General features: G+C 57.0%; 52 protein-coding genes and 1 pseudogene (2 of these 53 cut by a window edge). 21 read left to right on the top strand and 32 right to left on the bottom strand.

Going from position 1 to position 57,137, the window contains the following annotated elements; translation table 11 throughout:
- Window positions 1-208, bottom strand: partial view of a TIGR04438 family Trp-rich protein gene (locus E8K88_RS01940; RefSeq protein ID WP_136404963.1) — the 5' portion only. The gene continues 41 nt to the left of window position 1, outside the view; the window shows 208 of its 249 coding nt (coding positions 1-208); it begins with the start codon at window positions 206-208; its stop codon lies off the left edge, out of view.
- A gap of 362 nt (window positions 209-570) precedes the next feature.
- Between E8K88_RS01940 and E8K88_RS01935 the strand changes: the two genes are divergently transcribed.
- The 4 genes from E8K88_RS01935 (at window position 571) to E8K88_RS01920 (ending at window position 5,079) form a co-directional block, all read left to right on the top strand.
- Entirely contained in the window at window positions 571-993 is a 423-nt protein-coding gene (locus E8K88_RS01935) for a DoxX family protein (protein WP_136404962.1), read from the top strand.
- Window positions 994-1,251: 258 nt separating this feature from the next.
- Complete coding sequence (locus tag E8K88_RS01930) at window positions 1,252-2,052, top strand: dioxygenase family protein (protein WP_136404961.1); 801 nt, start codon at window positions 1,252-1,254, stop codon at window positions 2,050-2,052.
- 268 nt (window positions 2,053-2,320) lie between these two features.
- Window positions 2,321-3,019: a response regulator transcription factor gene (locus E8K88_RS01925; RefSeq protein ID WP_136404960.1), complete on the top strand. Its 699-nt coding sequence runs from the start codon at window positions 2,321-2,323 to the stop codon at window positions 3,017-3,019.
- On the top strand, window positions 3,016-5,079 hold the full coding sequence (locus E8K88_RS01920; RefSeq protein ID WP_240754271.1) for a sensor histidine kinase: 2,064 nt from the start codon (window positions 3,016-3,018) through the stop codon (window positions 5,077-5,079). The genes E8K88_RS01925 and E8K88_RS01920 overlap by 4 nt, the downstream gene beginning before the upstream one ends.
- Window positions 5,080-5,087: 8 nt before the next feature.
- Here E8K88_RS01920 and murA read toward each other — a convergent pair whose 3' ends face one another.
- The 4 genes from murA to E8K88_RS01900 form a co-directional block, all read right to left on the bottom strand.
- The gene (gene murA, locus E8K88_RS01915; protein ID WP_136404959.1) at window positions 5,088-6,392 is read right to left on the bottom strand and encodes a UDP-N-acetylglucosamine 1-carboxyvinyltransferase; all 1,305 of its coding nucleotides are present in this window, start codon (window positions 6,390-6,392) and stop codon (window positions 5,088-5,090) included.
- 137 nt (window positions 6,393-6,529) lie between these two features.
- Entirely contained in the window at window positions 6,530-6,766 is a 237-nt protein-coding gene (locus E8K88_RS01910; protein ID WP_136404958.1) for a BolA family protein, read from the bottom strand.
- 206 nt (window positions 6,767-6,972) lie between these two features.
- Window positions 6,973-7,752, bottom strand: coding sequence for an ABC transporter permease (locus tag E8K88_RS01905; protein WP_136404957.1), 780 nt, complete (start codon window positions 7,750-7,752; stop codon window positions 6,973-6,975).
- 109 nt (window positions 7,753-7,861) lie between these two features.
- Complete coding sequence (locus E8K88_RS01900; RefSeq protein ID WP_136404956.1) at window positions 7,862-8,785, bottom strand: ABC transporter ATP-binding protein; 924 nt, start codon at window positions 8,783-8,785, stop codon at window positions 7,862-7,864.
- Window positions 8,786-9,132: 347 nt separating this feature from the next.
- Here E8K88_RS01900 and leuB point away from each other — a divergent pair, with 347 nt between their 5' ends.
- The 10 genes from leuB to E8K88_RS01850 all read left to right on the top strand — a co-directional run bounded on the left by leuB (window position 9,133) and on the right by E8K88_RS01850 (window position 20,001).
- Window positions 9,133-10,215: a 3-isopropylmalate dehydrogenase gene (gene leuB / locus E8K88_RS01895; RefSeq protein ID WP_136404955.1), complete on the top strand. Its 1,083-nt coding sequence runs from the start codon at window positions 9,133-9,135 to the stop codon at window positions 10,213-10,215.
- Window positions 10,216-10,677: 462 nt separating this feature from the next.
- A complete protein-coding gene (locus E8K88_RS01890) occupies window positions 10,678-11,337 on the top strand; it encodes a DUF6151 family protein (protein WP_136404954.1) in 660 nt (219 codons plus the stop codon).
- Between the two features lie 454 nt (window positions 11,338-11,791).
- Window positions 11,792-12,430 carry an exopolysaccharide biosynthesis protein gene (locus E8K88_RS01885; RefSeq protein ID WP_136404953.1) on the top strand — a complete coding sequence of 213 codons (639 nt, stop codon included), beginning with the start codon at window positions 11,792-11,794 and terminating at the stop codon, window positions 12,428-12,430.
- Window positions 12,431-12,536: 106 nt separating this feature from the next.
- Complete coding sequence (locus E8K88_RS01880) at window positions 12,537-13,529, top strand: LysR family transcriptional regulator (RefSeq protein ID WP_136404952.1); 993 nt, start codon at window positions 12,537-12,539, stop codon at window positions 13,527-13,529.
- Window positions 13,530-13,703: 174 nt separating this feature from the next.
- Window positions 13,704-14,348, top strand: coding sequence for an ATP phosphoribosyltransferase (gene hisG, locus E8K88_RS01875; protein ID WP_136404951.1), 645 nt, complete (start codon window positions 13,704-13,706; stop codon window positions 14,346-14,348).
- A gap of 66 nt (window positions 14,349-14,414) precedes the next feature.
- Complete coding sequence (gene hisD / locus E8K88_RS01870; RefSeq protein ID WP_136404950.1) at window positions 14,415-15,731, top strand: histidinol dehydrogenase; 1,317 nt, start codon at window positions 14,415-14,417, stop codon at window positions 15,729-15,731.
- A gap of 453 nt (window positions 15,732-16,184) precedes the next feature.
- Window positions 16,185-17,327, top strand: a complete 1,143-nt coding sequence (locus E8K88_RS01865) for an MlaE family ABC transporter permease (protein WP_136404949.1) — start codon at window positions 16,185-16,187, stop codon at window positions 17,325-17,327.
- A 3-nt stretch (window positions 17,328-17,330) separates the two neighbouring features.
- Window positions 17,331-18,182, top strand: coding sequence for an ABC transporter ATP-binding protein (locus E8K88_RS01860; protein ID WP_136404948.1), 852 nt, complete (start codon window positions 17,331-17,333; stop codon window positions 18,180-18,182).
- A 12-nt stretch (window positions 18,183-18,194) separates the two neighbouring features.
- A complete protein-coding gene (locus tag E8K88_RS01855; RefSeq protein ID WP_136404947.1) occupies window positions 18,195-19,163 on the top strand; it encodes an MlaD family protein in 969 nt (322 codons plus the stop codon).
- A gap of 37 nt (window positions 19,164-19,200) precedes the next feature.
- A complete protein-coding gene (locus E8K88_RS01850; protein ID WP_168797223.1) occupies window positions 19,201-20,001 on the top strand; it encodes an ABC-type transport auxiliary lipoprotein family protein in 801 nt (266 codons plus the stop codon).
- A 276-nt stretch (window positions 20,002-20,277) separates the two neighbouring features.
- Here E8K88_RS01850 and E8K88_RS01845 read toward each other — a convergent pair.
- From E8K88_RS01845 to E8K88_RS17970, 19 genes and pseudogenes are all read right to left on the bottom strand, one after another.
- Window positions 20,278-20,430, bottom strand: a pseudogene (locus E8K88_RS01845) (integrase core domain-containing protein); the annotation flags it as partial.
- Between the two features lie 9 nt (window positions 20,431-20,439).
- A protein-coding gene (locus E8K88_RS01840; RefSeq protein WP_240754269.1) for an IS3 family transposase occupies window positions 20,440-21,557 on the bottom strand; the annotation gives its coding sequence in 2 pieces (ribosomal slippage) (window positions 20,440-21,305 and window positions 21,305-21,557; 1,119 coding nt in all).
- A 347-nt stretch (window positions 21,558-21,904) separates the two neighbouring features.
- Complete coding sequence (locus E8K88_RS01835) at window positions 21,905-22,342, bottom strand: hypothetical protein (RefSeq protein WP_136404945.1); 438 nt, start codon at window positions 22,340-22,342, stop codon at window positions 21,905-21,907.
- 87 nt (window positions 22,343-22,429) lie between these two features.
- Complete coding sequence (gene gspD, locus E8K88_RS01830) at window positions 22,430-24,934, bottom strand: type II secretion system secretin GspD (RefSeq protein WP_168797222.1); 2,505 nt, start codon at window positions 24,932-24,934, stop codon at window positions 22,430-22,432.
- 100 nt (window positions 24,935-25,034) lie between these two features.
- Entirely contained in the window at window positions 25,035-25,772 is a 738-nt protein-coding gene (locus E8K88_RS01825) for a hypothetical protein (RefSeq protein WP_136404943.1), read from the bottom strand.
- Window positions 25,769-26,344 carry a GspMb/PilO family protein gene (locus E8K88_RS01820; protein ID WP_136404942.1) on the bottom strand — a complete coding sequence of 192 codons (576 nt, stop codon included), beginning with the start codon at window positions 26,342-26,344 and terminating at the stop codon, window positions 25,769-25,771. The genes E8K88_RS01825 and E8K88_RS01820 overlap by 4 nt, the downstream gene beginning before the upstream one ends.
- Window positions 26,341-27,798, bottom strand: a complete 1,458-nt coding sequence (locus tag E8K88_RS01815; protein ID WP_136404941.1) for a PilN domain-containing protein — start codon at window positions 27,796-27,798, stop codon at window positions 26,341-26,343. Before E8K88_RS01815 ends, E8K88_RS01820 begins: the two co-directional genes overlap by 4 nt.
- A gap of 7 nt (window positions 27,799-27,805) precedes the next feature.
- Window positions 27,806-28,513 carry a type II secretion system protein GspK gene (locus E8K88_RS01810; RefSeq protein WP_168797221.1) on the bottom strand — a complete coding sequence of 236 codons (708 nt, stop codon included), beginning with the start codon at window positions 28,511-28,513 and terminating at the stop codon, window positions 27,806-27,808.
- Window positions 28,514-28,626: 113 nt separating this feature from the next.
- Window positions 28,627-29,319 (bottom strand): prepilin-type N-terminal cleavage/methylation domain-containing protein, encoded by a 693-nt coding sequence (locus E8K88_RS01805; RefSeq protein WP_168797220.1) that lies wholly within the window; start codon window positions 29,317-29,319, stop codon window positions 28,627-28,629.
- A 14-nt stretch (window positions 29,320-29,333) separates the two neighbouring features.
- A complete protein-coding gene (locus E8K88_RS01800) occupies window positions 29,334-29,792 on the bottom strand; it encodes a type IV pilus modification PilV family protein (RefSeq protein WP_136404938.1) in 459 nt (152 codons plus the stop codon).
- A complete protein-coding gene (locus E8K88_RS01795) occupies window positions 29,789-30,259 on the bottom strand; it encodes a GspH/FimT family pseudopilin (protein WP_240754268.1) in 471 nt (156 codons plus the stop codon). The genes E8K88_RS01800 and E8K88_RS01795 overlap by 4 nt, the downstream gene beginning before the upstream one ends.
- A 139-nt stretch (window positions 30,260-30,398) precedes the next feature.
- On the bottom strand, window positions 30,399-30,857 hold the full coding sequence (gspG, locus tag E8K88_RS01790; protein ID WP_136404936.1) for a type II secretion system major pseudopilin GspG: 459 nt from the start codon (window positions 30,855-30,857) through the stop codon (window positions 30,399-30,401).
- 62 nt (window positions 30,858-30,919) lie between these two features.
- Window positions 30,920-32,185, bottom strand: coding sequence for a type II secretion system F family protein (locus tag E8K88_RS01785; RefSeq protein WP_136404935.1), 1,266 nt, complete (start codon window positions 32,183-32,185; stop codon window positions 30,920-30,922).
- Complete coding sequence (locus tag E8K88_RS01780; protein ID WP_136405118.1) at window positions 32,178-33,848, bottom strand: GspE/PulE family protein; 1,671 nt, start codon at window positions 33,846-33,848, stop codon at window positions 32,178-32,180. The genes E8K88_RS01785 and E8K88_RS01780 overlap by 8 nt, the downstream gene beginning before the upstream one ends.
- Window positions 33,849-34,259: 411 nt before the next feature.
- On the bottom strand, window positions 34,260-35,309 hold the full coding sequence (locus E8K88_RS01775; protein ID WP_240754267.1) for an asparaginase: 1,050 nt from the start codon (window positions 35,307-35,309) through the stop codon (window positions 34,260-34,262).
- 138 nt (window positions 35,310-35,447) lie between these two features.
- Window positions 35,448-36,080 carry a 16S rRNA (guanine(966)-N(2))-methyltransferase RsmD gene (gene rsmD, locus E8K88_RS01770; RefSeq protein WP_136404933.1) on the bottom strand — a complete coding sequence of 211 codons (633 nt, stop codon included), beginning with the start codon at window positions 36,078-36,080 and terminating at the stop codon, window positions 35,448-35,450.
- A gap of 8 nt (window positions 36,081-36,088) precedes the next feature.
- On the bottom strand, window positions 36,089-37,483 hold the full coding sequence (locus E8K88_RS01765) for a M16 family metallopeptidase (RefSeq protein WP_136404932.1): 1,395 nt from the start codon (window positions 37,481-37,483) through the stop codon (window positions 36,089-36,091).
- Window positions 37,480-38,979, bottom strand: a complete 1,500-nt coding sequence (locus tag E8K88_RS01760) for a M16 family metallopeptidase (protein ID WP_136404931.1) — start codon at window positions 38,977-38,979, stop codon at window positions 37,480-37,482. The genes E8K88_RS01765 and E8K88_RS01760 overlap by 4 nt, the downstream gene beginning before the upstream one ends.
- Window positions 38,980-39,701: 722 nt before the next feature.
- Window positions 39,702-40,520, bottom strand: a complete 819-nt coding sequence (locus tag E8K88_RS17970; RefSeq protein ID WP_168797219.1) for a hypothetical protein — start codon at window positions 40,518-40,520, stop codon at window positions 39,702-39,704.
- 17 nt (window positions 40,521-40,537) lie between these two features.
- Here E8K88_RS17970 and ftsY point away from each other — a divergent pair, with 17 nt between their 5' ends.
- The gene (ftsY, locus tag E8K88_RS01750; RefSeq protein WP_136404930.1) at window positions 40,538-41,476 is read left to right on the top strand and encodes a signal recognition particle-docking protein FtsY; all 939 of its coding nucleotides are present in this window, start codon (window positions 40,538-40,540) and stop codon (window positions 41,474-41,476) included.
- Between the two features lie 76 nt (window positions 41,477-41,552).
- Entirely contained in the window at window positions 41,553-42,605 is a 1,053-nt protein-coding gene (gene pyrC, locus E8K88_RS01745) for a dihydroorotase (RefSeq protein WP_136404929.1), read from the top strand.
- Here the strand turns inward: pyrC and E8K88_RS01740 are convergent.
- Entirely contained in the window at window positions 42,550-43,974 is a 1,425-nt protein-coding gene (locus E8K88_RS01740) for a sensor histidine kinase (RefSeq protein ID WP_136404928.1), read from the bottom strand. The genes pyrC and E8K88_RS01740 overlap by 56 nt on opposite strands.
- The gene (locus E8K88_RS01735; RefSeq protein ID WP_136404927.1) at window positions 43,943-44,629 is read right to left on the bottom strand and encodes a response regulator transcription factor; all 687 of its coding nucleotides are present in this window, start codon (window positions 44,627-44,629) and stop codon (window positions 43,943-43,945) included. Before E8K88_RS01735 ends, E8K88_RS01740 begins: the two co-directional genes overlap by 32 nt.
- A 587-nt stretch (window positions 44,630-45,216) precedes the next feature.
- On the opposite strand from E8K88_RS01735, the gene E8K88_RS01730 reads away from it, so the two are divergent.
- Window positions 45,217-46,323 (top strand): acyltransferase family protein, encoded by a 1,107-nt coding sequence (locus E8K88_RS01730; protein WP_136404926.1) that lies wholly within the window; start codon window positions 45,217-45,219, stop codon window positions 46,321-46,323.
- Between the two features lie 40 nt (window positions 46,324-46,363).
- Here the strand turns inward: E8K88_RS01730 and E8K88_RS01725 are convergent, their stop codons facing one another.
- Window positions 46,364-47,098 (bottom strand): RnfABCDGE type electron transport complex subunit B, encoded by a 735-nt coding sequence (locus tag E8K88_RS01725; RefSeq protein WP_136404925.1) that lies wholly within the window; start codon window positions 47,096-47,098, stop codon window positions 46,364-46,366.
- A gap of 190 nt (window positions 47,099-47,288) precedes the next feature.
- Between E8K88_RS01725 and moaA the strand changes: the two genes are divergently transcribed.
- From moaA to E8K88_RS01710, 3 genes are all read left to right on the top strand, one after another.
- A complete protein-coding gene (gene moaA / locus E8K88_RS01720; RefSeq protein WP_136404924.1) occupies window positions 47,289-48,287 on the top strand; it encodes a GTP 3',8-cyclase MoaA in 999 nt (332 codons plus the stop codon).
- A gap of 5 nt (window positions 48,288-48,292) precedes the next feature.
- Window positions 48,293-48,802 carry a molybdopterin-guanine dinucleotide biosynthesis protein B gene (gene mobB, locus E8K88_RS01715; RefSeq protein ID WP_136404923.1) on the top strand — a complete coding sequence of 170 codons (510 nt, stop codon included), beginning with the start codon at window positions 48,293-48,295 and terminating at the stop codon, window positions 48,800-48,802.
- A 103-nt stretch (window positions 48,803-48,905) separates the two neighbouring features.
- A complete protein-coding gene (locus E8K88_RS01710) occupies window positions 48,906-49,829 on the top strand; it encodes a formate dehydrogenase accessory sulfurtransferase FdhD (protein WP_136404922.1) in 924 nt (307 codons plus the stop codon).
- A gap of 3 nt (window positions 49,830-49,832) precedes the next feature.
- On the opposite strand, the gene E8K88_RS01705 is transcribed toward E8K88_RS01710, so the two are convergent.
- From E8K88_RS01705 to E8K88_RS01685, 5 genes are all read right to left on the bottom strand, one after another.
- Complete coding sequence (locus E8K88_RS01705; protein WP_136404921.1) at window positions 49,833-50,459, bottom strand: YbhB/YbcL family Raf kinase inhibitor-like protein; 627 nt, start codon at window positions 50,457-50,459, stop codon at window positions 49,833-49,835.
- A gap of 90 nt (window positions 50,460-50,549) precedes the next feature.
- A complete protein-coding gene (selD, locus tag E8K88_RS01700) occupies window positions 50,550-51,629 on the bottom strand; it encodes a selenide, water dikinase SelD (protein WP_136404920.1) in 1,080 nt (359 codons plus the stop codon).
- Window positions 51,630-51,638: 9 nt separating this feature from the next.
- Window positions 51,639-52,754, bottom strand: a complete 1,116-nt coding sequence (locus E8K88_RS01695; RefSeq protein WP_240754265.1) for an acyl-CoA dehydrogenase family protein — start codon at window positions 52,752-52,754, stop codon at window positions 51,639-51,641.
- Between the two features lie 25 nt (window positions 52,755-52,779).
- The gene (locus E8K88_RS01690) at window positions 52,780-53,994 is read right to left on the bottom strand and encodes a ferritin-like domain-containing protein (RefSeq protein ID WP_136404919.1); all 1,215 of its coding nucleotides are present in this window, start codon (window positions 53,992-53,994) and stop codon (window positions 52,780-52,782) included.
- Window positions 53,954-54,817: a phosphate/phosphite/phosphonate ABC transporter substrate-binding protein gene (locus E8K88_RS01685; protein WP_136404918.1), complete on the bottom strand. Its 864-nt coding sequence runs from the start codon at window positions 54,815-54,817 to the stop codon at window positions 53,954-53,956. The genes E8K88_RS01690 and E8K88_RS01685 overlap by 41 nt, the downstream gene beginning before the upstream one ends.
- A 913-nt stretch (window positions 54,818-55,730) precedes the next feature.
- On the opposite strand from E8K88_RS01685, the gene recQ reads away from it, so the two are divergent.
- Window positions 55,731-57,137 carry the 5' portion of a DNA helicase RecQ gene (gene recQ / locus E8K88_RS01680; RefSeq protein WP_240754264.1) on the top strand. 474 nt of this gene lie beyond the right edge of the window, so 1,407 of the gene's 1,881 nt are visible here — the first part of the coding sequence; its start codon is at window positions 55,731-55,733; the stop codon falls past the right edge of the window.

Raw genomic sequence — 57,137 nt, 5'->3', positions numbered from 1 at the left:
CACGATCGCGCGCAATGCGGGCATTCTTTTTGGCATTTTCTTTTTCGATGGTTTTGCGCTTGGTATAGCCCGACCAGTCGGCCCACGACCACCATGCAGCCGTCAGGCCAAAAGGCACAGCAATCCACCACCACGGCCACTGGGCCACCGGGCCGATAGCAAAATACTTCAGGGCAAGCAAAATCAGTGACAGGCCTAGGAGATACATGGCAATGCGTTGTTGAGGGTCAATCGAAAGGTCCTGGCCTACTGCAGCGCAATGGCCAGTCCAGGCCACGGCCAATTGGAGCTAGCCCAGGAACCGGGCTGCTGCATTGTGGCGCATGCGGTTGTCAAATATTTTAGTGGATATCCATTACGCCAAACTGCCAGGAGCTGCGCTGTTGGGCGGTGCTTTGGTCTTTTGGGAGGCTTGCGTCAGGCAATGCTGGCAATGGGCAGGTTGGTAGTTTCAGTGCCTTTTGTTTCTTTTTTATGAATAATTAGTTTGAATCGTGATGGTTTATGTTTTTATTTTGAGGCAATAAACTTGCGGCCTTGCCACTGATGTGGTGCTCACGAAGGTCTATCATGCAACGCATTGTCTCCACATTTGACTTATCACTTAGCCCGACGGCAGGCTATGGCGCAGCTGCTCTGCGCATCGGTTTGGGTGTTTTGTTTTTGGTTCATGGCTTGACCAAGTTATTGGTGTTTACACCTGCAGGCACTGCTGCCTATTTTCAGTCGCTGGGCTTGCCTGCGGTGCTTGCCTACATCACGATTGCGCTTGAGTTGGCAATTGCAGTGGCGATGTTGGTAGGTATTTATGCCCGTTGGTTTGGCCTGATAGGCGTGCCTCTGTTGTTGGGCACGATTGTGACGGTCCACGGTGCCAATGGCTTTGGCTTTTCCAACCAGGGCGGCGGCTGGGAATACCCTGCGGTTTGGGCCTTTTTATTGATCGTTCAGTTTTTATTGGGCGATGGCCGCTTCACATTGCGCTCGCGCTGATGTGCAGGTATTGAGGGCAGGGCGTTTCACCACTGGCCCTTTAAAGCAGCGGCACCGTCTTTGATGCGTCGATGTACAACCCAGTTGGTCCCTGTTGTAGTGCTTGCGTTTCACGCCTGGTCGCAACCGCCCACCTTCAGCTTGCGCGGCGGTGTTAGCCGCTATTAATCAGCTTCGATGGCCAGCGCTTGCTGCCAGCCCTGCTTTTAGTTCAAACGTATGTGTGCTGAGCGCACATGCCTACCAAGGAGTTTTGTGATGAGCAGATCCCGTATGCCTTCTTTGTTTATTTCACATGGCTCACCCATGACGGCGCTGCAGCCAGGTTTGGTGGGAGAGCAATTGGCGCAATTGGCTCAGGCCATCGAGCAACCCAAAGCCATTGTGATTGCCTCGGCCCATTGGCTGGGTAGGCAGCCAATGGTGGGTGGCGCCGCTAAGCCTGAAACCATCCATGATTTTGGTGGATTTCCGCAAGCGCTGTTTGATATCCAATACCCAGCGCCAGGCGATCCTGCACTGGCGCGCCGTGTGGTGGAGCTATTGCAGCAAGCGCAGTTGCCAGCGCAATTCGTGCCTGACTACGGTTTGGACCATGGTGCTTGGGTGCCGTTGCGACTGCTGTATCCAGAAGCCCATATTCCGGTTGTGCCACTGTCCATTCAGCCCCGTTTAGGACCTGCTCACCAATTGGCCATGGGGCACGCATTGGAGTCCTTGCGTGATGAGGGTGTGTTGCTGATTGGCTCTGGCAGCATTACCCACAACCTGCATGATTGGCGTGCGGGTTATGGCGATGGCCACGAGGCGCCGTATGTGCGGCCATTCATTGAGTGGATTGGGCAAAAGCTCTCAGACAATGATGTCAGCGCTTTGCTGGACTACCGCAAGCTGGCCCCATTTGCCGCCCAGGCCCATCCTAGTGATGAGCACTTACTGCCATTATTTTTCGCCATGGGGGCAGCAGGGCAGAGCGATGACTTGCAGGCCCAGCGCTTGGATGCCGGTGTCGATATGGGCTTTTTGGCGATGGATATTTACCGCTTCGATGGCGAGTAGGGAGCGGGCATGGCGTTTCGTGTTGCTTCATCAGCGCTACGTAGCAATACGTTCCACTTCTTCCATTATCACGATGGGTTTGGACTTTAAAAGGTGCCTGGCGGCCCATTCAGGTGCGGTGCACAGATCCAGCAGCTGCTGGGCCTAGGCTAATGCACAATGTGGCCTTGACCGCGCTAGCGGCGATCATAGAGCCTGTTTGAAACAGCACAAATACCTGATTTCAGGGATATGCAGCACCTGCAGGCTGGGTCTAAGATGGCAAGATATGACTACTGCGCCTTCACCTTCGTCTGTTGAGCATACAACCTTGCCGATTCCTGTGTTGGTGGTAGAGGACGAGCCATTGCTGCAGCAGCGTTTGCACGCTGTGCTGCTGCAATTGGGTTACCAGGCCGATGCCATCATGCATGCGGCCAGCCTGGGGCAGGCGCGGGACTTGCTGGCGATGCAACCGGTGGCCTTGGCCTTGATTGATTTGCAACTGCCCGATGGCAATGGCAGAGAGCTGATTGCTGAGTTGCGCGCCGATGATCCCAGTTTGGGCATTTTGGTGGTCTCGGCCTGGAGCTCTGAGGAGGCGATTGTGGGTGCGCTCAAGGCTGGTGCGACCGGCTATGTGCTCAAAGAGCGTGATGATTTTGAGGTTATGCTGTCAATCCGCAGTGTGCTGCGAGGCGGAGCCCCCATTGATCCGTTCATTGCACGGCGTATTTTGCAGCTCTTGCCCAAGCCTGAGATAAGCCAGACAACGCCGTCCAATCAGTCTTATGAGCGGCTCAGTGAGCGGGAGGCGGAAATCCTGCATCTCGTGGGCGATGGATTATCCAACCGTGAAATTGCCGAGGCATTGTTCATTTCCCGCTTTACGGTAGAGACCCATGTCAAACGCATTTATCGCAAGTTGGCTGTGTCCACTCGCATCAATGCGGTAAGCGTTGCCCGTGCCAGGGGGATGATCGAGTGACCCAGTTTGCAGGTCTTGCAAGGGCCTTGTTGTGCTGGTTTTTGCTGGGGGCCACTTCAGCTTGGGCGATGTGCGGCCCTGAAATCATCTCGGTTCAGGCCGCAGCCGAGCAAGCCAGCAGCAATGGGCGTGCGGCACGGCCAGTCAAGGGCTGGCGTGATGTGTCATTGCCCAACCGTTGGGAGAGCGATCTTGCAAAACCCCAAGACACAGTTTGGTACCGCATTGACTGGCAGCTGCGCTGCAGTGCCGATGCCTACTCAGCGCAGGCAGAGGCTGAGCCGCTGGCCTTGGGAATTGATGGCATGAGCCTGGCTGGCGAGGTGTATAGCAATGACACCTTGGTGTGGCGCGACCATTCTATGGTTGAGCCCTTCTCGCTCAGCTGGAATATGCCCAGGTGGTGGGTGCTGCCTGAGAGCTCCATTCGCGATGGTGTCAATTCGGTATGGGTCAAGGTAACTGGCGTTCCCGCATTGCAAATCGGCTTGGGCCCATTGCGACTGGGTCCGGTGGATACAGTGCAGACAGCGTATGCGCAGCGCTGGTGGAGCCAGCGTACTGTCTATATGCTGACCTTAGGCATGAATGTCGCCATTGGTGGCTTTTTTTTCATTGTCTGGCTGATGCGCAGGAGCGAGCGCAGCTTTGGCTGGTATGCGTTGACTTCGCTGAGTTGGGCTGCTTATCTGGCGACCATTTTGGCCACCAGTTCACAGCCCTGGCTCGAGGCCTTGAGCCTGTCGCGATTGAATATTGCCGTGTTTGCTGTTTATGTAGGCGCTTTTTGCATGTTCATGTGGCGTTTTGGCGCCCAGCAATTTCCACGCATTGAGCGCCTCTTATTGTGGAGCATGCTAGGCGCGGTGGCCGCTGCGCTGTTTGCTCCTCGCGCCAACGCTCCTGTGGTCTTTGCGTTGATTTGGTATGGTTTTGGTGCAGCGTTCTTTCTCAATTGCTTGCAGTTTGAGTGGCATGTATGGCGGCCACATTCCACAGGCCGCAGCCGCCACAATATCGGTTTTGCCCTGTGTTTGTTGTTGATACTTGTCGTGGCGGTGCACGATATGTGGCTGGTTGTGCATGAACAGTCGCCGGGCCAGACTTGGAATCCTATCGTTGCCCCATTGGCGACCTTGCTGATGGCACTGCTGCTTGGCGGACGGCTGGCGCAGGGCATGCGCATGATCGAGCAATTCAACTTCGCGCTGGAAGAGCGAGTCGAGATGGTTCGCCAAGAGCTGGAGCAGGCTTTGTCCAAAGCCCACACACATGCACTTGAGAATGCCAAGCTGCAAGAGCGGGTGCAAATCTCTCATGACTTGCACGATGGCTTGGGGGGAACCTTGGTGCGTGGTTTGGCCATGGTTGAGCAAGCCCCTGCGATGGTGCCCAAAGAGCGCGTGTTGTCGATGCTGAAAATCATGCGCGATGATTTGCGCCAGGTCATTGACCACGGCGCCAGCTCGAACAGCTTGGCGCCTGAGTCGCCGCTGCAGTGGATTGCTCCCGTGCGCCACCGCTTTACACGCATTTTGGATGAGCTGGATGTGGCCTCGCACTGGCGCATTGCGCCTGAATGGCCTGGGCATCAGCGGCCAACGGCTTTGCAGTGTTTGGGCTTGACGCGCTTGGTTGAGGAGGCATTGGCCAATATCATCAAGCACAGCCGCGCGCGCCACGTGCGTGTTTCTGTTCTTGTGCAAGAGGATGGGCATGCAGTTGCAACCATGTCGGTCTGTGTGGAGGACGATGGCATTGGCTTTGATGTTGCTGCCGTTAAGGAGGCCGGCCTCACGGTTGGCTTTCGGAGCATGACGGCGCGGGCCAAGCGCATTGGTGCCGTGTTTGATGTAGAGTCAGGGCCCAGTGGCACGTCGGTCTGTGCGATCGTGCCGATGGCAAATGTGCAGGCCACCGCCGCGGCTGCGACGCAGCAAGTCAGCATGGATGCCAGTCAAGACGCCACCACGCCTGCACCTTGCCGACCGCAGCGCAGCGTGGCTTTCACTGAAACCGGGCTGGAGCCTGATGTGGGAGAGCGTGTGTCAACGCTTTGAACAGGCTCTTAGGATGCCGCGCAAGCTTGATGGCGCTCAATGTTCGCGCCCAGGCTGCGTAGCTTGGCCTCGATATTGTCGTAGCCCCTGTCCAGGTGGTGCAACTCACTCACACAGGTTTGGCCTTGCGCCACGAGCCCGGCAATGACCAGGCAGGCTGACGCACGCAAATCGGTTGAGCTGACCTCGGCGCCGCTGAGCAGCGCGCCGCCTTCCACAACGGCAACTTTGCCATCGGTTTGAATGCGTGCGCCCAAGCGAATGAGTTCGCTGACATGCATGAAGCGGTTTTCAAAAATCGTCTCGGCGATGGTCGATGGCCCTTGCACCACGCAGTTCAGCGCCATGAACTGTGCTTGCATGTCGGTGGGAAAGCCTGGGTATTCGGTCGTGCGCAGGCTTTGAGCGAGCAGTTTTCCAGAGGCCGCACCCGGGCTGCTGACCCGGATACCGGTGTCCAAGCACTCAATCGATACGCCCATATCGCGCAGCTTTTCCAATACCGCGCCCAAATGCTTGCCGCGTGCGCCTTTGAGCAGCACATCGCCGCCAGTTGCGGCCACTGCGCATAAAAACGTACCCGCTTCAATGCGGTCGGCTACCACGCTGTGGTCGCAGCCGTGCAGGCGCTCTACGCCTTGGATACGAATAATGCCCGTGCCGTGTCCTTCAATGCGCGCGCCCATTGCAATCAGCATTTCGGCCAGATCAATGATTTCAGGCTCTTGCGCGGCATTGGCCAAAATGGTTTCGCCTTCGGCCAAAACGGCGGCCATCAACAGGTTTTCAGTGCCGGTGACGGTCACCATGTCGGTTGTGATGCGCGCGCCTTGCAGGCGTTCGGCATCGTGCGGCAGGGTAGCAATGATATTGCCGTGTTCGATCACGGTCTCGGCGCCCATCGCCTGCAAACCGCGGATGTGTTGGTCGACCGGGCGTGAACCAATCGCACAGCCGCCAGGCAAAGCCACTTTGGCGTAACCAATGCGCGCCATCAAGGGCCCCAGCGCGAGGATTGAGGCACGCATGCTGCGCACCAAATCGTAGGGCGCTTCTGGCTGGCCTAATGACTGCGCATGCAGATGCACGGTGCCATCGGCGTCATGGCGGGTTTGCACGCCCATATGCGAGAGCAATTGCAACATCGTGCGCACATCTTGCAGGCGCGGCACATTGCGTAAAACAATTGGCTCATCGGTCAGCAGGGCAGCACACAGCAGCGGCAGGGCTGCATTTTTGGCGCCAGAAATGGTGACTTCACCTTGCAGCGTTTGACCACCACGAATAATCAGTTGTTCGGGAGTGCGGGACATGGTTGATAAAAGCGGTGAATGGGGGCTCAAAAGGAAAGGGCGTCGCTGGTGGCGTGAAGGTGACGGTGGGCTGCCAGCACTGCAAGTGCGTGCTGTGCGCCATGCCACCTGTGGGCACTGCTGATGGCTGGCCAGCCTTATTGGGCCTGCCACTCGGCTGGTGTATGGGTTTTCATGGACAGCGCATGCACTTCGTCGGTTTGCATGCGATTGCCCAAAGTGGCATAGACCTTGCGCTGGCGCTGCACCAGGTTCAGACCGTCGAATTCAGCCGAAACAATGGTGGCAAACCAATGGCGGCCATCGCCTTGCAGTTCGATGTGCTCGCAAGCGAGGCCTTGCTGAATCAAGGATTGGAGTTCTTCTGCGGTCATAACAGTCGTGGGGAAAAAGTAAAGCGCCAAGGCGCTGGTCAATACAAGCCAGGGAAGGTTTTGCAATGAAGGCCTTGCCAAGCTTGCTAGGGCTTGATTATCAATGGCTGCGTGAAGTCAGCGTGAAGTGGCAGGCTGCAGAGCATTGCAGGTGTAAACAAGCAATGCAGCAGCCCATGGTTTTGGCCCGTTGGTGGGCGGCTGACTCAAGAGCGGATTTTATAGCCCGATTTTAATAGGCCCATGGCCAGCCAGCTAGCCAAAACCCAGGCCACTGCGGTAATGCCCAGACTGAGCCAAGGCGAGAAGTCGCTATGGCCGAGGAAGCCGTAACGAAAACCGTCGATCATGTAGAAAAATGGGTTCAGGTGGCTGACGGCTTGCCAGACTGCAGGCAGCGAGTGGATGGAGTAAAACACGCCCGAGAGGAAAGTCATCGGCATGATCAGAAAATTCTGAAAAGCGGCCAGCTGGTCGAACTTGTCGGCCCATAGACCAGCGATCACTCCCAGTGTCCCCATCAGGCCAGCGCCGATGATGGCAAACAGCAATGCCCACAGTGGGTTGACCATCTTCAATGAGGTAAATAGCACGGTGACCAGCATCACACCCAAACCGACGACCAGGCCGCGGATGATCGAGGAGCCGACAAAGGCGATGTACCAGGCGCGGTGCGAGAGAGGGGTGAGCAAAATGAACACCAGATTGCCGGTGATTTTGCTTTGGATCAGGCTTGAGGAGCTGTTTGCAAAGGCATTTTGCAAAATGCTCATCATGACCAGGCCTGGCACCAGAAAGGCGGTGTAGCTGAGGTCGTCATAAACCGTTACGCGGCCGTCAAGCACATGGCCGAAAATCATCAAATACAGCAAGGCTGTCAGCACGGGGGCGGCAATCGTTTGGAAAGCCACGCGCCAAAAGCGCTTGACCTCTTTGGCCAATAGCATTTGCCATCCAATGGATGGGGAGGGATCAATAGGTTGCATGGTGTCTCACAGTGGCAGTCGGCCCACGCAAAGGCATTGGGCTGGTCTGGCTTGCGGTAGTTATGGGGGCGAGAGAGGCGAGTGTGGTGTATGGCTGAATGGGCTCAGTCTAAGCATCGTTTGCGCCTGCTTCGCCCATGATGGTGACAAATACATCTTCCAGATCGGCGCGGCGAATTTCCATGTCCTGCACATGCACGCCCGCTTGGCGTAGCTGGCCCAGTAACACTTCGACATCGCCGGCTTCTTTGGCCGGGATTTGCACGACACGCCCGGTCACGCGGGCCAGCGCCATCAGCTCTTCTGGCAGCATATGGTCAGTCTTGAATTGCAGCACGCTGTGACTGGCGGCACTGAGCAGGCTGGTTGTGTCTTCAAGCGCCACAATGCGGCCCCGTTTGAGCATGGCGATGCGGTGGCACAAGGCCTCAGCCTCTTCGAGGTAGTGGGTGGTCAGCAGGACTGTGTGGCCTTCGCGGTTGAGGCGGTCAATAAAGTGCCATAAGGTTTGGCGCAGCTCGACATCGACTCCGGCGGTGGGCTCATCCAGCACAATGATCGGCGGCTTGTGCACCAAGGCTTGTGCGACCAGCACACGGCGTTTCATGCCGCCTGAGAGCTGGCGCATATTGCTATTGGCTTTGTCGCTCAGGCCCAGGTGGTGCAGTAATTCATCAATCCAGGCATTGTTGTTGCGGATGCCAAAATAGCCCGATTGGAACTGCAGCGCTTCGCGCACCGTAAAGAATGGGTCAAAGGCCAGCTCTTGCGGCACGATGCCTAAGCGTTGCCTGGCCTGTGCATAGTCTTGGTGCACATCAAAGCCCTGCACCAGCACGCGGCCACTGCTGGCTTTGGCCAGACCTGCCAGAATTGCAATCAAAGAGGTTTTGCCAGCCCCGTTGGGGCCGAGCAAACCGAGAAATTCGCCTTGGCGAATGTCCAGGTTGACATCAAAAAGCGCCTGGAACTGGCCATTAGCGGTGGGATAGAACTTGCTAACGGACTGGAAAGAAACAGCAGGTTGGGACATGTAGCATCAGACAGGTTGCTGGCTAAAGAGCGCTTTGGCAGGGCAAGCAGGAGTTATGCCAGCATGCCGCAGCCCTTCTTTGGCGAGCCGAGCCAAGCAGGTATCGCGCAAAAATGGCATAAGCGGGCTATTTTAGGTCTTGCAGGCAGAACGTGCTTGGATGGGCTCCTATGTTAGGTCAGATGTTGCGGTATTGACTGGACTGTCGGTCTGTGCAAATGCAGATGGCACCGCTCTTGATTTGCGCTGGCAGGGCGGCCCCAAATCCGCCAATCGCGCTTGGCACAGCAGGTTGCCTCGATACAATCGACATCAAACGACATTTTTCTTAGCTACATGGGACATTTATGAAAATTGCCATCTTGCCGGGTGACGGTATCGGGACTGAAATCATTGCTGAAGCTGTCAAAGTGCTGAAGTCACTGGACTTGAAGTTTGAGATGGAGACAGCCGATGTCGGTGGCGCAGCGTATGCGGCCAGTGGCCATCCTCTGCCTGAAGCGACATTGAACTTGGCCAAAGCCTCTGATGCCGTGCTGTTTGGCGCTGTGGGCGATTACAAATACGACAATCTGGAGCGTGCACTGCGTCCAGAGCAAGCGATTTTGGGACTGCGTAAAGCGCTGGGCTTGTTTGCCAACTTCCGTCCGGCCATTTGTTATGAGCAGTTGACCCATGCCTCCAGCTTGAAACCCGAACTGGTTGCTGGTTTGGATATTTTGATTATTCGTGAGTTGACCGGCGATATATACTTTGGCCAGCCTCGCGGACGCCGCACTGCAGCTGATGGGCATTTCCCTGGCAGCGATGAAGCGTTTGACACGATGCGCTACTCCCGCCCAGAGATTGAGCGCATTGCCCACGTCGCATTCCAGGCAGCGCAAAAGCGCAGCAAGCGCGTGTTGAGCGTGGACAAGGCCAACGTGCTGGAGACCTTCCAGTTTTGGCGCGATGTGGTGACCGATGTGCACAAAGAGTATCCTGATGTGGCGCTTGAGCATATGTATGTCGACAATGCGGCAATGCAATTGGTCAAGGCGCCGAAAAACATCGATGTGCTGGTTACCGGCAATATGTTTGGCGATATTCTCAGCGACGAGGCGGCGATGCTGACTGGCTCGATCGGCATGCTGCCTTCGGCCAGCCTGAACTCCAAAAAGCAAGGCTTGTATGAGCCAAGCCATGGCAGCGCGCCTGATATTGCAGGTAAAGGCATTGCCAATCCGCTGGCGACAATTTTGTCGGCAGCAATGATGCTGCGTTACTCGCTGGAGCAGCCTGAGGCTGCTGCACGCATTGAAAACGCGGTCAAGAAAGTGCTGGCCAGTGGCTTGCGCACCAGCGATATTTACAGCGAAGGCGCACACAGTGCGGGGACACGCAAAGTAGGCACTGCCGAAATGGGCGATGCGGTAGTTGCTGCGCTGTAAGCCAAAGCGCGTCTTGATCCAGTCCCCTGAGCCGCAGTCAGCACGGACTCAGGCGGTGCGTTGTGTTAGGCCTTTTTTTTGAGCCTGCCTCTTCGGGTTGAAGCCCAAAAGAATCACTGCGTTATTAATAAAAATCCTCGTCGGGCAGATAGCCCGACTGCGGTTTATGCCACGCATTGCACCTTTTGGGGCTTCAGCACGCCTGCGTGGAGGATCGGCTGGCTTGAACAGGCTCTCAGCCGCGCAGGCCTTTCATCCCCGTCTAGAAGCCTCCCTTTTCTTCGCACGCATCTATAAGGATGAGGTCTTTGCACGGCTTGGAACTTAGGTGATTTTCCTCTGCAAACTGGATGGCGAAGCGCGGTATGATGATGAACTGTGTAAGCAAATGTGATGATTTTGTTTTGATATGTTTCGGCCCTGTATCGCTGATGTGGCCGCTAACAATACACAGGAGGCTCCGTGGATTTAGGTTCAGCAACGTCGTTGTCGATGCAATGCACTTGTGGAGCGTTCAAGGCGCGTCTTGAGCGTCCACGCAATGCGTTGCGGGTGGTCTGTTACTGCCGTGATTGTCAGAGCTACTCCCATTATTTGACGACCTATGCACCGCTAAAGCTGGACCAGCATGGTGGCACTGAGGTCATTGCGCTGGCGCCTGAGCACCTGAAGCTGGAGCAGGGCGCCGAGCAATTGCGCTGTATATCACTGTCTGCGCAAGGAACTTACCGCTGGTATACGCATTGTTGCGGCAGCGCCATAGCGGTGACTCCACGGCAAGCGAGGCTGGCCCATGTCAGCATTGCTGCGTCTGCATTGCGCGATGCGGGGGTGGATGTCGAGGCGGCATTTGGCCCGCTGCAAGTGGTCGCCAATCGCGCCAGTGCGCATGGCAATGCATTGCCCAGGCCGACCAAGCAGAGCTTGTTCATCTTGCTCTATGGCATGGGATTGTTGTTGCAACGCTCGACTGGTCGTTGGCGCGAGAATGCGTTGTTACAGCCGGGCACTTGGCAGCCCATCGTGCCGGTGCATGTGATCGAGAGGACACAAAGGCAACGTTTGCTGGCGCTGGCCGAGCATCGGCCACATACAAGGTCACGCATCGTTCTGAGGTGGTAGAGCAGGCCATGCCACAGGCTCTGGGTCATAGCAGACGTGAAGTTTGGATGGCATGTGGATGGCATGGCGATGCCGCCAGGTCGATAGCGCGACAGGGTGGCAACCATGGGCCAGGCGCATCAAAGCGCTGTTCCCTGTGCCGTTCAAACACTGCATACGAGCGTCTTTAATGTGTTATACCACTGCCTTTTTCTCGCATCTGCGCTCATTCACAGCATGTTTTTGTGGATTAAGCCCGGGTGCGACAATCTCCGCTCCTTTCTTACGGGAAGGGTAACTACCAGCGCCACCCCAGCCTGTATGTTGTGCAAGATACCAACGAGAAGCCATTGACGCACTCCTTGCCTTTGGCATGCAGCTTGCATTGGATGTGGACTGAATGGTCTGGACGCGGCGCCAACGTCGCTGGCGCTGGCGTATTGGGTTGCTTGATCTTTGAGGATGTGCATAGCTTATGAGTGATTCTTCTGAAGCTTCTGCTTCTTATGCCGATTTGTCGGCCAGTGAGGTGATTGCTCGACTGCTGGGGCAGATGGACAAATCATCTTTTTCGGTGCGTGAGCTGATGGCGATGATGGGCGACAAAGGCCTGTTGATGGTGTGTGCCTTGATGACATTGCCTTTTTTGTTTCCTGTGTCGATTCCGGGTGTCTCGACCGTGTTTGGTCTGGCTATTTTGTTGATTGCTTTGTCCATCAGCACTGGGCGGCTGCCATGGATGCCCGCTTTTGTTGCTGACCGCCAATTGGATGCTGACAAGCTCAAGCCGGTCTTGCAGCGTGGCGTCTCGGTGCTCAAAAAACTCGACCGGGTATTGCGTCCGCAGCGTCTGCGTCTGCTCACCGCTGGGGTGATGAATAATGTCAACGGTTTGGCGATCATGTTCGCCGCCGCCTTGCTGATGCTGCCACTGGGCTTGGTGCCGTTTTCCAATACGATGCCGGGCGTGGCCGTCTTGTTGCTGGCGCTGGGTGTGAGCCAGCGCGATGGCCTGCTGGTATTGGGCGGTTATCTGATGATTGTCGGCACCTTGGTGTATTTTTCTATTCTGGCATGGGGCGCATGGAGCGCTAGCAGCCACTTATTGGGCTAATTGTGCCTAATAAGGGTTTATTTCTGCTTTATGTGTGCTTTTAATCGCAAAATAGACACATACACTGTTTGATTAACGGGGCGATGCCCAGCTTTGGAAGGTAGAAATGAACCGCGCCTTGGAAATGGAAGTATTTGCTGCTGTGATCGATGCAGGCAGCTTTGTCGGTGCTGGCGATATGCTGAATATGTCCAAGGCGGCGGTCTCCAGGCATGTGGATGCATTGGAGCGGCGTTTGGGCGTGCGCTTGATGCAGCGCACGACGCGACGTTTGTCCTTGACTGAAGAAGGTGCGGTGTTCTACCACCACTGCAAAGAAGTGCTTGCGGTGATCAACGCTGCCGAGGCTGAAGCAGCCTCACGCGTGAGTGAGCCTACAGGCGTCATTCGTATCAATGCCCCGGTGTCGTTTGGCGTGCGCTATCTGGACCCAGTTTGGGCGGTATTGCTAGAGCGCTACCCGACCTTGGATTTAGAGCTCTCGCTCAATGACCGGGTGGTCGATTTGATCGAAGAGGGCATCGATATGTGTGTGCGCATTGGTGAGCTGACCGACTCGTCCTTGGTAAGCAGGCGCTTTGCCAGCACCAAGGTGATTGCTGCTGCCTCGCCAGAGTATTTGGCAAAGCATGGCGTGCCCCAGACGCCAGATGATTTGCACCAGCACCAAATCATCTCTTACCGCAACTGGACTGGGCCAGGCCGCAATGAATGGTCATTCAGGTCCAAATATGGTGGCAGTCTGCAAACTGTCAAACTCAAATCACGCGTTTTTTGTAATAGCGGTGACCCCTGCAGGGAGTTGGCCTTGCGCCACGCCGGTATTATCTTCCAGCCCGACTTTTTGATTGGCAATGATTTGCGCGATGGCGCACTGGTGCCGATCCTGCCCGACTACGATTACGAGCATGCCCATTTGGGCATTTATGCGGTCTATCCAAGCCGCAAACAGCTGCCACAAAAAGTGCGCGTCTTGGTCAATCTACTGGTTGAGCTCTTTGAGCAAGTGCCTTGGGCAACGGTGGACGATGTTGTTGCGGCCCAATCTACCAAATCGGTTAAAGCGGTTAAAGCGGCGAAATCGGCTAAATCTGCTTAAAAGCTGCTGTGTCCAGACTGCCCACGCATTCCAGGCTTTGGAGCGGCGTAGCTGGCAGGCCCACTGGTAACTGCAGCAGCATGTTGGGTGTTGCGCTGGGCATCACCAACACGTTTTAGAATATCCCCTCTCAGTTGCCACGCCCAGGCGACTTCACGAAAAAGAGAAACAGCCATGATCACATTAGCCCTATCCAAAGGGCGAATCTTTGATGAAACCCTGCCTTTGCTGGCCGCTGCTGGCATTGAGGTGCTCGAAGATCCGGAAAAATCCCGCAAACTCATTTTGCCCACCAACCGGGCCGATGTGCGCGTTGTCTTGGTACGTGCCAGCGATGTGCCCACCTACGTCCAATTTGGCGGCGCCGATATGGGTGTGGCAGGCAACGACGTCTTGATTGAGCATGGCGGCCATGGTCTGTACCAGCCTTTGGATTTGCAGATCGCCAAATGCCATGTCAGTGTTGCTGTACAAGACGGTTTTGACTATGCGTATGCGGTGCGTCAGGGCGCGCGTTTGCGCGTGGCGACCAAGTACACCGCGATTGCGCGTGATTTTTTTGCGCAAAAAGGCGTGCACGTTGATTTGGTCAAGCTCTATGGCAGCATGGAGCTGGCACCCTTGATAGGCATGGCCGATGCGATTGTTGACCTGGTCTCTACCGGCAATACATTGCGCGCCAACCACTTGGTTGAAGTCGAGCGCATCATGGAGATCAGCTCCCAGTTGGTGGTCAATCAAGCCGCTTTGCGCTTGAAGCAGGCCCAGCTGCGCCCCTTGATTGATGTATTTGCCAAAGCCTCGGTCAAGCCCGAATAAGCACTTATTGCGGCAAGTCTTGGCCTTTTTTGCCGCTGTCAGCTCTCTATGAATGCCATTGCCACTATGAATTTCCAAGCTCGCCCACTCAGACTCTCAACGACACAAACCGACTTTGAGGCTGAGTTTCATAAGCGTTTGCACTGGTCGGCTGAGACCGATGATGAGATTGAGCAGCGTGTGGCTGATATTCTCAAGGACGTGCAGCAAGAAGGGGATGCAGCGGTGTTGCGCTACACCGAGCGTTTTGACGCCTTGCCTGCGCCCTCGGTTGCGGCGCTGGAGTTGACGCAGGCTGAATTGGAAGCGGCTTTTGACGCTTTGGAGCCTGTGCAGCGCCATGCTTTGGAAGTGGCGGCAGCGCGAATTCGCAGTTACCACCAAGCCCAAAAGCAGGCCTCGGGTCAGAGCTGGTCGTACCGCGATGAAGACGGCAGCTTGCTGGGCCAAAAAGTCACGCCGCTGGACCGTGTCGGCATTTATGTGCCAGGTGGCAAAGCCGCTTACCCGTCGAGTGTGCTGATGAATGCCATACCCGCCAATGTCGCTGGGGTAGAGGACATCATCATGGTCGTGCCAACGCCGCGCGGTGAGAAAAACCAATTGGTGCTGGCAGCTGCCTATGTGGCAGGCGTCAGCCGCGCTTTCACGATTGGTGGTGCGCAAGCCGTAGGTGCCTTGGCCTACGGCACGGCGACCATTCCCAAAGTGGACAAGATCACAGGCCCAGGCAATGCGTATGTGGCCAGTGCCAAAAAGCGGGTGTTTGGTCTGGTTGGCATTGATATGATTGCAGGCCCGAGTGAGATTCTGGTGCTGGCCGATGGCACAACCCCACCGGATTGGGTGGCGATGGACTTGTTTTCACAGGCCGAGCACGATGAGTTGGCGCAAAGCATTTTGCTGTGCCCGGATGCCGCCTACATCGAGGCGGTTCAAGAGGCCATTGACCGCTTGCTGCCGACAATGCCGCGCGCAGAAATCATTGCCAAAAGCCTCAATGGCCGTGGCGCGTTGATTCAGACCCGCTCGATGCAAGAAGCCTGCGAGATCAGCAACCGCATCGCCCCAGAACATTTGGAAGTATCCAGTGACGAGCCTCACCGCTGGGAGCCAGTGTTGCGCCACGCAGGTGCGATTTTTCTAGGTGCATACACAAGCGAAAGCTTGGGCGATTATTGCGCGGGCCCCAACCACGTATTGCCAACCAGTGGAACTGCACGATTTTCTTCGCCCTTGTCGGTGATGGATTTCCAAAAGCGCAGCTCAATCATTGAGGTCAGTGCAGCTGGGGCGCAAAAGCTCGGGCCGATTGCCAATGTGCTGGCACAAGGCGAAGGCTTGCAAGCACACGGACAAGCGGCAGTGATGCGTTTGCGTTAAATGCTATAGTGGCAATACAAAAAAAGAAAGGCACCAAGTTGGTGCCTTTTGTTTTTTATATTTATTAATCCTTTATCCTTGTTTTTCTGATCGGATTCGCCCTTGTCTCATTTGTATGGATTGGTGTTTGTGGCGAGTTTGTCTCCTCGGCCTCTCATTCAACATCAGGCATTGCTGCCCTTGCTGTGAGTGATGAAACTATAGATGAACGCATCTTTTTGGTTAATTGGTGCTAACCCTCTAAAGTTAAAAAATGTTTCTTCATGGCGTATTTCTCCCCTGAAAATGCTTGCGCGAGTCTGATTGCCCCCAAAATTTGAATTGGTTTTTATGCAAAGGGCAGGACTTGCTTATGATTGGCCTCTGATACTGGCCTGGAGCAGGGCACAATAGCAGGGTTTACAAGGGCCGCGTTGGCAATGATTGCGTCGACCTCTACCACCAAACCATTTCATGAGTGAGTGCTTCTTGAGTTCAACACCACAGCTAGAGATTCAACCGTCGGGCTCCGGGCAACTCGTTCGATTGTCAGGCAATTGGGGTGCAGCTGCGCTGACACAAAGAGGAGTTTGGCGGGAACTCAAAGGCCCGATGCGCCAAGCCGCTCAGCTCAGCGCAGCAAGCTGGGATCTGACGGCCGCGCAAGGCTTTGACCATGTTGCCGCGCAATTGCTATGGACGACATGGGGACAAAAAAAACCCCATGCGCTCACGACCAATGACACACAAGCTGCCATTATTGAGAGGGTTGCGCAACTCACGGTCGCACCTAAGACGGACGGGCGAGCGCACAATGGGGTATTAGAGAGCTTGACCAAGCTCGGCGAGATGCTCTTTGCGGGCATTGGCCATGCGATGGACATGCTGCAGCTGGTCGGCCAGTTGCTGCTCGATACCTTCAAGTTGCTGCGCAGACCACTGCGCGGGCCCTGGCATGATTTCTCAGGCCATTTGTATCGCATGGGCGCGCAAGCCCTGCCCATTACGGCCTTGGTCGGTTTTTTGATCGGGGTGGTGATTGCTTACCTGTTGGCTTTGCAATTGCGCCAGTTTGGCGCTGAGACATTCATTGTCAATATTCTTGGCATTTCGTTGACACGTGAGCTGGGGCCTTTGTTGGCAGCGATTTTGGTGGCCGGGCGTTCTGGCTCTGCGATCACCGCCCAAATCGGGGTGATGCGCGTCAATGAAGAGCTCGATGCGATGCGTGTGATGGGCATACCGCAAGGCTTTCGTTTGGTGCTGCCGCGTACCTTAGCCTTGGCGCTGGCGATGCCCTTGATCAGTTTGTGGACCACCATCGCCGCGCTGATTGGCGGCATCTGGGCATCGGATGTGGCGCTGGATATTTCGCCAGCCTACTTCATTCAGACTTTCCCCGCTGCTGTGGATGTGGCCAACCTGTGGCTGGCCATGGCCAAATCGGTGGTGTTTGGCGTGGCCATTGCCCTGATTGGCTGCCATTGGGGCTTGGCGGTAAAGCCCAATACCGAGAGTTTGGGCAGCGGTACGACTTCATCGGTGGTGACCTCGATCACGGCGGTGATCATCATCGATGCGATCTTTGCAATCATTTTTAGAAGCGTGGGGTTTTAAGGCATGGAGCAAACTTCCTTGGCCTCGGACGCAGACCGCGTCGCAGCCGCAGAACCCACAGGTCAAGTGCTGGTGGATATCGACCATATCTCAACCACTTTTGGCCAAGGTGATTCGGAGTTCTCCGTGCATGAGGACCTCAGCTTGCAGGTGCGCCGTGGGGAAATCATGACCATTGTCGGCGGCTCTGGCACCGGTAAGACCGTGTTATTGCGCCATATTCTGGGCCTGACCAAGCCCAGCAAAGGGGTGGTGCGCATTGATGGCGTGCCCGCCAATGAGCTGCCTACAGAGGGCGCATCGGCGCGAATGGGCATGCTGTTTCAGCACGGTGCCTTGTTCTCTGCTTTCAATGTGCTGGATAACGTGGCCTTTGCGTTGCACGAGCAAGACAGCTTGCCCGATGATGTGGTGCGTGATGCCGCAATCGTGAAGCTGCAAATGGTGGGGCTCAAACCTGAGCACGCCTACCGCATGCCCTCTGATTTGTCAGGCGGCATGATCAAGCGCGTGGCGCTGGCGCGTGCCTTGATCATGGATCCGCCACTGCTGCTGCTCGATGAGCCGACGGCAGGGCTGGACCCTCGGGGTTCGGACGAATTCTGCGAATTGCTGCTTGAGGTGCACCAGGAGTTGGGCTTGACCGTGGTGATGGTCACGCATGACCTGGACACTTTGTATGCGCTGAGTACGCGCGTAGCCGTTTTGGCTGAAAAGAAGGTGATTGTGGTGGGACCTCCTAAAGAAGTCATTCAATTCAAGCATCCGTTTATCGAACAGTTTTTTCTTGGTGAGCGTGGGTTGCGTGCTTTGGAGCCCGCTCCTGTGGCAAAAGACCTTGCGTCAATGGGTTAAGAGGAGCATTGCATGGAAAATAAATCACACGCTATTGCAGCAGGCGCTTTTGTCTTGTGTCTGGTGATTGCGCTGGCGGTCTTGGCGGTCTGGTTGACACGCGATCAAGGTACCTATGAAACCTATGAGCTGTCGACCCCGCAAGCAGTTACAGGCTTGCAACCCCAGGCAACGGTGCGCTACAAAGGCGTGGGAGTGGGACGGGTAAGTTTCATAGGTTTTGACCATGAAACGCCTGGCAATATTTTGATTCGTTTGCTGGTCAACAGCGATACGCCTTTGATGGATACCACTTATGCGACCCTGGGCTACCAAGGCGTGACTGGTTTGGCCTATATTGATTTGGATGATGCGCCCAGGCCTCTGAAGAACTTGGGCCGCACAAGCAAGGGCTATAAGCGGCTGGCGATGCGGCCTTCCAATTTAAGCCAGTTGGCGGCGATGGGGCCAGAGCTGTTTGGCGAAGTACGAGATACCTTAAACCGTGTCAAACATTTACTCAGCGAGGATAACCAGCAGGTGCTGATGAATACCGTGTCACAAATTGGCCAAGTGGCCCATGAAACCTCGCAGTTGGCACTGAAACTCAACCAAAGCTGGGGCGATGAAATTTCGCCAGCCATTGTGCAGCTCAGTGGCGATGTTCAGCGCAATATGGATGCGCTGCAGAAAACCGCGCAAAGTGTCAATGAGATGAGTTTGGCAATTGCTGCGGTCGCTAAACAAGTGGGTAGCAAAGGCGGCGCACTGGACCAAATCAATGTCACGGCCCAGTCGTTTGAGGGGGTTGCCAATGAATTTGGCACGAGCACCTTGCCGCGTCTTCAAACCACGCTTGACTCGGTACGCTCGGCGATGGGGGGCGTTCAGCGCCTCACCAATGGCTTAAGCGAGAGCCCGCAAGCCTTTATTTTGGGCCCCAATGTGGGCCAGCCAGGACCGGGCGAGCCAGGTTTTGTGGCGCCCCAGCCAAGTCATTGAAATGGCGCGTAGCGCAGATTGAATGCAGGAGTCGAACATGCCATTTTCTTCGAACCGGAGCGGTGCGCTCCAATCCAATCATTTGCACAGCCAGCCAGCGCCCAATGTGCGGCCAGCGCGTCGCACCTATGTCGGTGCACGGCTGCTGCAGTGGGGGGCAGGCCTGGCTTTGAGTGTTACTTTGGTGGGCTGCAGTGTGTTGCCCAAGCCGCAGGCAGCGCCGTCTTTGTTTGACTTTGGTGTTGGTTCAGCGCCGGCCACAGCGACAGGCAATGCCGACAACAGTCGCCAGGTGTTGGAACAGCGCCCGATTTTTGTTGCGCCGGTGACTGCACGCGGCCTGCCATCCAATACCCAAGTGATGCTGTATCGCTTGAACTATGCACAAGACATGCAGTTGCGTGGCTACCAGCAATCGCGCTGGAGTCAGCCCGTTGAGCAATTGGTCGGGCAACAGCTGCGCAAGCAATTGGCGCAGCAGCGCCCGGTGTTCAGCGATGGATTGAATGTCAATTTTGGCCGTCTTACCACCTCGGCGGCACCAGTTGTTCTGCATGTGAATTTGCAGCGCTTTGAGCAGGTGTTTAGTGCGCCAGCGGCCAGCGATGCAGTTTTCCAGGCAGAGGTGACCCTGGTTGAACCTGGGCTGCAGGGTGATCGATTATTAGGCCAGCGGCTGTTTGACTACAGTGTCACAGCCGAGCCTGCGGATGCGATTGGTGCAGCGAAGGCATTCGCCCAAGCGTCTGCACAGTTTACGGCGGACGTCAATGCCTGGGTGACGCAACTGATTGAACACAATGCCAGTGGCCATGCCAGCCCTGGTGCCAATCCTTAAGTCCAACCGGGCGTGAGCGATCCCAACAATGCGCTTATGCGAAGCGCATTGTGCTTGGAGGCCAGGTAGCTTGGTCAGCCAGGTGCTGTAGAGATGCGGACAGCAAAATTCTGCGGTCGATTTGCTGTATTGGGGGGGGGCGCACAACGCCATGCTGGTTTCGAGCTTTTTGTGCAGAATAGGCGGGGCTGCGCTCACACTTGGCTGTCCATAAGCGCCTAGGCCATAGGCAAACTGCGGTAATCCCCCCATAAACCCTAGCTCTGAGAAGTAGAACTATGCGGCCATGGCCAGCCGCTGTTTAGGGGTGATGCCGCCCAAGGCCATGTTTGGGCGTTCGTGATTATATTGCCATATCCACTGGGTAGCATAATCTCGCACCTCATCGAGGTTGCGCCAATGGTACTGTGACAGCCATTCGTAGCGTAAGCTTCCCCGTCAAGTAGACATTTGATTACTGGAGTTTGCGGCAGTGGTTAAACGTTGCATGAAGCGGCATGGCGGGATGCCACCAAGCGAATCATGCGGTCTTTCATGGTTGTATTGATGCATCCATTCTTGCGTGATGTCTTTGACCTGCTGCAGTAACTCAAACAGATAGGCGTCTAGGACTTCTGTACGGTAAGTGCGGTTAAATCGCTCAATGTAGGCGTTTTGGTTGGGTTTGCCTGGCTCAATGTAATTGAGCTTGATTTTCTGTTCATCAGCCCATTGCATAAATGTGCGGCTGGTCATTTCTGGGCCGTTATCGCAGCGAATCGACTGGGGCTTACCATAGAAGTCCACCAGTCTTTGCAGGGCCTCCTTGAGCCTGTTTCCTGGCAACGATTGGGCCACTTCAATTACCAACACTTCTCGGTTGGCCTCATCAATCACGTTGAGAGTTCGGAACTTGCGCCCGTCATAAAGCACGTCATGAACAAAGTCCAAGGCCCAGCCTTCATTGACGAACAAGCCTGCCTCCAAGGGACTGCGAACTCGTGTGAGAATTCGCTTTTTGGTGCGTTTTGGCAAGTTCAAACCCAACTGGCAATAGACCCTCCACAACCTCTTGTGGTTGATGCCGTGACCATCTAAACGCAGCCTGTCGTGGCACTTCCAAAAGCCCCAACGAGGCCTGTCTTGAACCACGGCCTGCAAAGCGTCGATCACAGCAGCATCTTTGCTACTTTGATCCGCCCCTGTACGGTAGTAGGCCGCCCGTGAAAGACCTGCTGCACGGCAGGCCCTAGTGACTGACAAGCGGTGTTGTACCAGCTCATTTGCCACTTCACGTCTCACAGACGGCCTCAGAACTTTTTTGCCAAAACGTCCTTGATGGCTGAATTCTCCAAGACCAGATCCGCATACATGCGTTTAAGCCGTGCATTCTCGGCCTCCAGCTCTTTCATCCGGGTCAAGTCAGAAACACTCGCGCCTGCGTACTTACTTTTCCATGCGTAGTAAGTTGCTGCGCTGATGCCGTGCTTGCGGCACAACTCGGCAACCGCCAGACCGCTCTCTCCTTCTTTCAAGATCCCAACTATTTGGCTCTCGCTGTACTTGCTCTTTCTCATCGACTATTTCCTTCTCAGGTTAGCCGCATTTTCCAGTTATTCACTGTCTACGGGTTGGGGAAGCTTACGATGAGCTTAAGGTGTTATGGATTCATAGAGGCGGTCTGATGGCTGGTTAATTCTCGCTGTTGTCCTTCCTTCCTACGCAGCAACGTGCGCCTACTGCAGTAAAGGCCCGAGCTAGATGCCTCATCCCGCATGCCAATTGATGCTGCTTTGGCAAGGCTCATAAAAAATGCCCGATAGATATCGGGCATTTTTTATGTAATAGTCTTACTACTCAAAACTTGACATCATTGCTTGCTCAAGGATGTCTTGGGACCCTGCTAATAACCAGTAATTAGAGCTTACTTCATGTACAGCCACCATTGGCCATCTTGTTCAATCCAACGCTCGTCGATCAAGGCTGATGTCTTCATATTTTTGAACGTAGGGATATTGTTTTGCGATTCAACATACATTTGCACATTGCAGGATTCGTTATCTGTGCAAACGACGGAGCGCACTTCGGCCTTGATCCATGGCGCTTGGGTTTCGCGTGGATCGATAGAGAAGCGGTTTTTAAAACCATTGGCTGAAACCACAGTTTTGACGCTAGGGGCTAGGTAAGCATATGCACCATCGAAATTCAATTTCATCAATTCTTGCCAGCGTTCGGTAGCACGAGCAGAAACGATTTCTTCAGGTTTTTTATTTTCCGCTTTGGGGCTTGGTGTGCAACCCGCTAAAAAGCTTGCGGTTATAGCTATGGCTATAGTGATGCTTCGAGTAGAAAAAATTGTCATACGTAACCTCAAAAAACTAAACGACTGAATCGATCGTGTTGATTGTAAATGTGCCAAGCATTCCTTATGCTGCTAGGCACATTTGCTTTAACGAACGGGTTGCACCAAATCCACCAAGTCCTCTTCGCCAGGTAATACTGGACCGCCACGTTTGATTTCTTCTAGGCGTACACGCATGAGGTCTTGCATTCGGTCACGCAGTTCATTGCCTGCATTGCGTAGTTCATCGTTCGAGCGAACCACAGTGGGCGTAATGATTACAAGTAATTCTGTTCGTTCACTCTTGTTCGTTGTGGAGCCGAATGCATGGCGGGCAACTGGGACATCGATTAAGCCTGGTATGCCGCTATTGTTATTGGAAGTATTTTCTTTGATTAATCCCCCTAAAACAATTGGTTCTCCCGATTTAACGGCGACTTTACTTGAAACTTGCCGCTGAATGAAGGAGGGGTTTTTAGTGTCTCCATATGATGTGGAGCCTACGCCTGAGAGATTTTGATCAACTGTCAATGTAACCAAATCACCCGCGTTAACTGATGGCGTAATTTGCAGGGATAGACCAGTGTCTCGGTATTGGTAACTGGTGACAGTGCTTCCAAGACTGCTGTTGAAGTTGGTTGATCCTACAGACACAGGAATTTGATCGCCGACATTGATTGAAGCGGTATGGTTGTCAATTACTAATAAAGACGGACTTGAGAGCATTTTTGCCAAGTCGCGCGTTGCTAACATATTGAGCAATGCCGCTACTCGGTCATTTTTTGTCAAGGCATAAGTAAACCCATTGGATCCGGCTCCAAGCGCACTGATGGCTGCACTTGCTGTTGCACCCATAAGTCCTGAAGATCCTCCTGTTCCACGATAGCCATCAACTCCACCGTTAAATGCCCAGCGAAGACCAAATTGAAGCTCATTGGAGAGAGTGACTTCTACAATACTAGCTTCAATCATGACCTGTACTGGCTGTTTGTCCAAACGCTTGAGAGTCGCCTCAATCCGCTCAAACTCAGGACGTGTGCCCCATACCAAGATGGCGTTGTTCAGAGGATCGGCAATCACGCGCGAGCTGCCCAAATCCATCGCTACCGGCGCGGTATTGATCGCCGACTGCTGATTATTGTTTATGCCTGAGTTGGCGAACATACTGCCGCCGCCAAAACCTGCACTGGAGCCAAAGCGGTTGCTTTGGCTGCTGAAGTTGCTATTAAAACCGGTAGATTGGGAATTATTGGCATCAAAGCCGGGGGCAACACCAGAGTTGGCAGTACCACCTGCACCGCTGCCACCATAAATACCGCCCAACACTTGAGCCAAATGTGACGCCGAACCGTTTTGCACAGGATAGACAAACAACTGCGGTTCTGTGCTGTCATTGGGTTGGTCTAAGCGCTCAATCCAGGTCTTGACCTGCTCCAAATACTGCGAACGCGGGGTGATAACCATGATGCTATTGAGTCGCTCCAGCGGCACAAGTCGCAGCGAGCCCAGTACGGGCAGCACTTGTGGCGTGGCTCCACCGCCTTGGTCTGTATTGGCGCCTTGTGCACCTGGTTGACGCTGGGCTTGCTGCTGGGCGCGTTGTTGTTGGGCACGTTGTTGTGGTGTCTGATTGGCTTGCTGCCCACGCGCGCCTGGATTGGCCGCTCCTGCTGCACCGGCAGCTCCTGCCGCACCATCGGCCGTGCCGCCAGCAACCAATTGCAGAGCCGACTGCACGTCGTTTACGGTGGCGTATTTCAATGGAAAGATGCCGACTGACATGCCTTTGAGCATGTCAACGTCAAAAGTCTTGACCAGATCCAGCCAGCCTTCAGCTTGTGGGCGAGTACCAGCAAGCACCAGTAAATTGCGAATCGGGTCTACGCGCAACAAGGAGTTGTCGTTCATCACTGGCTTGAGAATCTCAGCCATTTCGGCTGCGCCAATGTATTCCAACGGCATCAAAATAATGCCATAACCAGGTGGAATAGGACCGTAGCCAGCGCCCGCCATACGAGGGGCAGGGACCACGCCGCGCAAGGATTCAGGCGTACCAATGTGGTAGAAACCACGGCTGTCTTGCGCCATCAATAGGCCATTGGCGAGCAAGGCGGTTTCGAGCAAAGACAGCGCCGTGTCTTTGCTGATTGCATTGCGTGTGGACAGCGTCAATGTGCCGTTAATTGGCTGGTGCAGCACATAGTCGGCTTTGAGAATTTCACCCATCATCACATGGATGACTTCAGAGATTGGCGCTTCTTCAAAGTTGAACTCGCCGGCCTCGCCTGTGACTGCGACGACACGTTTTGGTGGGTTCAACGTAACTCCCGTGCCTTCGTAAATACGAATTTGGGGCTCGGGTGGAGCATCATCGTCCTCACCCTGTCGTTTACGCTCTCCCAGCGCGGCATTAGGCTGTGGAACTCCCCCGTCCACATTCATTGGCGTGCCTTGCCAGCTCTGCAGGTTTTCGCCATTGGCTTGTGAGCGGGTGCTGGTTTGGTTTTCGGCAGGTGTTTGTAACTCAGCTTGCGTACATGCAACTTGGCTGAAGGCGACGGCCAGACTGATCCACAGGGCTTTTTTAGGAAATGGGCGGCTGACGATGTTCATACAGCTGGGCAGGTGTGTGTGACGTTGTGGCATATCAAAGAATAGGGCGGTATCTGATTTGACTGCTATCGTAAGCAAGGCTTGTTTGTTAGTGGCGAGCTTACTGAGTAGATGCGGGTGGGAGGCTAGAGCCGCCTATGGCGGCGCGGCTTGGCGGCTTGGTATCGGCAGCAGGCTGCGTCTCTGACGCAGCGGGCATAGTTGGTTGAGCAGGTGGGGCTGATCGCTGCTTGGTTGGCTGGCGATTTTGCTGCGGAGTACGGAGACTAGAGCCTTGAGTGCGTGCATTGGATGCCGCTGGTGGGGCTGTAGGTTCTGTATTTTTGTCGGATTTCTCAAGCTCAAAACTGCGTTTGATTGTGAGCGTTTTCTCACCTTGAGTCGGGTGGCTAAAGTGGGCAGACAAGGGCGTGATATCGGTCATTGTCCATTCTTCATACTCTTCACCGACCTTCAGGCGATGGCTTTTGCCTTCGGCTGAGAAAATGGCCATGCCAGAGCCTGATTGGTCATAGATACCTTGCAAGACAACGCCATCCAAAGCATTTTTTGGTACTTCTTCTGTGACTGCTTCTGCCGGCTTTTCTTCCGGTTTAGGCGCAGGTTTTGGCCAAGTACGATCAACCTCAAAAATGGGCCGCTCGATGGTGTTTGTATATTCTTTGGCCGTCAGTTGGCCTGGCAGCAAAGCACCATCCAAGACGGCAGAATAATCCGGGATCAGCGGTGCAGGAGGCTGCCAGTCAGAGCGCAGCACACTGAGCCACCACAGGACTAGAGTGCCCAACAGCGCGGCATTGATCCACCATACTGTGGCTAAAGGTTTTTTGAGAATCATGGCCGTTCCCTCCAAGCGAAAAATTTGGCTTGAATGGTCAATAAAACAGGCGTATTCACATTCAATTTACGCCCCTTTTGAAGCGTGATTTCGCGCAGCTGTATTAGTGGACGTTGCGAGGACAAGACGGCTAAAGCATTGCGAAGGCCTTGGATATTGCCTTCAATGCGCAGCTCAACGGGCACGGCCATCAATGCGCCATCTTCCTCTTCGGGCAGCACTTGGCTGCTTTGAATGCTCATACTTTGACCCGCAAATGCGGTACGCAATTTTTGCTGAATATCGGTACCGATTTGACTGGGCTCGCGGCTTGCAGGGTACGCATATGCTTGCAGTAACTGGTTGCTGCGCTGTGTCAGGCCCTGCATGTCCTTGGCGGAAGCTTCAATACCCAGTAAACGTTCGTAGCGGGGCGTGATCTCATCGAGCATATTCTGCGCAAAGAGGTGTCGCTGCACCACATTGCTGGCCAGGGCCACGAGGGCAGCCAGTACCAGCAGCCCAGTGATTAGCTGCAACATTTGCTCTTTGCTTAGGCGTCGCTTGCCAAAGGCTTTAATAGTCTCACTCATGACTGGCTCTCCTCATCGGCCAAGCTCGGGTCGGCATCGCCATCTTGCTCCATGTGCTCTTCTGATTCCATTTGGTCTTGGTTGCTCGATTCAGAGTCGGCATTGTCGGGCGCTGTAGGTGGCTCAGCAGCTGGACTTGTTGGCAGGGCGCGGAGGTCGAGCGGTGGCGGCGGCACTGATGGTGGTGCAACACCGCTGCTGCCGCTCGATTGTCCGCGGCGCGTGCTGCCACCGCCAATGACGGCGCTGGAGCTGCCAACCGGGTCCGCGCTGTTTTGCAGGCTGCCTTCGGCAGCAGCAGGTGTTGCTGCTGGTGCTTGCGTGGCTGAGTTGCTGTCAGTTTCTTGTGCTGGCTCGGGTTCTGCGATCAACTCTTCGCTGAACTTCATATTGAATGCGCCAGGCGCAATGCGCATCTCTACTGTAAAGCGCTCTTTATTGGCCTGAGCGACTTGTTGCACGGGGCGCGTTGTACGCACTTCAGTGAAGCTGTCCAATTCACCTAGAGCTTGGATAATGGCGGCGGCGTTGTCGGCCTCGGCGGTTAATTCAACACTCTGACCTTCGATTTTCAGTCCGATGACAGAAACATCTTTGGGCAGTAGCTCAGACAACAATTCCAGCACTTCGAGTGGATTGATGCGTTGCTCGTTATAGGTTTTGATTTGAGCCACGCTGTCCAAGGCTTTGGTGAACTGCGCCCGCTCCTCTGAGAGCGTACTGGTTTGTGCCTGTAACTGCTGGTAGGCTTGTTCCGCCTGGATTGCCTGATGCCTGACCTGAAGGGTGGGCGTGATGGCCGCTGCAATAAGCAGTAAACCAAGCAATCCCAACGCAGTGCTGGCGCGCAAGCGGCGCTTGTTGCGGGCTTGTTCTGCAATGGTTTCGCCGTAGCCCTGAAAAATAATCGGCTGCGCGCTGCCTGGCGCAAACACCCAGATTTCGCTCTGGGCACTCGGCCATGCTTGTTGTGTCGCTACGCTGTCTAAATATTGTGCAATTTGTGTGCGTGAAGCAAAAGCAGAGTGAATTTGAACGCCATCCTCGCTGGCCGTTTGCACATAGCCCCAGGCGATATCGTCGGCCTGAAATGGACTGCTGCTCATCAAGTCCAATGCAACCGCATCGTGAATTTGCGCGCTGGGCAGGTCAGGCAGGCTCAGTGCACGGCGCAAAATGAGGTCTTCGGGCAGCTCAACGGCCGTAAATGGCTGTTGCTGGGCTGGCGCATTGCCTGCAGTCACTAGTAACTGGTCAGACTGCCATTGTGCAATTCGGCCATCGCTGCGCAGCACTTGGATAGTCGGATTGAGCTCAAACCAGCGCAGCGGCGCCACCTGGTATAGCTGGCGCATGGCTTTGAGCCAGTCATGGCCAACCGTGCTGAGATCGATGCCGAACAAGACCCAAGGCGATGCTGGCGTTTGATTGTCTAAGGAAGAAGGAGCACTCATGGACTGTTTACAGCGATGGGTTAACCACTTTTAGTTGGCTATTCAAGGTATGCCAATACAAACCGGAGCGGGATGGGCTGGTGCCAATGCGCATGTCGCGGATGACTGCAAAAGTGGCATTGCCAAGCTGCACTGTGGCTGTGAAGCGAACAAACGGGCTTTGTGTGCGGCCTGCATTGGCGCCTGCTGCGGGCACTGGGAGACCGAGCATGGCCAAGACTTCAGGTGGACTGGAGTTCACATCTATGGCGCTGCGTACACTGGTGGTGAGAAAACCAGCCACTCTAGCATAGAGGTCATAAGTCATGCCTGGCACTTGCAATAAATCTTCGGGCACTTCGATGCCTCGATTGCTTCCAGATTCATCGTGTTCTGTGCGCCAAATCACGATGCGCATGGCCATTTCTTGAGCTTGGCCAGAAGACAGACCGGCATTTTCAAACATCTTGGCCAGCAACTCGGGAGGAGCAAGAGCTGGGTTGATAAATCCATTGAGGTTTTGCACTTCGACGGTTACGGCATGGCCTTGAAACTGCGTTTGTATGCTGGAAACCACAGTGTTGGGGTCTTCGCGTTGCAGTACTGGCAATTGCTGCGCCGCTAAAGCAATCGCAGCCTCGCCCAGTGCTTGTGCTTCAATCCGCTGTCTATCCATGCTGACGACTTTGACCTCGGAGCGCACCGAGCGCACCAAGCCTACGGTGATCAAGCTCATGATGGCCACCACCCATAAGACCGCAATCAAAGCAATGCCTGATTGGATTGCCTTGCTAGAAGCAGCGGACCTTTGAGGCGATTGGACGATGGCTGTTATAGGCCTTGTGTGTGTCATCGGCCCCCTCCAATCACGGCATTGCCCGAGCCTTGCCCAGCTGTACCTGCGGGGCGCATCGCCAGAATCTTCGCTGGCAGGGCCATCTGAGACGTCACGATATTGAGCATGATGTGCGAGGGAATTTGCTGCGGGAATGCCCATTGATCGCTCCATTCAATAGAGTCTTCCTCTTCACCTCGGTATTGAATGGAGAACTGCACCACATCCTGCAGCAAGGTGCGTGACTCCATACTGGAGCCCGATGGGAACTGGAGTGCACCATTCCATGGTGCAAAGCGCAGAACCAAGTCCCCTTGCACTACGCCCAACTCGAAAAAGTAACGCCCGCCAGCACCAAAACGCGCTGGCATGATGCCCACCCAGCGCACGGCTTGGCCATTGCCTTCAAACCAGTAGAACGGGTCATTGACATTTTGTTGTCCAGGCTTGCGCTTGGCTGAAATGCGGCCTAAGGTTTGGTCCAAGAAATTCATGGACGCGCGCAACTGGCTGGACTGGTCCAAGCGTGCGTCGATACGCGTTTCAGTTTGTCCTAAACTGAAAAAAGAAGAAGCCAGGCCCAGCATGACCAAGGACAGCAGTGCCATGGTCACCAGCATTTCGAGCAAGGTAAAGCCGCGTTGGCGCGTGGCAAACGATGAGGTCTGCGCCTGGGGGCAGTTTGATGGAGTGGACCTGGAGAGCATCGACGTGGCTTTCATCAATTCTCCGCAGGCGTTGCCTCACGCGCAGTGCCTTGCACATAGCGCTGTGGCTTCAGCGTTGCGAGGTTCAGCGCGCGGGTGTTGCCGTTCTCTTGCCACTGAATGTCGATATTGAGCTGGTGCAATGGCACCAAGCCCATTTCCTGCCGACCAGACGAGGTCTGATAGGGCTGGGTACGGGCACTCCAGGAATAACCGCCCGACTGGCCCTGGGCATTCCAGCCCGATTCGGGAATCGCATCGTGTGCGGCCAGCAAGGATTGGCCCAGCATCGCAGCACGCTGGTATTGGCTGGTCATGCTGACCGCTTGTGTATTGGTGCCAAGTATTTGATACAGCAAGGCCAGACCCATGGCCATGATGACCATCGCGACCAGCACTTCGATCAATGTAAAGCCTTGCTGCAGGCGCGGCTTCGGTGCATGCCTTGCCATCGATAGGGAGGGGTAGCTCATCGCAGCAAAGCCTCCTGGGTGATATCGCCTGTCAACCAATCCACACGCAGCCGTGTGCCATCGCCATTGAGGCGAATGATCTCGATACTGCCACCGGTGGAGCCGCCTTCTGGCAAAAACCAGATGGATGCCGTGTTGGGTGAGCCCCCCATATTGGCAACGGTGGCGCGCACCTCTAAGTCGTCTGGCAATTGGTAGGTTTGTGAACCAAAGTTGAATTGCTTGGCTTGCGTGTCCATCAGCAATTGGGTCGTGGCTCCGGTTGTCTGTGCCTCTTCGCGCAAAGTGCGCAGCGATGTCCAGAGGCTGCGCACTGCATCACGGTATTGCGCTCCCTCATTGATGCGTGAGTAGGCCAATGGAATCAACGCCGACATCAAGCCTGCAATCGCAATGACCACCAGTATTTCCAGCAGCGTGAAACCACGGCTGGACGATGCTGGATGAACGGTTGACAAGCTTGACAAGGCAATCTTTCAAAAAGGGAATGTGCAAGACGTAGATTGCCGCTGCCTTGATTGACGCAGGAGGTTCTTACAATCTGGAAGCACCTAGTTGGGCTGGCAGAACAAGCCCTCGCACGTATTGGCCTAGCGATGTGCGCAATTATTTGGCGTTGCTGATGTCGGCATTCTCGCCTTCACCGCCGGGTACGCCATTGGCGCCATAAGACAGAACCTGTACGCCGCCGTTTGGACCTGGGTTGCTGTACATATATGGCTTGCCCCATGGGTCATTGGGCACGCCGCCTTTGAGGTAGGGGCCATTCCAGATGCTCACGCCGCCTGGACGGGTGACCAATGCCTGCAAACCTTCGCTGCTGGTCGGGTAGCGACCAACATCCAGGTTAAATACATCAAGAGCCTTGTCGATTTCGGAGATTTGAATCATCGCGGTTTTACTTTTTTGTCCACCTAGCACGCCCATCACCTGGGGGCCAACCAAGCTGGCCAGCAAAGCCAGAATGGCCACGATGACCAGAATTTCAATCAAGGTAAAACCGCGCTGCACTTGGGCAATCGCTTTTGCAACAGGGCGGCGTGAGGGCGTAGACAAAGCAAACATAGTGGACACTTTCGAAAAAAAATACGGTTCAGGCCAGAGGCCTTCCAGGTAGCCAGCGCGATTTAGGCGGCCAGTTGGTTGATAGACAAGATACCCATCATCAGCGAGACCAAAATAAACGCAACCATGACCCCAAGAAACACAATCATCAACGGACTGAGCAATGTCAATGCGCGTTTGATGCCCGTTTCAACCTGGCGGTTGAGGATGTCGGCCAACTCCAGTGACATAGGGCCAATTTTGCCTGTCTCCTCACCGACCCGAATCAAGTTGATCGCCAGCGGCTCAAACACCCCCAGTTTGGAGATCGCATCGACCACGCGAGTTCCTTCTTTGACGGCTGGGCCGACTCTGAGCAGGGGCGCTCGCATGATTTGGTTGCTCACCGTGTCCGTAGCAATGGTGAGCGCAGTCAGCATTGGAACCCCGTTGCCCAGCAATGTTCCCCAAGAACGGGCAAAAAGTGTCATTTGGTAACGCGCCACCAAATTGCCCAATACCGGCAGGCGCAGAATGCGTGCTTGCCACCACAGCTTGCCACCCGGAGAGCGCAGCCAGCGCCAGCTGAAAAACCCAATGGCTGCGGCAATCAAGCCCCATAGCCAGCCCCAGACTCGGAATGAGTCACTGGTAGCCAGCAGGATTTTCGTCGGCGCAGGCAGGGCATCACCCATTTCGATGAACATCGGCCGAAAGCTGGGCACGACAAAGGTCATCATGAAGATCAGGGTCGCAACGGCCATGGCCATCAGAATCAATGGATAGATCGAGGCCGAGACCACACTTTCTCGCAAGGCCCGTAAACGCTCCATGTGCTCGACCAGGCGAGTCAGAACACCTGCCATTTGACCGCTGATCTCGCCCGAGCGAACCATATTGATGTAGAAATCATCAAAATGCTGCGGGTGTTGGGACAGGGCTTTGCTGAAGGCATTGCCGCCCTTGACCGATTCCAGCAGCTGCTGGGCCAGTTGGCGCATTGCCGGCTTATGGCTCATGTCGATCAAGACCTTGAGCGCATTGTCCAGGGCCAAACCAGAGCGCAGCATGATGGTCAGCTCGGTGGTCATCGCCCGTACATCGTCTTTGTTGACCGGGCCTTTGTCTTTGCGGCTGGGCTTGCCTGTCCCCAACAAGGCTTTGCTGGCTGATTGCGATTGTGCGTTGTGCGCTTGCAGGACCTCGTTGGCACTCGCAGGCGTCACGGCCAGTGGGTGTAAGCCACGGTCGCGCAATTGCTTCATCGCTGCAGGGATGGAGGCGGCGGTGATCACGCCCGAGGTGGTTTTTCCGCTGGCATTGGCGGCGCGCCATGAAAAATCAGGCATCGCTCTGGTCCTGTGTGACGCGGGTCACTTCTTCCAAGCTGGTCACGCCATTGGCCACTTTGCGCAAGCCATCCTCGTACAAACTCAGCATGCCGCGCTCGGACGCCAGTGCGCTGAGCTGGGCTGCATCCTTGCCGTCCAGGATCGCACGGCGAATCGCTTCATCCAACACCATCAATTCATGGATGCCAGTGCGGCCTTTGTAGCCCGTGCCGCGGCAGACTTCACAGCCGACCGGGCGGTACAGTGTTTGGCCAGGTGTTAAAAAGCGTGCCAGGCCCGATTCCTCTTTGACTTTAGGGGACAGGTCGTGCGGCTCTTTGCAGCGCACACACAATGTACGCACCAAGCGCTGGGCCAACACGCCATTGACCGAAGAGGTGATCAAATAGCGCTCAACCCCCATGTCTTCCATACGCACAATCGCGCCAGGCGCGGTATTGGTGTGCAGGGTCGAGAGCACCAAGTGGCCGGTGAGGGCGGACTGCACCGCAATCTGGGCGGTTTCGCCATCGCGCATCTCACCGATCATGATGATGTCCGGGTCTTGGCGCAAAATGGCGCGCAGGGCGCTGCCGAAGGTCAGATTGATTTGCGGGTGGACTTGAATCTGGTTGATGCCAGGCAACTGGTATTCGACCGGGTCTTCTACCGTGATGATTTTTTGGCTGTCTGCATCGAGCTTGGCCAAGCCGGCATACAAGGTGGTCGTTTTACCCGAACCGGTCGGACCGGTAACGAGAAAAATGCCGTGTGGTTTGGCCAGCAACTCATTAAAGCGCACCAGCGTATCGGGTGAGAAGCCCATGTCATCGAGGTTCAGGCGCACACTCGCACGGTCCAGCACACGCATGACGATGCTCTCGCCATAGACGGTCGGCACGGTGGAGACGCGCAAGTCCAGCTCGCGGCCTTTGACCCGTGTCTTGATACGTCCGTCTTGCGGCAGGCGGCGCTCGGCAATGTCCAAATGGGCCAGCAGCTTCACGCGCGAGCCAACGGCCGGCGACAAGCGCTGGGGAATGATCTCTGCGACGTTGATCACGCCGTCCACCCGGTAGCGCACATGCAAGCCATCTTCAAATGGCTCCAAGTGGATGTCTGAGGCGCGCATGTCGATCACGCGACCAATGATGGTGTTGACCAGTTTGATGACCGGTGCCTCACTGGCCATGTCCTTGAGCTGCTCGACAAAGTCGGCTGCGTCCAGGCCGCCAAGCAAATCGTCGGAGCTGGCTTCTTCTTCCGCTTGCTGGGCTGCTGCCGCATCGGCTTGGTCCAGCGCGCGTTCAATATCACTCTCCAAACCCAGCAGCGGCACCACAGTGAGGCCCGTGGCCAATTGCAGAGCCTTGCTGATGAAGCCGTCTTGTGGGACGGCCATGGCCACGCCCAATTGGCCATCTTTTTGCCACAACGGGAAAATATTGTGGGTGCGCAGAAAGCCCGGCGCCAGGCCTGCAATTTCCAGTGGCAATTCCGGGTAGTCGGCCGTAGTCGCCAATGGCACCTGCAATTGCGTGGCCAGCACCGGCATCAGGTCCACTTCGGAGACCACGCCCAAACGAATCAACACACGGCCCAGCATGCCGCCCATTTCTTGCTGTGCAGCCAGCGCACGTTCCAAGTCGCGGGGCCCAAGCTTGCCGGCTTGAACCAGCATGTCGCCTAAACGGGTGTGCACGCCTGCAGTGGCGAAGGAGGGGTCAGCGCTGTGCGCGAGTGGGGCGGAGGAATCGAGCGAAGACACAGTGATGCAATGGAGGTGCGTTAATAAACTAATAGCAGTGTACGGGTCAAACCCGCGCGTGTTTGGATACGTTGTTAGCCACTGTAAGCCATCATGCGCAGATCAGTGGCCCGATGCTGCAATCGATTCAAAACAGTGGTTTAAAGGCTGCTCAAGCCCGTATTCTCTCCCAGAGGCAAGTCATTAATTTGACATACAAGCAGTCGGCCCTATCTGCTGTGGTATTTGACCCATTTCAATTCGCCCATCATAGGGAGGATTGGTTCAGTTCGAAGAACAAAAACGTCACGGCCAAATCGGCAATTGGATTCAAAATGTAAATATTCAACAGTTATTGTAAGCCAATGCGGGGCCGGCCGTGTGTTGAGTCGCATTGCGCAGCCAAAGTTCCATTAACAATTCAATGCGAGCTTTTGCGGCCGGTAAAGCCCAATGGCGGTGGCGTGATGGTGCAGGGGAGGGGACCACAATATGTCCTTGTGCGCAGCGGCTGGTAATGGCTGTGGCCATGCCTGAGGCTGCCACGGCATCTAAGGCGGTTTCCAGGGCATGGTGCAGGCTGGCATTGCCTGTGCCTGCGACCACAACACCGGCGAAGCCGGCCGCTTGCAGTGCCTTTACCAGTCTGGCATCAAAGCCTGCATGGCTGGTGATCCAGGCCACTGCTGGTGGTGGTGTTTGCAGGCCTGGGTTCAGCAAGCTGTGGTATCGCCCGCGCGACACCAGGCTGTCAGCGGTGTCGTTGCTTGTGGCGCCTACTGTCGTGTCTGTTGCCGAGTTGTGTATGGCACCTGCCGTGTATGCAGGCCAGGCGATCCGGCCTTCTTCCACCCAGGCCATGGGGCCGCATTCGCCAGAGCCAAATGCCGGAATGCGATAGGGCTGTAGTTTTTGCACGGTCTCTGCGCGGTGCACTTCACCTGCTGCAACACAGACGACGCCAGTCACTTGGGACAAGGCCACGCAGCAGGCATCCAAGAGGTTTTGCGGCCCGTCGGCACCCAATGCGGTGGCCGGTCGCATGGCGCTGACCAGCACCACTGGTTTGCGCGAGGGCCTGAGCGTGCGGTGCAGGAACCAGGCCGTCTCTTCCAAGGTATCCGTGCCGTGCGTGATGACGACACCTGCGACGTCTGGCTCTAGCAAGGCTTGATCAACCGCTTGTGCGATCCGCAGCCAATCCTCGGGATCCAGGTCTTTGCTGTCTTTGGCAAGCAGTTGTTCTGCACGAATCTCAGCGGGCAAATGCTGCAGTGCGGGCACTGCGTCGAGCAAGGCCGTGACAGGCAAAGCCGCCGCTTGGTACTGCACGTGGCTTTGCGTGTCTTGGGCAATGCCTGCAATAGTGCCACCGGTGGCGAAGAGGGCCAGCACCCGGCGATGCTGGGTGCTGGGCGGTTTGTGCAAAAGCGGGTTCGGCATCGGCTAGTGGGACTAAGAGAAGGGGGGGGCGCGCTGCGCACGCTGCGGGCGCGCTTGGGTGTCACAGACGCGCGCATCTTGAACACGTTCTTAGAGTTGCAGCAACACGTGCGCATGTACAGCGCCTGCTTTGAGGTAGTGGCGGCGCTGCCAGCCGAGCTCGGCCAAACGCTCTTCGGACCAAGCCTGGACACTTTCAAGGTAGACCATGCCTTCGGGGCTGAGCCTGCCCAAGGCGGCTTTCAGTGCTGGGAGCTCTAGTTGCGCGGCATAGGGGGGGTCAATGAAAATCACATCCCAGCCGCAGCCCGCTTGCGGGGGGTGTTGCAAGGCCAGCAGGCCATCGCCGCGCTGAATGTGCATGTTGCTGGCTTGTAGCTTCTGGGCATTGGCCTGCAACTGGCTGATTACCTGGCGGTCCAGCTCGACCAGCGTGACCTGCGCGGCATTGCGTGAGGCGGCCTCAAAGCCCAATGCACCACTGCCGGCAAAGACATCGAGGCAAAACAGGCCGCTGAGGTCTTGGCCCAGCCAGTTGAACAGCGTCTCGCGCACGCGGTCGGGTGTGGGGCGCAAGCCCGGTTTATTGGCTACCGGTAAGACCGTGCGGCGCCACTGTCCGCCAATGATGCGCACACGGCCGCTGCCGCCTGCGGTTTTGCCCGCTACCGGGGCGCGCAGGCTGGCAGGCGCAGGCTGCGGATGGCGGGCGGAAAGAGGCACTGGCTTGCTCAAGATGCCGCTCCCCCGACCACGACCGTGACCATGGCTTCTGGCTGCAGGTGTTTTTTCAGGGCCGTGCGAATGTCCTCAACCGTGATGGCCTGGACCTTGTCGCTCCAGGTATTGAGGTAATCCAGCGGCAAGTCGTTCCAGGCGATATTGGCCACATTGCCCAGCAGCTTTTCATTGCTGTCAATGCGCAGCGCAAAACCGCCAATCAGGTTGGCTTTGGCATCTTGCAGCTCTTTCTCGGTCGGGCCATTGGCGACAAAATCGGCGACGATTTCATGCACCAGTTGCGCCGCCTCTTCAGCTTGATCGGCGCGGGTTTGCAAACCAATCGTGAAGGCGCCTGCATGGTTGCCAGGGCTAAAGCCGCTGTAAACGCCATACACCAAGCCGCGTTTTTCGCGCACTTCTTCCATCAGGCGTGAACCAAAGCCGCTGCCACCCAAGATGTGGTTGGCCACCAGCAAGGTTAGAAAGTCTGGGTCATCGCGCTTGATGCCGGGCTGGCCTATCAAGACCTGCGCTTGCTCAGATGCAAACGGAATGCGTTGCTCAGTGGCCTTAGTCAATGGCGCCACTTCCGCAACACTGGGCAGACTGGCGCACTGGCTGTCGGCGGGCAAGTCGGCCAGCAAGGCGCTTACCAATTGATCTGCTTGGGCTTTGTTGACATTGCCAACGACAGTCGCTTTGGCCCTGCAGGGTTGCACATGCTGCGCATAAAACGCTTGCATGGCCTTGGTATCCATGTTCTGCAGCGATTGCGGCGTCGTGATGTAGCCGTAAGGGTGGTTGCCGTAGACGGCTTTAGCAAAGCTGTCATTGGCAATGGTGCCGGGCCGAGTTTGTGCTTCGCGGATCGCCGCACTCCATTGCGCACGCTCGCGCTCCCAGACTGGAGCAGGCCAGGCGGGCTGACCGATTTGTTGCGCGGCCAAGGCGGTGGCCTGGGGCAGCAGCTTGCTGTCAGTCAGGCTGCGCAATCTGAAGGTGAAGCGGTCGCTGCTGGCGCTGGCGCCAAACGACGCGCCCAGATCGGCCCAGGCCTCGCCCAATTGGTCTTCGTTCAGCGCTGGCCTGCCATGCGCGGCTTTCACTCCTTTGCCCAGCATGCTGGCGGTGGCCGATGCCAGCCCGATCTGATTGGCGGGGTTGCGGCGCTGGCCACCATCAAAGTCGATTTGCACGTCGACCATTGGCAAGCTGTCGCTTTGGACCAGCCAGATTTGCGCACCGTTGGCTTGTTGCCAATGCGTAATCGGCAGCAAGCCTTTGGTCTCGGCTTGGCTCCACAGTGGAGTGCTGAGTGCGGCTATCGCGCATAGCTTGACCACCAGACGCGTGGTGCGCGACTGGGCTACGGATGATGTAAAAGAGGGCGTGAGGGTATTCATTGCACATCTCCAGCAGGAGCAGCGCTGCGGCTGGCACGGTGTTGAGAGGTTTGGGCGTCGGGCGCAGCGGGTAGGAGTTCGGCCACGGTCAGGGCGTTATCACCGAAGTATTTCTTGGCCACGGCTTGCACTTGTGCAGGTGTGACCTCGCGCATCAGCTCAATGGTGCGCTCGGTTGCATTCAGCGGCAACGCATCAATCCAGTTGCTGCCCAGTTCGGTGGCTTGGGACATCATCGAGTCTTGCGCATAGATGGTCGAGGCCGACCATTGCGTGATCACGCGTTGCAGCTCTTTGTCGGTAATGCCTTGGTCAGCCACGGCTTGAACGGCTGCGCGCAGACCTTTTTCCAAGGCCGCATTCGATTGGCCGTCAGCAGGGATGCCGCTGAGGAAAAACAAGCCATTGCCGGTGCGCACGCCATAGCTGGTGCCTGCATCGGCACTGTCGGCGATGCGGTGAGGCCCGCGTGTGAGTGCGCGATCCAAACGCGCACCGTCATAGCCACTGAGTACCTGGGCTAAGACCATCAAAGCCAAGGCTTCGCGGTCTTCGGCGGTAGGCTGTTGCAAGTTGGTCAGGGACGGGGTCTTGTAGGCCATCACGATGACCGGTTGCTCAGCCCGATCACGCAGTACCAGGCGGCGTGGACCTTCTTGGGCGGGCTCTTGCGTCAGTTTGCGTGCAGGCAACTCGACTGCTGGCGCACTGCCATAGTGTTTTTGCGCCATGGCCAGTACTTCGCGTGGCTCGACATTGCCCACCACCACCACAGCTGCGTTGTTCGGTGCGTACCATTGCTTGTAAAAAGCGCGTGCGTCATTGGGGGTGACCTGGTTGAGATCGCTCATCCAGCCAATGACTGGGCGGCGCTCCTGCGAGGCGGTGTAGGCGGTAGCCATCAACTGCTCAAACAGCTTGGCCCGTGGCTGGTCATCGGTGCGCATGCGGCGCTCTTCCTTGATGACCTCCAGCTCGCGCTCGAATTCTTCGTCAGGCCACTGGTTGTGCAGGAAACGATCCGCTTCCAGAGCCATCACCGCATCCAGCTGGTCGGATGGTACTTGCTGGTAGTAGCCGGTGTAGTCGCGGTTGGTAAAGGCATTGTCCTGGCCACCGAGTTCTGCGACTTTGCGCGAGAATTCGCCGGGTGCGAGTTGCTCGCTGCCTTTGAACATCATGTGTTCGAGAATGTGTGCAATGCCCGAAGTGCCATCGACCTCGTCGATCGAGCCGGTGCGTACCCACAGCATATTAATGGCTGTTGGCGCGCGGTGATCGGGCTTGACAATGACCTCTAAGCCGTTGGGTAGTCGATAATGCGCGAGTGTGGACGTTTCTTGCAGCACTTGGACTTCGCCAGCGGCGGGTGTCTGGTTTGCAGAGGCGGCTTTGGCAGGCGCTGGCGCCTCGTTATGGGGGGCGGTGGCTGCACAGCCGGCCATGAAGGCACTGGCTGCCAGCAGACATCCACTCAATACGCTCAAACGTTTCATACAATTGACCCTGTTTTTATGACGCCAATCGGCGTTTTCCATGTGTGCCTATGGTGCCATGGGCAAAACCCAGCCATGGCGCGCAGCACACGCACTCTTTGATGAGAGGGCGAAAGAGGCTCCGCATTCAATCGGTACGCCAAGCATTATGTTCAGTTTTTTCAAGAAAAAATCCTCACCAGCACCTGCGCCCGACAGCTCAGAGTCACAAGTATCGCAAGAAGTTGCATCGGCTGCCAGCAGTTCGGACGTTTCCAACGCGGCGCTAGCCCCTGCCGCTGCGCCCGTACCAGAGCCTGCGGCGGCAGAGGCCGCCAGCCAGTCCAAGGGCATGATGGGGTGGTTGCGCAAATCATTTACAAGCAAAGAAACCGATGCACCGGCTGGCGCTGCAAATGCACAGGCAAACGCCTCAGAAGCCAACAACAATCCGTTTGTGCAGCAAGCGCAAGCGGCAGTGCAGGCGCCTGAGGCCCCACTGCAGAGCCCGCCTGCGCCTGTTGTGCCGGATGCGCTCCCCGCTGCGCTTGCGCAAGAACTGCCGGTTGAGCAACCGGAGTCGCCTGCGCCGCAACCAGCCGTTGCTGAGCCAGCGCCACCAACGGCTCTCACAGACAGTGTGGCGGTCGCATTGGTTGACCAACCCGGCGATGCCCCTGCTGTGCTGGAGGCTCGTGCTGCGAACCAAGCAGAAGAGGTGCTTGACGCGACTGTTGAATGGATTACTGAGTCAGCAACAGACCGCATCGCACCGCCGGTACCAGCAGCTGCAATTCCTGCGGCTGAACCAGCAGTACAGACTGCCCCACTGGAGCAGCCAAACAGCGCACCTGCTGCGACACCAGTTGAAGCTGCTGCACCTCTTGCTGCCACAGTGCCTGTTGTTGTGCAAGCTTCACCAGCGCCAGCGCCAACCGTGCCGGAATCACCCACACCAGCACCAGCACCAGCACCAGCACCAGCACCAGCACCAGCACCAGCACCAGCACCAGCACCAGCACCAGCACCAGCACCAGCACCAGCACCAGCACCAGCACCAGCACCAGCACCAGCACCAGCACCAGCACCAGCACCAGCACCAGCACCAGCACCAGCACCAGCACCAGCACCAGCACCAGCACCAGCACCAGCACCAGCACCAGCACCAGCACCAGCACCAGCACCAGCACCAGCACCAGCACCAGCACCAGCACCAGCACCAGCACCAGCACCAGCACCAGCACCAGCACCAGCACCAGCACCAGCACCAGCACCAGCACCAGCACCAGCACCAGCACCAGCACCAGCACCAGCACCAGCACCAGCACCAGCACCAGCACCAGCACCAGCACCAGCACCAGCACCAGCACCAGCACCAGCACCAGCACCAGCACCAGCACCAGCACCAGCACCAGCACCAGCACCAGCACCAGCACCAGCACCAGCACCAGCACCAGCACCAGCACCAGCACCAGCACCAGCACCAGCACCAGCACCAGCACCAGCACCAGCACCAGCACCAGCACCAGCACCAGCACCAGCACCAGCACCAGCACCAGCACCAGTTGCGCCGGCGCCAGTGGCGGTGTCTGTCGCCCCAGCTCCGGTCGCAGTGCCTGAGCGTAAATCCTGGATGGAGCGCCTCAAGGCGGGTTTGCGCAAAACCGGCAGCAGCATCTCCACGGTGTTCACCGGCACCAAAATCGACGAAGACTTGTACGAAGAGTTGGAGACCGCGTTGCTGATGGCCGATACCGGCGTGAAGGCGACGATGTTCCTGCTCGATGACTTGCGCCAGCGCGTCAAAGCCGCCAAGGCAACGGACCCTTCACAGGTCAAGGCCTTGCTCACCGATGCGATTGCCGAGTTGCTGCAGCCTTTGGAAAAAGGCCTGGTGATTGGCGAACACGAGCCTACTGTGATCATGGTCGCCGGTGTTAACGGCGCTGGCAAAACCACGTCGATTGGCAAACTCACTCGCCATTTGGCTGAGGCCGATGCTTCGGTTTTGCTGGCTGCGGCCGATACCTTCCGCGCCGCCGCGCGTGAGCAATTGGGCGTATGGGCCACACGCAATACGGTAGAAATTGTGGGGCAAGAAGGCGGCGACCCAGCTGCGGTGAGCTTTGATGCCGTTACCGCAGGTAAAGCCCGTGGCAAAGACGTTGTGCTGGTTGATACCGCAGGCCGTTTGCCGACCCAGCTGCACTTGATGGAAGAGCTGAAGAAGATCAAACGTGTGATTGCCAAGGCCGATGGCACTGCGCCACATGAGGTGCTGCTGGTGATTGATGGCAACACCGGGCAAAACGCTTTGAGTCAAGTCAAGGCCTTTGATGATGCGCTGCAACTGACGGGCCTGGTTGTCACCAAGCTCGACGGTACGGCCAAAGGCGGCGTGCTGGCAGCGATTGCCCAAGAGCGTCCGATTCCGGTGTACTTTATTGGCGTGGGCGAGAAGCTCGAAGATTTGCAAACCTTCAACGCACGCGAATTTGCGCAGGCATTGCTTGGATAATCCTTGCGCCAGCGATAGTTGGCAGTCACAAGCCATCGTTGTTGGCCATTTTTAGAACGAACAAGACCTATTTCCTATGACGGCAACGACCATTACACTGACTCGCCCCGATGACTGGCACCTCCACCTGCGCGATGGCGATGCACTCAAAACCACGGTGGCGCATGCCGCGGCACAGTTTGCCCGTGCAATCATCATGCCCAATCTGCGCCCGCCTGTGACCGACGCCGCGTTGGCACAAGCATACCGCGAGCGCATTCTGGGCACGCTGCAAGAAGTGGCTCCCGGCGCCGCGTTTGAGCCGCTGATGACCTTGTACCTGACTGACCGCATGACGCCAGAGACCATTCGCGCTGCCAAGGCGCAAGGGGTTGTGGCGTGCAAGCTGTATCCAGCGGGTGCGACCACCAACAGCGATGCTGGTGTGACTTCGATGCGCAATATTTACCCAGTCCTGCAAGCCATGCAGGAAGTGGGCATGGTGCTGTTGATGCACGGCGAAGTGACCGACCAAAGCATTGACCTGTTTGACCGTGAAGCGGTGTTCATTGACCAGCAACTGATTCCGCTGCGCCGCGATTTCCCCGAGCTGAAAATTGTGATGGAGCACATCACCACCAAAGAAGCGGCGCAGTACGTTGCGCAGGCCGATGCGTATCTGGGCGCGACGATCACCGCCCACCATTTGCTCTACAACCGCAATGCGCTGTTTTTGGGTGGTGTGCGCCCGCATTACTATTGCCTGCCGGTGCTCAAGCGCGAGACCCACCGTCTGGCCTTGGTCGAAGCGGCGACGTCCGGCAGTGCGCATTTCTTCTTGGGCACGGACAGCGCGCCGCATGCGGCAGTGCTGAAAGAAGCCGCTGTCGGCTGTGCAGGCTGCTACACAGCCGCTGCTGCGATCGAGCTGTACACCGAGGCGTTTGACAATGCTGGCGCGCTGGATAAGTTGGAGGGCTTTGCCGCCTTTCATGGCGCGGACTTCTATGGCCTGCCACGCAATACCAGCCAAATCACCTTGGTCAAGCAAACCTGGGATATGCCTGCGTCATACCCCTATGTGGAGACCGAACTCAAGCCTCTGCGTGGGGGGGAGGCGATGGCCTGGCGCTTGCAGGCGTCAAACTGAGCGTAACGCGCAAGCCCGGTTCGGCGCGTTCAATGGCCAAGGTCCAATCGTGGGCCTGCGCAATTTCTAGGCAAATGGGCAAGCCCAGCCCAGCGCCTTGGTCGCGGCGCTGTGGGGCACGCCAAAAACGCTCAGACAGCCGTGTGAGGCTGGCCGTGTCAATCGGCGGGCCGTAGTCACGCACGCTGATGTGGTCGCTATGCACCTCAATGTCGACGCTGCTGTGTGCTGGCGCGTGTTGGATGGCGTTCTCCAGCAGGTTTTTCAGCAGTGTGAACAAGGCGCTTCGGTCGGCGTTCCACTGCGTTGAGCGTGCCTGGGTGATCTGCAGGTGCAGCCCCACCTGCGCGGCTTCAGCCATGCGGTCCAAATAAGCGGCGGCCTCCTCAACCACTTCGATGACCAGGGTCGGTGCGAGTTGGTAGTTGCCTTGCTCGCTGGCTTCGGCCAGCATCAACAATTGCTGCACTTGCCGACTCATGTATTGCACATCGCTGAGCAGGGCCGCACGCATCTCAGGGTCGGCTTCTGTCAGCTCAATTTGCGCGCGGATCAAGGACAGCGGTGTTTTCAATTCATGCGCGGCATTGCCCAGAAACTCTTGCTGCGCGCGGTAGCCTTGCTCCAAGCGTTGCAAAACATGGTTGAAGCTGTCAACCATTGGCGAGATCTCAGAAGGCACATGGGCGGTGCTTAGCCGGGCATGAATCGAGCGCGGTGAAATGGCTGCGGCCGACTCCGCTACCGTGCGCAGGGGGGCCAGAGTGTGGCGCAGTGTGATGTAGAGGCAGGGGCCAAACACGAAAAACAGCACCACGCTGAACAGACCGATGCCTTTGACCATGAATGGCAGCGCAAAGGCGTCATACATCAAATACATAAAACGGCTGCTGATGGTCAATTGGAAGTACCAAGTGTGCCCGTTGTGCACAATGGCGCTGGTGGCAGCGCGCATTGCAATGCCTTGGTGTTCAAACCTAAAGCTGCCAGGCTCCAAAGGCATGGCATCCATGGCTTGCCATAGCTGCGGGCTGGCCGTGGAGGCCAAGGCCACCTGGCCTTGTGCATTCAGGATGCGCCAGCCTGAATCTTTGTCCAGGTTGTCAAAAATCCAGTTGAAATCAATACGCCCGTTGGTGATCCGCGGGCTAAAGCCGGTCGGCGTACCTGCGGCATCGAACGTAATTTCGTGGGCCATTTTTTGGGCGGCCTGGGTCAAATCCATCCGCGCGAAAAAAGTGCCTTTGGTGTTCAGGACCACCCCGGCCACGATGGCAATCAAGGCGATGCTGAGGACAGAGCCCGCGATGAAAACCAGGAAAACCTGAATCCGTAAACTATTGAGCCACTTCTTTGTGCGCCAGCGCATAACCAAGGCCTCTCATATTCACAATTTGCTGGCCAGAGCCCAGCATGCTGAGCTTGCGCCGCAAACGGTGCAAGGCTACATCCAAGGCATTTGGGGTGACGGCCTCACCCAGGCCCCAAGCGGCAGATTCCAGCGCACTGCGGCGCACGACTTGGCCTTGTTTGCGCACCAGCAGCAGCATGATTTGCAATTCTGCGGGGGCCAGTACTGTGGCCAGATCGCCACAGCGCAACTCACTGGTGTCTTCTTGCAATAGCACATCACCATAGCTGGGGTTGGCGCTTTGGAAAACCACTGGGCGGCGCAGCAAGGCCCGCACCCGTGCGACCATTTCTTCCATCGCAAAGGGTTTGGGCAAGTAGTCATCGGCACCGGCATCCAAGCCTTGGATGCGGTCATGCAGCGCATCTCTGGCGGTCAACACCAGACAAGGAATGCCCATATTGGCACGGCGCAGCTGGTAGAGCAATGCAATGCCATCGCCATCGGGCAAACCACGATCGAGCACCAAAGCCTGGTAAGACAGCTGGGTCAGGGCGGTCCAGGCCGAATCCATTCGACTGACTGCATCGACTGCAATGCCATCGGCAGCCAGGCCTTTTTGTATCAGCCCGGCCAAGCGCTCATGGTCTTCTACTAATAAAACTCGGCTCATTTGAACAGCTTAAAGGTAGCCAATAAAGACCCTATTGTCACTGGAGCGGCTGACCAGAGGTCTGTTTTCAACGCGACTGCGCGGAGATTTTGAACAGGCTCTTAGGCGTTTGCGTACCGGCAATGCCAAATCCCTGCGGCCAGGTTGAGCGGCTGTGCCCGTCAATAGCGTTGTGTGGGGGTGTTGCGCGCCTGGTATGGCTGGTGCTTGCGGTGCGATGTGGTGACCGCAACGCGGTGTTGCTTGGCATGCGATGCGTTCCTCAAGAGGGTGTTGGCCAGCCATGATGGCGATGGTCGACTTACACAAGTCTTACCTGGCATTCGCGCAGCTTCGCTAGGGTGGATACAAAAAATGATGTTTTTGTCAACAATTTGTTAGTTGTGGCGTTATAGACAGCACCAGTGCCTTGTGGTTGCGCCTGCTCAGCATGTGTTTGGCGTGACGCCGGTATTGCTCTGTATCTCACACATTGGTGGGCATGTGCACGGGGTGTTGCAACGTGCAGGCAGCCAGGCTGCCTGGACGTGGCTCAGTGCAAAGCTTTCGCTATTCATTTACAACTGCGCAAGAGGCTGTCGACTTTTATGCGTTCCAGAAACACCGCCTTGGACCATATCAAGGCCGTCGCATGCCTTTTGATTGTGTGCCACCACTTGGTATTTTATGGCCCTATGGCTGACGTCTTGCAGCCCTATCTGCCCGGTTTGATGGCGTGGCTGGATGAGTATGCCCGCATGACGGTGCAGGTTTTTCTGGTGGTGGGCGGCTATTGGGCAGCTGCCGCACTTGCGCCCCAAGGGATTGCCAAAGACCTGCCATTCTTGCCCACGCTCAGCAAACGCTTTGTGCGCTTGAGCCTGCCTTATTCTGCTGCACTGGTGATTGCCATCATCGTCAATGAGTTGGTGCGCGAGATGGGCTTCGAGCACGACTCCGTCTCGGCGACTCCAACTTGGGACAGTGTGATTGCGCACATGCTGCTGTTGCACAGCATCGCTGGCTATGAATCGCTGTCGGCCGGTGTTTGGTATGTGGCGATTGACTTTCAGCTCTATGCACTGTGCCTGCTGTGGTTGTATTGGTGCAAACACCAGCGCTACTGGTCAGGCTTGGGGCAGGTGGGCATTGTTGTGGCCACGGCCCTGTCTTTGTGCTTGTGGAACCGCAACAGCGATTGGGACATCTGGGCCTTGTACTTTTTCGGCGCTTATGGCCTGGGCATGATGGCTTGGTGGAGTGTGCACAGCGCACAGCGCCAGCAACGTCTTCTGTGGGTGGCGATGATCGCTGTGCTTGGCGCCACTGCGCTGTGGCTGGACTGGCGTGACCGCATTGCGCTGGCTGTCGCCAGTGCCGGGGTGCTGGTCTTACTGCCCTATTTGCGCTGGCCCACGGCCTTGCGCCATTGGCCTCTACAGCCACTGACTTGGATAGGCCAGCGCTCGTACTCCATTTTTTTAATTCACTTTCCTGTCTGTCTGTTGGTCAATGCCAGCGTACACAGTCTGTGGCCCGGTGATGTGCTGGCCAACTGCCTGGGAGTGGTGGCTGCGGTCTTGCTTTCTATTGCGGCAGGCGGCGTGCTGCACGCATGGACGGAACGCGGCAGCATCAGCTGGCCGAAGTTGCAGCGCTGGCAGCTCGGTTTGGTGATGACCGGTTTGATGGCTGGGGCGCTGCAGTCGATCTAGCCCGCGCATCTGGGCAAAGATGGCTGTGGTTTGCCGTGGTTTATTGGCGCCGTTTGGCTTGCGCTTTTTTCAAAATATCTGCCAATAACGCGGCTTTGCCTGGTGTTGCCGCGCTGCCTGCAGCCGTGTTGTCAGGCTGGGCCGAAGCGCCAGCCGGATTCGCATGGGCTGTAGAGTCCGATGCCGTAGGCGTTATCACACTGACGACATCTGCCGCGTCTCGTATGCGTTGGCGACGCTGGTGCAGCGGTGCTTGCTGCGCGCCTACGGTCAGGCCTAAACGGTCGGCCCGCTGCACATAGCGGCTGAGCGCTTCTTGGGCCTGCGCATCACTCCAAGCTTGCCAACCGCTGGCGCTGCCGGTGATCGGCTCCAGGCTGATGCAATCGATGGGGCAGACGGGAATGCACAGCTCGCAGCCGGTACAAGCCGCCTCCAGCACGGTGTGCATGGTTTTGTTGGCGCCCACAATCGCATCGACCGGGCAGGCCTTGACGCATAGCGTGCAGCCAATGCACCACTGCTCATCAATGATGGCCATCGCGCGCGGGCCTTCGATGCCGTTGTCTGGGTTGACAGGCTCAATCGGCCGCTGGGTCAGCGCGGCCAATCGCGCTACCCCTTCAGCACCACCCGGAGGGCATTGGTTGATTGGTGCGTGCTCAAACGCGATCGCCTTTGCATACGCGTGGCAATCCGGGTAGCCGCAGCGCGTGCATTGCGTTTGCGGCAGGGCTGCATCCAGTAATGGAACCAGGGCTTGTGAAGAATGCATGAAAACTCGGGGCTGTGGGGCGGGAGAATTGTTTTTGTATGAGGTCGTGCGTGCCGGCTAGGCCAGTGCGAGCATCGCTGGGGCCTGAGCGTAAGTCATGCTTGACTTATGGGTTTGACACCCCATATAAGAATACTAGAGCAGTCGCAGTTACACTGCAGCTCTGATAAGAGTCCCACACGGTTTTTGTATGACAGCTCACCACACCCAGTCAATGATAGACAGCTATGGTCGCAAGATCAGCTATCTGCGTGTGTCTGTCACCGACCGCTGTGATTTGCGCTGCAATTATTGCATGCCCAAGGGCTTTAAGGGTTTTGAGGAGCCCGCGCATTGGCTCAGCCACGCCGAAATGGCCCGTGTGATTGGCTTGTTTGTGCAGTTGGGCGTGTGCAAAGTGCGCTTGACGGGCGGCGAGCCATTGATGCGCAAAGGCGTGGCCGATTTGGCTGCGCGCATCACGGCAATGCCGCAGGTGCGGGATTTATCGCTGTCCACCAATGCGACGACCTTGGCCCGCCATGCGGCCAGTTTGAAAGAGGCGGGTGTCCAACGCCTCAATGTCAGCTTGGACTCCTTGGATGCTGCGCGCTTTGCCGAAATCACGGGCCGCGATGTGTTGGCCGATGTGCTGCAAGGCTTGCAGGCGGCGCGCGAAGTGGGTTTTGCGCCGATCAAGCTCAACTGCGTGGTCAATGCCCAAACGCCGCCAGACGATATTGAGCAACTGCTGCAGTTCACCTTGGACAACGGCTTTATTTTGCGCCTGATCGAGAACATGCCCATTGGCAGCACCGGCCAGCAATTCCAGCATGCGAATCTGACGCACATGGGCGCCGTGATTGCGCAGCGCTACCACTTGGTGCCGTCCTTGGATACCAGCGACAGCGGTCCGGCCCGTTACTGGACTTCAGGCCAAAGCGGCGCACCCGTCCTGGGCGTGATCACGCCGATGTCGCAGCATTTTTGCGAAACCTGCAACCGTGTGCGTTTGACCGTTGATGGCACTTTGCATTTGTGCCTTGGCCAGGAAAACAGCGTGCCGCTGGGCCGCATGTTGCGCCAGGGCGCCAACGACGCAGAGCTGGTTGCTGCGATCAAGGCGGGCATCGCCGCTAAGCCCGAGCGCCATGAGTTCAACAGCAAGCGTGCGCAAGTTGTGCGCTTCATGTCCCAAACTGGGGGCTAAGCGCTGTGACTCAGAAAGTATTTGGCTTGGCAGGCCGCTCTGGCAGCGGCAAAACCACCTTGCTGGAAGCTCTGTTGCCCATCTTCATTGCCAAGGGCCTGCGCGTCAACGTCATCAAACACAGCCACCACGACATCACCTTGGAGCCGCCGGGCAAAGACAGTGCGCGTTTTCGTGCCGCTGGCGCGCAGGAAGTCATGGTCAGCTCACCCTACCGTTTTGCCATCGTGCACGAGCTGCGTGAGCAGCCCCAGCCTAGCTTGGCCGAGCAGCTCAGCCGCCTCGCGCCTGCCGACTTGACCTTGATCGAAGGTTTCAAGCACGATGCAATGGCCAGACTCGAAGTGTTTCGTCCAGAACTTGGCCAAACGCCTTTGTTTGCCCAAGCCGACTTTGATTGCTTGGCGGTGGCCAGCGATGTCGCCAAGCCCGATGCGGCACCAGCGGCCTTGCACTGGTTGCCTTTGAATGCACCTGCGGTGATTGCCGACTTCATCTTGCTGCACGCACGTTGATCTGCAGGATTGGGCTACATCCGATCTCTGGTTTTTTTGCCCACCCCAAGCGCTGTTTGTGCACACAATAGCCGCTTGTTTGTGACGATTGCACGCCCACACTATGCCCATTTTTTTTGACGAATCCGACATTGTGCTGCCTACTGCGTTGGACACTGTGCCAGTGCAGCGCTCGGTGCAAGGCCAGGTTGCAGACTGGCAGGACGACCAGGTGGTGGCTGAAGTGCCGGTGGCCTTGGTATTCAACGGCATTTCGCATGCGGTGATGATGTGCACGCCGCAAGACCTGCCTGCAATGGCCCTGGGTTTTGCTCTGAGTGAAGGCATCATCGACCGCGCCGCCGATTGTTATGACATGGAACTGGTGACGGTTGATGCATGCGCGCCAGCCCATGCCGCAGCGCCGGTGTTCACCGCTCCCGATTTGCCTGCTGTGGAAGTGCGGCTGGAGATTGCCAGCAGTGCCTTTATGCGCTTGAAAGAGCAGCGCCGCAGCTTGGCTGGGAGATCCGGTTGTGGCGTCTGCGGTATCGACAATTTGCAGGCCTTGGATATGCTGCCACCCCAGCAGCAACGCCCCGCTTGGTTGGCGCAGGTCGATGTTCTAACGCTGTTCAAGGCCATGGCTGCGATGCCAGCGCAGCAGCATTTGAACAAGGCGACTGGGGCCGTGCACGCCGCAGGCTTCGCCAGCCCGGAGGGTGAATTGATTGCGGTATATGAAGATGTGGGCCGCCACAATGCCTTGGACAAGCTGTTGGGCGCGCGTGCGCAGGCTTTGGCTGCACGTGCTTCGCACCCTGAGCGGGCGCTGGGCTTGCATGGCCAGCCTTGGCCAGATGAGGGGTTTGTCGTGATGTCCAGCCGCGCCAGCTATGAGCTGGTGCGCAAATGCTCGCGCTTGGGCATTCCCTTGTTGGCGACGATTTCTGCCCCCACGTCGTTGGCGATTCAAGTGGCCAAAACAGCAGGTTTGCAATTGTGGGGGCTGGTGCGCGCACCACGGGCGGTGCGCTACACACTATAGAACTTACAGTGCGGTATTGAGGCTGTAAGTGCCAGTGATGCTGGCCTGGCCCAGCACCTGGGCTTTGGCCAATGCGGCTTTGACATTGGCGCCGTTGAGCTCGCCTTCAACCTGCAGCGTAGGTGTGGCCAGCGCGTAGACGGTGAAAATATAGCGGTGCACGATCGAGTCGTTCCATGGTGGGCAAGGACCGTCGTAGCCAAAATACTGGCCACCCATTTGCGCATCGCCGGCAAACCAGCCGGTGTAGTCATTGATGCCGTGGCGCAGGCCATGCGGCGCTGCAGGACCACTTTTGCCGCGAGCAATTACACCATCTGCCTGGCTGCCAGCTTGGATTTCGGTGGTCGCAGCTGGAATATCCAATAGCAGCCAGTGGTAGAAATCAACGCGGGGCAAATCGGCGGGCACGGTTTTGCCTTCTTGGTTGACGTCATCGCCTTTGCTGGGTACATCAGGGTCATGGCAGACCACGACAAACGATTGCGTGCCAGCCGGCACATCGCTCCAAGCCAGGTGCGGGTTGCGGTTGCTCGACAGCGCGACGTGGTTGCTAGCATCGGGCACGGCAAACGCGAACTCGCCAGCAATCGGCTGGCCGTCTTGAATGCTTTGACTCGTCAATTTCATGGTGACTCCTTGAAGAAATAGGAAAGCAAGCCGGACCGGCTTGCATGGCTTTATGCAATTGGGGGCTGAGAGCTAAGAGCGGGGTGCAGTTTATCGCACCACGACCTTGGCATCTCCTGCCACCATGCGCCCGACGATAGCGGCATCTTGAAAACCTTGCTGTGCAAAGAGTTCCAAGACGTGCTGAGCCGCTTCTGGCGCGCAGGCCACCAGCAGTCCACCCGAGGTTTGCGGGTCGGTCAAAATGCCCTGGGTTGCACCACTGCCTTCTCGTTGAATACGGGCTGACAGCTCGACCTGGCTGCCATACGACTGCCAGTTGCGGCCAGACGCGCCAGTGATGATGCCTTGTTCTGCGAGCTCAAGCACCTGTGGCAGCAGGCGCAAGGCGGTGCTGTCGATTTCTGCCGTCAGGCCTGCGCCGCGTGCCAGCTCCAGGCTGTGGCCCAGCAGGCCAAAGCCGGTGACGTCGGTGAGCGCGTGCACCCCTTCGAGCCCAGCAAGGCTGCTGCCTGGACGGTTGAGCTGGGTGGTGGCTGCGATCATTGCGGCGTAGCCTGCTTCATCCAGAATGTTCTTTTTCAAGGCCGCAGACAAAATGCCTACACCCAGCGGTTTGCCTAGAATCAGTACATCGCCAGCCTGGGCGCTGGCATTGCGTTTGAGCTGGGCCGGGTTGACGATGCCAATGCCTACCAGTCCATAAATGGGTTCCACCGAATCGATGGAATGCCCACCTGCGAGCGGAATGCCGGCATCGCGGCAGACTGACTCACCGCCTTCGAGGATCTTCGCAATCACGGTGTGCGGCAGCACATTGATTGGCATGCCAACAATGGCCAGTGCAAACAAGGGCGTTGCGCCCATGGCGTAAATATCAGACAAGGCATTGGTGGCGGCGATGCGGCCAAAGTCAAACGGATCGTCGACGATGGGCATGAAAAAGTCGGTGGTTGCGACAATCGCCTGTTGTTCGTTGATTTGGTAGACCGCAGCATCGTCGGCGGTTTCGGTGCCGACTAACAGGTGTTCGTAAAAGGCTTTGGGCAGGCTGCTTTGGGCCAGCAGGCTGCTGAGCACGCCGGGGGCGATTTTGCAGCCGCAGCCACCGCCGTGCGATAGCGAGGTCAGGCGTGGGGAGGATGCGTTGGAGGAGGGGGTAGAGTTCATAGCGTGCAATCAAGAGGTGGGACTATCACACAGCAGCGTGCCGATCTTGTCAAACAGCACATCGCTGGTTGGCGCCATCACGCAGGCGGCGCGGGCATCGCGGAACAAGCGCTCAATGCCCAGTTCTTTGCGAAACGCCGCGCCTCCACATATGCGCATCGCCGTATCAGACACTTCCAGCGCCGCCTCTGCGGCGGCGGCTTTGACTTGTAGCAGCCGCATGCCTTTGTCTGCACGCGCTGCCAGCACCGCGGCCACAGTGTCGTCGCGCAGCAAGCGGGCCTGCTCGGCCTTGAGTTGGGCTTTGGCCAAATAAGCGCGGATTGTGGGCAGATCGGCCAGCGCGCTGCCGCTTTCGGCAAATCGGCTGGCAGTGATATGGGCAATCGCGCGGCGCAAAATGCCTTGCATCAAGCCGATGGAGGTCGTGGCAATCAAGGTGGCGAAATACGGCATCAGGTACTGGGCTTTGAGCGGCTCGGCCTGGCCATCTTCGCCCAAGCGGCTGGCCAAGCTGGTTGGCACTTGCTGGGCGCTGATTGGGGCCGAGTAGTTGCCACGCAGACCCAGGCCATCGAAGGGGCGTGGCACGCTAAAGCCGGCGTCTTTGGCGTTCAGCAGCCACAAGGTATTGCCTTGACCCTGCATCGCACGCGTGGTCCAGACGTAGGAGTCGGCCTGGCCAGCAGAGGTAATCATGCTTTTTTCACCGGAGATCAGCACGCGCCCATCGCTTTGCGCTGCGGCTTCACTGGTCATTGCCCAGATGTGGCTGCGCGTGGCGGTCTCGGATACGGCCAGCGTCGTGATGTGCTCGCCCGCTGCAATCGCCTGGCGGACCGCCAGCGGGCCCAGTGGTTCGATGTAGGCTGTGCCGCAGTAATGCATCGTCAGCACCATCGCCGTGCAGGGGCAGTCCTGGGCAATGCGCTCGACCACTTGCACGGCCTCTGGTAAGCCGTGGCCCAAGCCGCCGACTGTGGGGTTGCTGATCAGTCCCAATAAACCAGCTTGGCCCAACGCCTGCAGCGCGTCGCGCGGGTAGCTGGCGCTGCGGTCGGTGTGCATGGCTTGCGGTGCGATCAGCTCGCGCATGATGGGTTCGAGTTGCTCTAAAACAGTCATCGTCGTCTATCCATTTTTTGGGTGTTCACATGAAGTTGCGGGTGTGCAGCGCAGACAGGCGCTCGGCTTCGTCGCGCTCAAAGCCAAGCCGCAATAGGCGCGTAAAACGGCCATCGCCCATGTCGCGCACCAGCTGCTGCACACGTTCAAAACCTGTGTGGATTGCAGCCGGGGCCAGCGCGCCAGCGCCAATCAGAATCAGCGAGTCAAACACTTCTTCGTTCAGACCTGCACTGCCGGCCAGTAGGTCGTGGCGTGCTTCAACGGCTTGCGCCAAGCGGCTGCGCAATGCGGGCTCGCTGTGCAAGCGGTAAAGCAGGTGAGACATGCCTAAGGCGACGTGGCGAGCTTCATCGCGCGCGGCCAAACGGCACATTGCACGCGTCAGGGGGTCGGGCGCGTAGGCCTGCAAAAACTGCAAGAGGTTAACGAACGTGCCCTCACCCAGCACCGACAGCAAGAAGCTGGCAATCGAAAAATCAGGCTCGTCTAGCAGGCTTTTGAGTGAGGTTTGCCCACCTGCGGTGGACAGTGCAGGCTCTGAGCCACCCAGTCGTACGCGGCGCGTGAACACCTCGATATGGCGGGCTTCATCGGCCACTTGCATGGCCAGCGCCGCTTGCATTTCGCGGTAGTGCGGATGCAGCTGGCCCAGAAAACGCGCCGGCACCAGCAAGGCCGCATTTTCGTTCTCGATCATATAGGTCATGACTTGTACGACGGCCGCTTCGATTTCAGGCGGGTGGTCCAGCACCACATCCCAGTCCAGCGCGGTATCCGGATTCCATTGTGCTTGCACGGCCTGGGCGTAGAGGTCGGCGGCGCTGTCGGTCCAGAAGTCTTGTTTGTGGTCGAGTTGAAAATGCCATTGCGGCCCGCCGGCTTCGACGCGCGCGCCGCGTGCAGCCAGTCCCCAACCGGCTGGTGCGTGTTCCAGTACCGCGCCGTCCAGTCTGGGGTTGGCATGGCCGGTGTGGGCTGCATCGCGCCATCGGCCGGCTTCTGCGCTGCCTGTTTGCAGCAAAGCCGCTTGCTGCCCCGGCTCCCACTGCAGTGGGTGACCCTGGCTGCGCGCCCATGCGGCAAGCAAGGCTTGCCAGCCTGGTACTTGGCTGGTGACGCGCAGACTTTGGCCTGGGGCCAAGCCGGTCAAAGCATGTTTGACCAGCAAATGTGCGCCCGCATCAAAGCCCAGCGATTCAATAGCGATAGTCTTGGGCAACAATGCGGCCTTGTTCATCGTAGAAACCTTGTTCAGTCGCTGCACGTTCCAGCAGTGCAAAGCCTTCTGTGCGCGCGGGCTGCCATTGCTTGAGACCTTCGAGTTCGAGTAAGGCGCGCACTGGTGGATCATTCCAGTCCATCGCCAGCAGCAAATCGCCAAAGCGCTGGCTGACGGCCGCATCCACACCAGGTGCTGCGCTCATAATGCAGTGGTCGTACAAACCGGTAGAGTCCAGCACACGTGTTGCGCCTGCTGGCAGCAGGCCTTCGTTGGCAAAAGCCCTGTAGTTCTTGGCAATCATCCAGCTGGCGGCAATCTCGCCTTTGAGCATGGCCGCTGCGGCCAGACGTTCACCACCGATGTGGTCGCCATGTTTGCCGCCCAGCACATCAAAGCGGCGTACGCTGAAGTCCTTATGGGGTTGCAGGCCGCCGACATGCTGCATATGGTCCAGCGGAATCAGCGTGGCTTGTGGTGAGTCGATTGCTCCAAACCCCACGGTCTGGCCGCGTAAATCGGCCAGGTTGTTGAGAGCACTCTCGGCTTTAACTACCAGCACCGATTGCAGGTCGATATCGGTGTCACGCATCACGACCACGCCCGCTTGCCGGCCTTGCGCGCGGGCCAGGCGCTCGGTGCGCACCCAGGCCAGTGGCGAGTTCCAGGCGAATTGGATGTCGCCAGCAATCATCGCCTCGGCTTGGGTTTCGTAGTTGGAGTACAGAATGAAGTCGATGGCAAAGTCGCGCTCGGCCAAATAGGTTTTAAAGCCTTCCCAGATCGTGATGACTTTGGGGGCGTAGGCGACGGCGCCAAGAATATAAGCAGAGGTGTGCATCGTAGTCAGTGTGGTTGAGGGGGCATGCCAGGCATGCATGCTGCGTGGGAGATGGTTGATGAGCTTGCTCAAAATCACTCCGCGGATTGCGTAGCGGTTGTGAACAGGCTCTTAAGACGGTGCCTGTTGTTCTGCCTCGGCATCGCAGAGTGCTGTGCCAATGGGCGCAGGTAGGAGATCCGAGGTCGGCGCCAGGATTGAGGCGGCACGTGCATTGCGCCATAAACGTTCAATGCCCGCTTTTTTTCGTAAGGCTGCGCCAGCGCATATGCCCATGGCGATGCAGGCCAGGTTGAAGCCGATGTTTGCGCGTGCCAAATACACGCCAACGGGTGGGCAAGTCCGACAGGTGGCTGCTGCTTGCGGCAAGACGGCCGTGGGTGATGTGGGCGCAGGTCCGTGCCACGGGGGCAATCATAGGGATGACGATGGACTCGAGCGTCGCGAGATAAGTCATGGCTGCAGTCGTCCTTGTGCAATGCGTTCGAGGGCGGTTGAGCGCTGAATTGAATGCACGGACGCACTGCTGCTATGAGCCATGCCATCGCTACATCCGTGCAGACCTGCAACCGAGATAGTTTGCGAATGTGCCTGCGCGCAGAGGATGTCTCCAGGATGCGCGAAACAGGCCATGAGATTATGCGCCATGATTGCCCCCACCTGGTGCAGGCGCTGCAGATGCTGCTGGCGGCGGCGACCAGAATGCATCAAGGGCCATCATGAAGGACTATGATAGCTGCCGTTATGGTGCGTGGGCAGGCAGCCGTTCGGTCCAAGGCTGCGCGCGCGCATTGATTGCCAGCTCCGTGGCTGCGCTTGCCCTGTCGGCCCTGCCAGAGGCTGCACGGGCTTTATTTGTATGATTTAAAAGTGCGCTTGGGAATCTCCAGCGCTTTATTGCATTCGGTTTTTTGTGAATTCTTCTCAACAAGCGCTGCAGATCCTGCAGCAAGTTTTTGGCTATCCCCGCTTTCGAGGCTTGCAGGCTGATATTGTCAGCGGCGCGATTGCTGGTGATGACGCGCTGGTGCTGATGCCCACTGGCGGCGGCAAGTCGCTGTGCTACCAAATTCCGGCGATTGCCAGACGCAGCAATGGCCAAGGCTTGACGGTGGTCGTCTCGCCCTTGATCGCCTTGATGTATGACCAGGTGCGGGCTTTGCAAGAGGTTGGCGTGGCCGCCGATTGCCTGCATTCGGCGCTGGACTATGCGCAGGTGCAGGCGGTGCAGCAACGCGCCAGAAATGGTGAAACCACGCTGCTGTATGCTGCGCCAGAGCGCATCACGACCCCCCATTTTTTGGATTTTTTGGACCATTTGGCCAGCAAGGGCCAGCTGGCGCTGTTTGCGATTGATGAAGCCCATTGCGTGAGCCAGTGGGGCCATGACTTCCGCCCCGAATACCGCCAGTTGGCGCTGCTGCACCAGCGCTACCCGCAGGTGCCACGCATGGCGCTCACCGCCACGGCCGATGCGGTGACACGCGAAGACATCATTGAGCGCTTGCAGCTGCAAGAGGCGCAGGTGTATGTCAGCAGCTTTGACCGTCCCAATATTTGTTACCAGGTGGTGGAGAAAACCGACCCACGCAAGCAATTGCTGCGCTTTATTGAAGACGAACATCCTGACGACGCAGGCATTGTGTATTGCCAAAGCCGTAAAAAAGTCGAGGAAACCGCCCAGTGGTTGGTAGAGCAGGGCATTAATGCCTTGCCCTACCATGCGGGCCTGCCGGCCGAGATGCGGCAATTGCACCAAGACCGGTTTTTGCGCGAAGAAGGTTTGGTGATGACTGCCACGATTGCGTTTGGCATGGGCATCGACAAGCCCGATGTGCGCTTTGTCGCGCACTTGGACATGCCCAAAAACATCGAGGGCTACTACCAGGAAACTGGTCGCGCCGGGCGCGATGGCCAAGCCGCTGACGCTTGGATGGCTTATGGCCTGGCCGATGTGGTCAACCAGCGGCGCATGATCGATGATCCGCAAAGCCAGGCCAGCGAAGCCTATCGCCAGGTCATGCGCACCAAGCTCGATGCCTTGCTGGCAATGGCCGAGACCACCGATTGCCGGCGTGTGCGGCTGCTGGCGTATTTCGATGAGCCTTCCAAGCCTTGCGGCAACTGCGACAACTGTCTGAACCCACCGAAGACCTGGGATGCAACCAAGGCCGCGCTGATGTTTCTCAGCTGCATATACCGCGTGCAACAAAAAAGCGATATGCACTTTGGCGCCGGCCATTTGATTGATATTTTGCGCGGCAAAATGACCGACAAAGTACAGCAGTACGAGCACCAGAGTTTGAGCACGTTTGGCATT

Origin of the sequence: Lampropedia aestuarii (assembly GCF_004803635.1) — a bacterium.
In the GTDB taxonomy this organism is placed as follows: domain Bacteria; phylum Pseudomonadota; class Gammaproteobacteria; order Burkholderiales; family Burkholderiaceae_C; genus Lampropedia; species Lampropedia aestuarii.
This window is presented reverse-complemented; position numbering and strand designations above follow the sequence as displayed.

Excerpts from the sequence above, each read along its gene's own strand:
- E8K88_RS01935 (WP_136404962.1), top strand. The coding sequence starts at position 571 with ATGCAACGCATTGTCTCCACATTTGACTTATCACTTAGCCCGACGGCA.
- hisD (WP_136404950.1), top strand. The coding sequence starts at position 14,415 with ATGAATTTCCAAGCTCGCCCACTCAGACTCTCAACGACACAAACCGAC.
- E8K88_RS01740 (WP_136404928.1), bottom strand. The coding sequence starts at position 43,974 with ATGCGCTGGCGCACAAAGAAGTGGCTCAATAGTTTACGGATTCAGGTT.
- E8K88_RS01860 (WP_136404948.1), top strand. The coding sequence starts at position 17,331 with ATGGAGCAAACTTCCTTGGCCTCGGACGCAGACCGCGTCGCAGCCGCA.
- moaA (WP_136404924.1), top strand. The coding sequence starts at position 47,289 with ATGACAGCTCACCACACCCAGTCAATGATAGACAGCTATGGTCGCAAG.
- E8K88_RS01910 (WP_136404958.1), bottom strand. The coding sequence starts at position 6,766 with ATGACCGCAGAAGAACTCCAATCCTTGATTCAGCAAGGCCTCGCTTGC.
- E8K88_RS01695 (WP_240754265.1), bottom strand. The coding sequence starts at position 52,754 with ATGACTGTTTTAGAGCAACTCGAACCCATCATGCGCGAGCTGATCGCA.
- E8K88_RS01885 (WP_136404953.1), top strand. The coding sequence starts at position 11,792 with ATGAGTGATTCTTCTGAAGCTTCTGCTTCTTATGCCGATTTGTCGGCC.
- E8K88_RS01785 (WP_136404935.1), bottom strand. The coding sequence starts at position 32,185 with ATGCCTGATTTTTCATGGCGCGCCGCCAATGCCAGCGGAAAAACCACC.
- E8K88_RS01930 (WP_136404961.1), top strand. The coding sequence starts at position 1,252 with ATGAGCAGATCCCGTATGCCTTCTTTGTTTATTTCACATGGCTCACCC.
- E8K88_RS01765 (WP_136404932.1), bottom strand. The coding sequence starts at position 37,483 with ATGAATACCCTCACGCCCTCTTTTACATCATCCGTAGCCCAGTCGCGC.
- E8K88_RS01805 (WP_168797220.1), bottom strand. The coding sequence starts at position 29,319 with ATGCTCTCCAGGTCCACTCCATCAAACTGCCCCCAGGCGCAGACCTCA.
- E8K88_RS01905 (WP_136404957.1), bottom strand. The coding sequence starts at position 7,752 with ATGCAACCTATTGATCCCTCCCCATCCATTGGATGGCAAATGCTATTG.
- selD (WP_136404920.1), bottom strand. The coding sequence starts at position 51,629 with ATGAACTCTACCCCCTCCTCCAACGCATCCTCCCCACGCCTGACCTCG.
- E8K88_RS01690 (WP_136404919.1), bottom strand. The coding sequence starts at position 53,994 with ATGAACAAGGCCGCATTGTTGCCCAAGACTATCGCTATTGAATCGCTG.
- pyrC (WP_136404929.1), top strand. The coding sequence starts at position 41,553 with ATGACGGCAACGACCATTACACTGACTCGCCCCGATGACTGGCACCTC.
- E8K88_RS01855 (WP_136404947.1), top strand. The coding sequence starts at position 18,195 with ATGGAAAATAAATCACACGCTATTGCAGCAGGCGCTTTTGTCTTGTGT.
- E8K88_RS01710 (WP_136404922.1), top strand. The coding sequence starts at position 48,906 with ATGCCCATTTTTTTTGACGAATCCGACATTGTGCTGCCTACTGCGTTG.
- E8K88_RS01810 (WP_168797221.1), bottom strand. The coding sequence starts at position 28,513 with ATGAGCTTGATCACCGTAGGCTTGGTGCGCTCGGTGCGCTCCGAGGTC.
- E8K88_RS01800 (WP_136404938.1), bottom strand. The coding sequence starts at position 29,792 with ATGAGCTACCCCTCCCTATCGATGGCAAGGCATGCACCGAAGCCGCGC.
- E8K88_RS01880 (WP_136404952.1), top strand. The coding sequence starts at position 12,537 with ATGAACCGCGCCTTGGAAATGGAAGTATTTGCTGCTGTGATCGATGCA.
- E8K88_RS01815 (WP_136404941.1), bottom strand. The coding sequence starts at position 27,798 with ATGAGTGCTCCTTCTTCCTTAGACAATCAAACGCCAGCATCGCCTTGG.
- E8K88_RS01900 (WP_136404956.1), bottom strand. The coding sequence starts at position 8,785 with ATGTCCCAACCTGCTGTTTCTTTCCAGTCCGTTAGCAAGTTCTATCCC.
- E8K88_RS01825 (WP_136404943.1), bottom strand. The coding sequence starts at position 25,772 with ATGATTCTCAAAAAACCTTTAGCCACAGTATGGTGGATCAATGCCGCG.
- murA (WP_136404959.1), bottom strand. The coding sequence starts at position 6,392 with ATGTCCCGCACTCCCGAACAACTGATTATTCGTGGTGGTCAAACGCTG.
- gspD (WP_168797222.1), bottom strand. The coding sequence starts at position 24,934 with ATGAACATCGTCAGCCGCCCATTTCCTAAAAAAGCCCTGTGGATCAGT.
- E8K88_RS01725 (WP_136404925.1), bottom strand. The coding sequence starts at position 47,098 with ATGCATTCTTCACAAGCCCTGGTTCCATTACTGGATGCAGCCCTGCCG.
- E8K88_RS01865 (WP_136404949.1), top strand. The coding sequence starts at position 16,185 with ATGAGTGAGTGCTTCTTGAGTTCAACACCACAGCTAGAGATTCAACCG.
- E8K88_RS01685 (WP_136404918.1), bottom strand. The coding sequence starts at position 54,817 with ATGCACACCTCTGCTTATATTCTTGGCGCCGTCGCCTACGCCCCCAAA.
- E8K88_RS01760 (WP_136404931.1), bottom strand. The coding sequence starts at position 38,979 with ATGAAACGTTTGAGCGTATTGAGTGGATGTCTGCTGGCAGCCAGTGCC.
- E8K88_RS01835 (WP_136404945.1), bottom strand. The coding sequence starts at position 22,342 with ATGACAATTTTTTCTACTCGAAGCATCACTATAGCCATAGCTATAACC.
- gspG (WP_136404936.1), bottom strand. The coding sequence starts at position 30,857 with ATGTTTGCTTTGTCTACGCCCTCACGCCGCCCTGTTGCAAAAGCGATT.
- E8K88_RS01730 (WP_136404926.1), top strand. The coding sequence starts at position 45,217 with ATGCGTTCCAGAAACACCGCCTTGGACCATATCAAGGCCGTCGCATGC.
- hisG (WP_136404951.1), top strand. The coding sequence starts at position 13,704 with ATGATCACATTAGCCCTATCCAAAGGGCGAATCTTTGATGAAACCCTG.
- E8K88_RS01820 (WP_136404942.1), bottom strand. The coding sequence starts at position 26,344 with ATGAGTGAGACTATTAAAGCCTTTGGCAAGCGACGCCTAAGCAAAGAG.
- E8K88_RS01780 (WP_136405118.1), bottom strand. The coding sequence starts at position 33,848 with ATGCTGGTTCAAGCCGGCAAGCTTGGGCCCCGCGACTTGGAACGTGCG.
- E8K88_RS01705 (WP_136404921.1), bottom strand. The coding sequence starts at position 50,459 with ATGAAATTGACGAGTCAAAGCATTCAAGACGGCCAGCCGATTGCTGGC.
- E8K88_RS01850 (WP_168797223.1), top strand. The coding sequence starts at position 19,201 with ATGCCATTTTCTTCGAACCGGAGCGGTGCGCTCCAATCCAATCATTTG.
- E8K88_RS01735 (WP_136404927.1), bottom strand. The coding sequence starts at position 44,629 with ATGAGCCGAGTTTTATTAGTAGAAGACCATGAGCGCTTGGCCGGGCTG.
- leuB (WP_136404955.1), top strand. The coding sequence starts at position 9,133 with ATGAAAATTGCCATCTTGCCGGGTGACGGTATCGGGACTGAAATCATT.
- E8K88_RS01925 (WP_136404960.1), top strand. The coding sequence starts at position 2,321 with ATGACTACTGCGCCTTCACCTTCGTCTGTTGAGCATACAACCTTGCCG.